This is a genomic window from Xanthomonas sp. BRIP62418 (genome assembly GCF_003993495.1).
Lineage (GTDB): Bacteria > Pseudomonadota > Gammaproteobacteria > Xanthomonadales > Xanthomonadaceae > Xanthomonas > Xanthomonas euroxanthea.
Genome location: NZ_QEZG01000033.1, coordinates 115,006 through 172,676, shown reverse-complemented (window position 1 = coordinate 172,676; position 57,671 = coordinate 115,006). Strand labels below are relative to the sequence as shown.

The window sequence follows — 57,671 nt, the reverse complement described above, 5'->3', positions numbered from 1 at the left end:
GCGAACCTGCCACGGGCATGAAGACACTGCATCGCGCTTCACCCTAAGCGCATCCGGACATTCAAACTACGAATGCGAGATATCACTTAATTCGAGCTGTGAGCCACTCCGCAGTTATTGCCAAACATGCACACGCTTTGTTGTGGTAAAGCGACGCCACGCAGTCACGCGCATTGCAGGCCGGGTGCACTCTGCGCCGCACGGCTGCGGAAACACCGTGCATCCGGCCTGCCTGGAGGCGGCTGTTGTGCGATCGCAATGCTGCAGGTGATGACGTCGCGCGTGGCGGCCACGCAGATCGCAGTCGCGACGCGCTGCCCTGCGCAGGGCGATCGTCGGAACGCAAAAGCGCGGCGCGTGCGACCGCGGTGCGACGCGCTGGGATCAGCACGCCGGCACGCGCAACTATCACCTGGTGCGATCGCGGAACTTGGTATGTGCCATGTGCAGCGCGTGCGTTGTGGGCTGCGTCATGCGTCCGGCAGCGGACCGCCAATGCGCATCCTGCGACACGCTGAGTGCGCTGGTGTCTGCCAGCGATGCAGCGCGCTGCAGGCAATCGTCGGCGGATCCCATCGCTTCTCCGTGGCAGGACATGGACGATGGCACGCAAAAAAAACGGTGGCCGCAGCACAGGCTGCGACCACCGTGATCGACCCGCCCGCGTGGGCTACTTGGTCGCGCGGCGTGCGTACTTGCTCAGAATCGACATCTGCGGCTTGTCGCTGCCGTCCTTGCCCGGCTGCACGGTGAAGAAGTACTCCGGCTTCCACCATGCGCCAGCGGCCCACCAGGTCCAGCCCAGCCACACGTCGCTGTTCTTTTCCATGTAGGTCAGCATGCCTTCCAGTGCCTGGTCACAGACCGGGTTGTTGGCGGTGCCGAATTCGCCCAGGAAGCCCTTCTGCTTGTTCTCGCGCAGCCAGGCGGTGAAGCCGCGCAGCTTCTCTTCGCCGACCGTGGCGCTGGTGCACACCGGCTTGGTGCCGCTGTAGTCGTTGTCCAGATATTGATGCGCTTCGAAGGCCAGGTTGTTGCCCGGGTCCTTGAGGATTTCCAGGGCCTTGGCATTGGAGACGCCGTAGCTGGCGCTGCGCCAGCTGTGTGCGCCGCTGTAGGCGGTGCCCGGCACCAGGATCAGGTTCCTGGCGCCGGTCTTGCGGATGGCGTTGATCGCGCCCTGCGCCGCGGTCGCCCAATCGGTGGCGGAAATGCCGTTGGGCTCATTCATCAGCCCGAAGATCACCGACGCGTCGTCCTTGAATTCGAGCGCGAGCCGGCGCCACAGGTCCGCGACCGCCGCGGTGGGCACCTCGCTGCTGCCGATGCGCTTGCCGTTGTACTTGGCGTAGTTGTGCACATCCAGGATCAGGTACTGCTTGTTGGCCTTGGCCGCCGCCACCGCTTTCTTCAGCAGCGCCAGTTGCGCCGGGTCCAGGTCGCCGCTGAGCTGCGGTTGCAGGCGCTCCCACAAAAACGGCAGGCGAATCGTATTCATGCCCTTGCCGGCGAAGTAGCTGAAATCCGATGCGGACGGGTAGGTGTAGTCCTTGAACAGGGTGCCGGGTTTCTTGCGTGAGTTGAACTCGGCGCCGGACAGATTGACGCCGACATACTTCAGGCCGCTGGACTGCTTGTCAGGATGGCCAGGCTCCTTGGCGTGCGCCAGCGGCATCGTGGCCAGCAGGGTCAGTGCGAGTGCAGCGCTGCGCAAGGATGGGAACGTGGGGGGAGAACGGAACATGGAAGCCTCCTTCGGCATCGACGTAGGCGGCCGCAGGGGGAGGGCACGGCCAGCAGGGATGGTGCAGGTCAGGACGGTGGTTGGTCAGCGTAGAAGCTCCGGCGTTAGCGCACCATTCACGCCGGCAACGGCGATTTGATCGCGTACAAACACCTGCAGGGCGCACCATGCCGCTGCGGTCGCGTCCGCAACCCGACAGGCAAGACGCACTGTCGCAGGAGTGCGACAGGCGCCTGTCTTAAGCTACAACCCGATTTCTTTTGTCGTCCGCACTGTCGCGGGGGACGTCACATCCCGGAGTCTTTCCCATGAGCCAAGCCCACGCTTACGCCGCACACACTGCCGATCAGCCGCTTGCACCATTCGTGTTCGAACGACGCGCGCCCGGCCCCAACGATGTGCAGATCGATATTGCCTACTGCGGCGTGTGTCACTCGGATCTGCATACCGCACGCAACGAATGGCAGAACACACGCTACCCGTCGGTGCCCGGCCACGAGATCGTCGGCCGCGTCACTGCGGTCGGTGATGCGGTCACCGGCTTCAAGGTCGGCGACCTGGCCGGTGTCGGCTGCATGGTCGACAGCTGCCGCAGCTGCGCGTCCTGCCAGGAAGGCGAAGAGCAGTATTGCGAGCAGGGCTTCACCGGCACCTATAACGGTCCGATGTTCGGGGGTGGCGAGAACACCTACGGCGGCTATTCGGACCACATCGTGGTCGATCAGAAGTACGTGCTGCGCATCTCGCACAGCGACAACCTGGCCGCCGTTGCCCCGTTGCTGTGCGCCGGCATCACCACCTATTCGCCGCTGGCGCACTGGAAGGTCGGTCCCGGTCAGAAGGTGGGCGTGGTCGGTCTGGGCGGCCTGGGCCACATGGCGGTGAAGATCGCCAAGGCGATGGGCGCCACGGTGGTGCTGTTCACCACCTCCGAGAGCAAGCGCGCCGATGCGCTGCGCCTGGGCGCCAGCGAAGTGGTGATCTCCCGGGACGAGGCGCAGATGGCCGCGCAGACCAACACGCTGGATTTCATCCTCAACACCGTGGCCGCGCCGCACAACCTGGACCCGTTCCTCAATGCGCTCAAGCGTGACGGGGCGATGGTGCTGGTGGGCGTGCCCGAGGAATCGCACCCGTCGCCGAGCGTGTTCAACCTGATCATGAAGCGCCGCACGCTGGCCGGTTCATTGATCGGCGGCATTCGCCAGACCCAGGAGATGCTGGATTTCTGCGCCAAGCACAACATCGTCTCGGACATCGAAACCATCCGCGCCGATCAGATCAACGAGGCCTATGAGCGCATGCTCAAGAGCGACGTGAAGTACCGCTTCGTGATCGACATGGCCACGCTGGACAAGGCGGCCTGATGGCCCGACCTGCCGCCTTGTCACAGGGCGGCAGGGCGTTTGCCGGCGCTGCGCTCGGCCCTAGGTGATGCTCGCGCGCATCACCTGGGGTTTTGCACTGCAGGTGGTGCGTGACCGCACGACATCGGTCGTATCAGTTGGATCGATGGCGCCGGTGAGCGGCACCATCGGCACGCATGCCCACTAGGCGGACACCGGTGAGCCGTGCAGCGTGCCGACGGCAGGCAACGCGCTGCGTGGGCGGCGGACCGGCATCGGTGCGGAGAACAGCAGGTTCAGCGCAGGCAGGCGGCCGGGCACGCGCAGCAGGCACAGCACGGCCGGGACCAGTACGCCGACCCCCAGCAAGGCAAAGAACAGCACCGCTCCCTCGTCGATCCAGCGCGGCAGCAGATAGGCCAGCACTATGAAGGGCGGAAAGTGGCTCAGGTAGAACACCACCGAGTTGCGGCCCACATAGCGGATCGCCTGCGCGGCCGGTTGCCGGTTCGCCCACATCGCCACAGCGACCAGCAGTGGCAGCGCGATCACCACCAGCGGCAGGTAGCCGATCCAGATGCCATGCAGCGCGGTGAGATTGGCGATCAGCACGATGGCGCACAGGCTCAGGCACGACAGCGGCCAGATCCAGCGCGGCGCCTGCCGCAGCAGTGCCGGCACCCGGCCGGCCAGCAGCGTGCCGATGTAGAAGAACGCAAAGTAATAGAACGGATCTGCGCCCTGGCGCAGCAGCGGACCCAGGCAGACCGAGCCCAGCACGGTCGCGGCCAGCACCAATGGCGGCGGCAGCCGACGCAGCAAGGGCATCAGCACCAGGAACACGAACAGGTAGAACAGGAACCAGGTCAGCGCCACGTTGCCGACCGCGATCTTGCCCAGATCCAGCCAGGCGATGGGTTCGGCCTTGGCCAGCACCGAGCCTGCCTCGCGCAGGGCGAAGATCAGCACCGACCAGAGCAGGTACGGGTACAGCACGTGCCGCAGCTTGCCGCCAAGGTAGGGTGCGATGCCCTTGTCCAGCCCGCGCGCGACGAACAGGCCCGACAGCAGGAACATCAGCTGCATGCGCAGCGGTGCCAGCGAGCGGTTGAGGTGCTCAATGGACAGCATCAGGGCACTGGCTTGCTCGGTCGCGCCGCCGCGCAGTTCCGGGTAGGCATCGAAGGCGAAGCCATAGGCGTGCAGCACGATCACCATCAATACGCTGGCGCCGCGGAGCCAGTCCACCCAGTCGTCGCGTCCATGTTGGCTGGTAGCGAGTTGCTGCGTCATAAGGTTGCTTCCTTGGTGAGGCCCACGGCTTCGCCGCCGCGTGGCGCGGCGACACGTGAACGAGGTCTGGAGTCCACGGCGGCGGCGTTGCCCGCACCCGGGATGGAACCGACTGCCGTCACTGCCCGGCACCTCCAGGTCGGCGCAGAACGTCCTGCGCGTCGGGGGTGATTGATTGGGCCGGTGCTACATGGCGGCAGAAGATATGTGACTTAAATCACACTTCCACAGGGGGTGCAATCGTCGAGGCTGCAGATCGCGGCAGCCCTGCGGGCATGCCGATTGCGGGCGCTGGCGTGCGTGCAGCGCGTCAAATGGCGGCCGGACGCTTGCGTCTGCCGCCACCGCGCACCGGCCGGCGCGTGCTGAGCGCGAGGCCAATGGCGGAGCCACGTGGTGTGTTCGTCGCGCGCTGCGGGTCGGACCGGACACGCCCGTGCGGAGGCGAAGCTGGCTTGCGCCTGGAGGCGCCTGGAGGCGCCTAGAGGCGTCCGGCGGCGTGGCAGGCAGGTGCGCGCCTGGCCTTGCGCCAGGCGCAGGCGATTACTGCGTCGCGCATGCGGGCGCTTTCCCGCGCCGTGGATACGCTGCAACGCGCAGCGTCATCCAGTCTTGCCGCGCAGGCCGCATGCGGCTTGCCTGGAGGCAACGCGACAGCCAGCGCCGGGCACCGAGCCCACGCGCTGGCCACACTCAGGCGGCGGCCGGTTCCTTGACCTGCGCCTTGACGCCCAGCAGCTGCACGATGCTGCCGGCCGCGTCGCGGCCTTCGGCCACGGCGGTGACCACCAGGTCGGCGCCACGCACGCAGTCGCCACCGGCGAACAGGCGCGGGTTGCTGGTCTGGTAGGGCAGGCGGCCGTTGTCATCGGCCGGTGCGACGATGCGGCCGTTGCTGCCGGCTTCCACGCCCTGCGAGGCCAGCCAGTCGGGCAGGGTCGGCGAGAAGCCGAACGCGATGATCACTACGTCCGCTTCCAGCAGCGATTCGCTGCCTTCCACCGGCACCGCGTTGCGACGCCCGCTGGCATCGGGGTCGCCGAGCCTGGTCTCCACCACGGTGACGCCGATGGCCTCGTCGTCGGCGCCGGATTCGATCGACAGCGGCTGCCGGTTGAACAGGAAACGCACGCCTTCCTCGCGCGCGTTGGCGACCTCGCGCGCCGAGCCCGGCATGCTGGCCTCGTCGCGGCGGTACGCGCAGGTGACCTTGGCCGCGCCCAGGCGGATCGCGCTGCGCACGCAGTCCATGCCGGTGTCGCCGCCGCCCAGCACCACCACGCGCTTGCCGTTGAGATCGGGCAGCGCCATCTGGTCTTCCCAGCCGGCGATCGGCCGGCCGTGCGGGTCGTTGCCGCTGACGATGCGGCTGTTCTGCACCAGGAACGGCAACGCCGGCAGCACATTCTTCAGGTCCTGCCCGGGCAGCCCGCCATCGGTGTAGCGGTAGGCGCCGGTGCCCAGGAACACCGCGTCGTATTCGCCCAGCAACTGCTCGATGCTGATGTCGCGGCCCACTTCCACGCCCAGGCGGAACTGCACGCCCATGCCTTCGAGAATCTCGCGGCGCTTGCCGATCACCGACTTGTCCAGCTTGAAGCTGGGGATGCCGAACTGCAGCAGCCCGCCGATCTGCTCGTAGCGGTCGTAGACCACCGCCTCGATCCCGGCACGCACCAGGCGGTCCGCGCAGGACAGGCCGGCCGGGCCGGCGCCGATCACCGCTACCCGCCAGCCGCTCGGCTGCACATTGCCCAGGTCCGGGCGCCAGCCCATCTTGAACGCGGTATCGACGATGTATTTTTCCACCGCGCCGATGGTGACCGCGCCGAATTCCTCCAGCGTGCAGCTGCCTTCGCACAGGCGATCCTGCGGACACACCCGCCCGCACACTTCCGGCAGCGGGTTGGTGGAATGGCACAGCGCGGCGGCTTCTTCGATGCGGTTTTCCTGCACCAGCTGCAGCCACTGCGGGATGGCGTTGTGCACCGGGCATTTCCAGCTGCAATACGGATTGCCGCAGTCCAGGCAACGGCCGGACTGGTACTGCGCGTCGGCCTTGTCGAACTTGCCGTACAGCTCGCCCCAGTCACCGGAGGTACGCAGCTCCACCGGAATGCGCGTGGGCATGGTCCGGGGCAGGTCGAGGAATTGGAAGGCTTGCTTGCGGCTCATAAAAGAAATCCGTGGCTGATTCCCTTCTCCCGCGTGCGGGAGAAGGTGCCCCGAAGGGGCGGATGAGGGTTGCGGGCCACCGGCCCTCACCCCCGACCCCTCTCCCGCGAGCGGGAGAGGGGAGCACGACTAGGCGGCGCGCCGTAGCGACTCGGTCAGCGACTCGATGCTGGCGGCCTTGGGTTTGACCAGCCAGAACTTGCCGATGTAGTCGCGGAACTCGTCCAGGATCTGCTGCGCCCAGATGCTGCCGGTCAGTTCGCGGTGGCGGCTGATCAGGGTGTGCAGGTGCTGGCGATGGTTCTCGAAGCCCTCGGCGGAGACGCGGTGGATGTCGATCAGCTCGTGGTTGTAGCGGTCCACGAAGTCGCGTTCGATATCCAGCACATAGGCCAGCCCGCCGGTGAAGCCGGCGCCGAAGTTCAGGCCGACCTTGCCCAGCACCAGCACCACGCCGTCGGTCATGTATTCGCAGCAGTGGTCGCCTGCGCCTTCCACCACCGCCAGCGCACCGGAGTTGCGCACCGCAAAGCGCTCGCCGGCGCGGCCGGCCGCGAACAGCTCGCCGCCGGTGGCGCCGTACAGGCAGGTGTTGCCCACGATCGGCGTGCTGCGCGCCTCGAAGCGCGCACCGCGCGGCGGACGCACCACCAGCCGGCCGCCGGCCATGCCCTTGCCGACATAGTCGTTGGCTTCGCCTTCCAGCTCCAGCTGCAGGCCACCGGCGTTGAATGCGCCAAAGCTCTGCCCGGCGGTGCCGCGGAAGCGCAGGTTCAACGGCGCATCGCTCATGCCGTGGTTGCCGTGCACGCGCGCGATGGCGCCGGACAGGCGTGCGCCGATCGAGCGGTCGGTGTTGTGGATCAGGAAGCGATGGTCGCCGCCGGTCTTGTTGGCGATCGCATCGGCCAGCAGGCCGTCCATCTGCGTGGCCAGGCTGTCGGGCGATTCGTACAGGCGCTGGGCCGCGCAATGGCTGCCGTCGTAGCGCGCATGGGTGAGCAGGCGCGACAGATCGACCTTGACCCCGGCACGCGGCGAGACCTCCAGCTGTTCGAGCAGGTCGGTGCGGCCGACGATGTCGTCCAGCGACCGCACGCCCAGGTAGGACAGCCACTGGCGCACTTCCTCGGCCAGCAGACGGAAGAAATGCTCCACGCGCTCGGGCAGGCCGGTGAAGTAGTTCGCGCGCAGGCGCTCGTCCTGGGTGGCCACGCCGGTGGCGCAGTTGTTGAGGTGGCAGATGCGCAGGTACTTGCAGCCCAGCACGATCATCGGCGCGGTGCCGAAGCCGAAGCTGTCCGCACCCAGCAGCGCGGCCTTGACCACGTCCAGGCCGGTCTTCAGGCCGCCGTCGGTCTGCAGGATGGTGCGCTCGCGCAGGTCGTTGGCCACCAGCGCCTGGTGCGACTCGGCCACGCCCAGTTCCCACGGCACGCCGGCATAGCGGATCGAGCTGACCGGGCTGGCCCCGGTGCCGCCGTCATGGCCGGACACGGTGATCAGGTCGGCGCCGGCCTTGACCACGCCGGCGGCAATGGTGCCGACGCCGGCATGCGCGACCAGCTTCACCGAGACCAGCGCGGTCGGATTGACCTGCTTGAGGTCGTAGATCAGCTGGGCCAGGTCCTCGATCGAGTAGATGTCGTGGTGCGGCGGCGGGCTGATCAGGCCGATGCCGGGCTTGGCGTAGCGCAGCCGCGCGATCAGCTCGTTGACCTTGTGGCCGGGCAGCTGGCCGCCTTCGCCGGGCTTGGCGCCCTGGGCGACCTTGATCTGCAGCACTTCGGCGTTGACCAGGTATTCCGGGGTCACGCCGAAACGGCCCGAGGCCACCTGCTTGATCTTGGAGCGCTTCTCGGTGCCGTAGCGGGCCGGGTCTTCGCCGCCTTCGCCGGAATTGCTGCGCCCGCCCAGGCGGTTCATCGCAATGGCCAGTGCTTCGTGCGCCTCGGGCGACAGCGCGCCCAGGCTGATCGCGGCGGTGTCGAAGCGGCGCAGCACATCGGCCGCGGGGGCGACCTCGTCCAGCGGGGTCGGGGTGGCGGCACGCTTGAGCTGGACCAGATCACGCAGCGTGGAGGCCGGGCGCGCATGTACCGCGTCGACGTACTTCTGCCAGTCGCCGGCATCGCCGGTGCGGGTGGCGCGCTGCAGCGTCATGACCACGTCCGGGTTGTACATGTGGTACTCGCCGCCGTGCACGTACTTGAGCAGGCCGCCCACTTCCGGCTTGAGCTGGTCGTTCCAGGCGCGTGCGGTGAGCTCGCGCGCCTCGGTGTCCAGCCGCGCCAGGCCCACGCCGCCGATGCGGGCGGGCGTTTCGGCAAAGCACAGCTCCACCACGTCCGGGTCCAGCCCGACGATCTCGAACAACTGCGCGCCGCGGTAGCTGGCGATGGTGCAGATGCCCATCTTGGAGATGATCTTGGACAGGCCCTTGTAGATGCCCTTGCGGTAGCGGCGGCCGATCTGCGACTGCTCGCCGCCCTTGCTCAGCTGCAGGATGCCGCGCCGGCCCAGGTCGAACAGCGTCTGGTAGGCCAGGTACGGATACACCGCGGTAGCGCCGAAGCCGAGCAGGCAGGCCATGTGGTGCGCATCGCGCGCGGTGCCGGTCTCGATGATCAGGTTGACGTCGCAGCGCAGGCCCACCTTGCACAGGTGGTGATGCACCGCGCCGGTGGCCAGCAGCGCATGCGCCATCGGCCGGTCCGGCACCGGGTAGCGGTCCGACAGCAACAGCATCACCGCACCGGCGCGCGCGGCCGCTTCCACTTCCTGGCAGATGCGTTCCAGGCCGGCCTTGAGGCCTTCCTCCACGCTGTAGGACAGGTCGATCAGGCGGTTGCGCTCGACGTACTGCTCCATCTTCAGCAGCTGGCGCAGCTTGCGCTGGCTGAGTACCGGCGAGTTGAGGATGACGTGGTTCACCGTCTCCGCGCCGGCATGGAAGATGTTGGTTTCCTTGCCGAGCTGGGTGGTGAGCGACATCGCGATGCCTTCGCGCAGCGGGTCGATCGGCGGGTTGGTGACCTGCGCGAAGGCCTGGCGGAAGTAGTCGTACAGCGGCCGGGTCTGGCGGCTGAGCACCGCCATCGGGGTGTCGTCGCCCATCGAGCCGGTGGCTTCCTGCTCGGTCTCGGCCAGCGGGCGCAGGATCTGCTCCACTTCCTCGGTGCTGAGCTGGAACAGCTTGTGGTAGCTGCGCAGGGTCTGCTCGCTGAAGGGTTCTTCCACCAGCGAGGGGTCGATCAGTTCGGTCTGCAGGTAGGTCACGCCCTGCTGCAGCCATTGCTTGTAGGGTGCGCGCGCACGGTTGATGCGGTCGATGGCGTCCGAATCGAGCAGGTCGCCGCGCTTGAGATCGATCGCCATCATCTCGCCCGGGCCCAGCTTGCCCTTGCGGGTGATGCGCTCGGCCGGCAGTTTCCACACGCCGGCCTCGGAGGCCACCAGGAAATGGCGGTCGGAGGTCAGCATCCAGCGCGCCGGGCGCAGCCCGTTGCGGTCGAGCATGCAGGCGGCATAGCGGCCGTCGCAGGCGACGATGCCGGCCGGGCCATCCCAGGGCTCGGTGTTGAGGCCGTAGAACTCATAGAACGCAGCCAGGTCGGCGTCCTTGAACTCCAGCGACTGGGTCGCCGGCGGTACCAGGATGCGCAGCGCCTGCAGCAGGTCCATGCCACCGGCGATCAGCAGCTCCAGCATGTTGTCCAGGCTCTGCGAATCGGAGCCGTGCATGGAGATCACCGGGTCGAACTGCGCGATATCGAAGCGCGGGGTCTGCCACACCTTGCTGCGCGCCTGCGCCCAGCGGCGATTGCCTTCGATGGTGTTGATCTCGCCGTTGTGGGCGAGCAGGCGGAACGGATGCGCCAGCGGCCAGCGCGGCAGCGTATTGGTGGAAAAGCGCTGGTGGAACACGATTGCGCTGGAGGACAGGTCGCTGCGCTGCAGGTCCGGGTAGAACGTGCTCAGCTTGTCCGGCAGCACCATGCCCTTGTAGCTGATGCCGTTGGGCGACAGGGTGGTGACATAGAAGTCCGCCACCTCGCGCAGCACCTGCTCGGCGCGGCGGCGCGCCAGAAACAGCGCCAGGGTGAAGCCGTCCTCGCTCTGTTCGGCACCGGCATCGACGAAGACCTGCTCGATGCGCGGCAAGGTGTCGCGCGCCAGCTGGCCGCACACGCTGTCGTCGGTGGGTACCACGCGCCAGCCGCGGAACTGCACACCGGCGGCGTGCAGCTGGGTTTCCAGTTCGGTACGGCAGCGCGCCGCATCGCTCTCGTCCAGCGGCAGGAACACCACGCCGGCCGCGTAGCGCGTGCCCACGGTGATGCCGGCATCGCGCGCCAGCCCGCGCAGGAACGCATCGGGTTTGCGGATCAGCAGACCGCAGCCATCGCCGGTGAGCCCGTCGGCCGCCACGCCGCCGCGGTGGGTCATGCGCGAGAGTGCCGCAATCGCGGTGTCCACCAGCGAGCGGGATGGTTGGTCGTCCAACTGGGCGACCATGCCAAAACCACAGGCGTCGCGCTCATCGCGCGCGCTGTTGTAGAGACCGTAGTCGTTGAGCCCTTGGCGAGTGCGGGGGGCCATGTCTGCCTCTTTGCGATCTGGGAGAGCGGCGACGACGTTGCAGCGCTCGATCCGTGGAGCGTTTCGAAGAGGTCACCGGATAATCGACTAGACCACAGTTGATGCGGTGCCGCAATACACCGTTACAGCTGCAACGAGGGCGGCCGCGAGGCCTTGTGCCAGCTGGCTCGGCGCCTGTTCGCCAACAGGCGCCAGGTGGCGCTCAGCCGCAACGCACCGAGGCGATCACGTTCTTGGCATCCACTTCCAGGTTGAGCCGCTCGCCGTTGAACTCCATCGTGGTCATCTGGCCGGGTTTGAGCACGCGCACCGATTTGGCGCCGGCATCGGTGCGGGCCTGTTCGCTCACCGCGTCGGTCAGCGCCTGGCCCACCAGCGACTGCACCTGGGTGGCATCGCAGCTGCCGATCGGCGGCGCCTCGGGCGCGGCGGCCGGCGCCGGCGCGGCGGCTTGTTCGGCGGCTTGCTGCGCCTTGGCGGAGACGGCTTCCTGCTCGTCCGGTTGCGGCGAGCCGCAGGCACTCAATGCCGCCAGCACGACCAAGGTACAAGCCAGGCGGGCGGTAGGCAGGACAGCGCGCATCGATAACTCCAGCACAGTGAGGGGATGCCCAAGCATAAGCAGAAAACCCGCTCGCGGGCATCGCTTGCCCACATGGCGTTGTCGCAGCGTTGACGCGGCCTAGTCCCGCCCGGCCCAACAATCGGCGCCTGTCCTTCGATCCGTGCGCAATGAAAGCCAAACGTGTTCTTCGCAATGCCGCAGCCACCGCCAGTGCGGCCGGCAAGCTGGCCTCCGTTGCCGCCGGCGCGGTGGCCGCCACGGCCGCGGTGGCGAGCGTGGCCGCGGTCGCGCAGGCCAAGGCCACCGCGCGCGCGGCCGGGCTCACCTACGTCAACGATCAGCAGCCCGGCATCAGCCGCCGCAAGGCCGGCAAGAGCTTCAGTTACCGCAGCGCAGACGGGCAGCGCGTGGCCGATGCGGAGACCTTGCAGCGCATCCGCGCCCTGGCCATTCCGCCGGCATATACCGAGGTGTGGATCTGCGCCAAGCCCAACGGCCATCTGCAGGCCACCGGGCGCGATGCGCGCCGGCGCAAGCAGTACCGCTACCACGCCGATTGGGCGCAGGTGCGTGGCGAAGGCAAGTTCGAACGGGTGATCGCCTTCGGCCAGGCGTTGCCCAAGCTGCGCCGCCGGCTGCGTCGCGATCTGGTCCTGCCGGGCTTTCCGCGCGAGAAGGTGCTGGCGATCGTGGTGGCGTTGCTGGCCGACACCCTGGTGCGCGTGGGCAACGCCGAATATGCGCGCAGCAATCGTTCCTACGGGCTGACCACCTTGCGCAACCGGCATATGGAATTCCTGCGCGGCGGACGTGCGCGGCTGAAGTTCCGCGGCAAGAGCGGCCAGGATCACGATATCGAGGTGGACGACAAGCAGCTGGTCAAACTGATCCGCGAATGCCAGCAATTGCCCGGGCAATCGCTGTTCCAGTACCGCGATGACGACGGCCAGCTGCAACCGGTGGATTCGGGCGAGGTCAACGACTACCTGCGCGAAGCGATGGGCGAGGATTTCACCGCCAAGGATTTCCGCACCTGGGGCGGCACGCTGGCCGCGCTGCAACGGCTGGCACGCCTGCCACTGCCCGAGCGCATGAGCGAACGCGCGCTGACCCAGGTGCAGAACGACGTCATTCGCGAAGTGGCCAACGCGCTGGGCAACACGCCCTCGGTATGCCGCAAGGCCTACATCGACCCATGCGTGTTCGAAGGCTGGCGTGCCGGCCACTTGCAGGCCATGGCCACCGGCGTGCGCGGCGAGCGCCAGTGGGAAGCGGCCACGCTGCGCTTTCTGACCGACTCGCGCAGCAAGCCAGGCAAGACCAGCAGCAAACCTCGCAAGGCGGCCGGGGCGCGCCCGCGCCGTGCAGCATCGGCCTGAGGCTATCGTCGACAGGCGCGATGCTGGATGCGGTAGGTCGTCGCAGGCGGCACGTTACGGTAGGTGCGCCCGATCCTGACGGCCTCCAGATCCAGCGCGTCGAGTATCTGCGCCGGAACCGAGCACTTGAATCCGTAGGTAAACAAGTACAGCCGGCCGCCGGGCTTCAACTGCAGGAAGGCGCCACGCAGGATCGCGGCCACCTGATGCGCCGGCATGTTCAACAAGCCAAGGCCGCAGACCACGGCATCGACGCAGGCTCCATCGATGCGGGGTACCGATTCGAGATCGGCAACATCCATCTGCAGCAAGCGTGCGTGTGGAAAGCGCTGCCTGAGCAACGCGGAGAAGGTGGCGTTGTATTCGAGCAGGATGAGGTTCTTTTCCCGCACGCCCTTGTCGATCATTGCCTGAGTGAACACGCCGGTGCCCGGCCCGAGTTCGAGAACGCGGCCGGTCTGTTCCGACAACTCGGATGTGATGACGGAGGCGAGTGCGCGTCCGGAGGGGAGTATCGCGGCAACGGAGCAGGGTGCGGTGAGCCATTCGCGAAAAAACGACGTCATATACGAACGAGCCATCTATCCTCACAACATTGAAAGAGTTCGTTCAAACCGTAGCTGCGCATATCGGTGCAAATGCGCGATCGTGCGAAAAACAAGGCTAAAGCAAGACGCTGTCCGCCGTCTGTCCTGACTGCGAATCGGCCACGAGAGTTCAGGTTCTTATCAGCATTGGCGCCATGGCAAGGCCACGTTGGCACTGCACTGATGACGTCATCAAAGAGCAGGTGTCTGGGTGATCGTCGCTGCAGGCGATGGCCTGGTGCAGTGCGCCGCGCTTGCACGAACGCCTGCATCGCACAGGCGGGCGACAGCCAAACTGCGCGGTGGGCACAGCGCGTCAATCATGCAGATGCTGCGCACCGACAGCAGCGGCGATGGCGCGCCGCTGCGCACCATGCCGGACAACTGGCAGGTCATGCTCGGGTGTGCAGGCACGCGCGCATCCAGGCGATTTGCACGCACTGTCCAATTGACGCGTGCATCGCACGATGGTCTGGCGTCGTCATCCGGCGTGCGGTGTTGGCAATGGACTGCAGGCCGGGCGAGATCAGCCGCCACGGCCGGCAGCGCGATCGCGCTGAGCGCCGATCCCTGGGGAGCTGCCATGGCGCCGACCAAGGCGATGCCTGCATCCGGCCGCCGCATCGAACATGTTGCTGATCCACTGAAGCGTGATCAGCACAGTGGCGACGATTGGCTGCATGCTGCCGCCTGCCGCACCGGCGGCTGGGACCAACGCCAGTTCCGTCAGCCCATGGGATAGCGCTCAGCGGTGTGGTTGGCCGGTTCGCCAGCGTGGGGTCTGGGCGTGGTCCGGCAGTTGCAGGCAACGTGGTGCCTGCGCGCTACGCGTGGCCGCCCGAGGTGGGGCGGCCACGATGCCGGGGGCCAGTCTTAGCCGCAGTAGATCGCGGTGATGTTGTTGTTCGGGCCGGTCTCGACGGTGAGGTGATCGCCGCCGCTTTCGCTGGCGCCCTGTGCCGGGTCGGCCAGGCCGCTGGCAGTGGTGCCGCCGGTAGCGCGTTCGCCGCGGCGCACGCTGACCTGCAGGCTGTCGCTGTCCACACGCGCCCGTTCGATGGTCTGCGCTGCAGCGGCCAGGCCGACCGCGCCGCGCACCTTGTCGATATGGCACTGGCCGGAGATGGCCCCATCGATGGGCTGCACCTGCGCAACCTGGTTGGAGGCACAGGCCGAGAGCAACAACACGGCAGCGAGCGGGGCGAGGGTGCGGATCATCGGGGGTCTCCAGCGGAAGAATGTGGCAAGCGTGAAGAACCCGTTGTTGGCGTGGCATGAAGACTGCGCCGCAGGCGCGGTGCCAGACGCACCATGCCTGCCGCTGCCCGGGGCGCCGCGCCGGGCCCTTGTTGCGTGCCCCGCAGTGCCCGCCTGCGATTACTGCGATTTCTGGACGACTCCACTCCACATCTTCCGGCTAGTCCATCAATCGGCGGATCTTTACTGTGTGCCTCACGGGGCCGCGCGCCCCACCACCGCCGCAATGAGATCTGGCATGCACGCACAACTGGCGACCGCCGACACCGCTCAGCCGCAGCACACGCCCAGCGTGCTGGGCGCGCCGCGCCCGGTGGTGTTCCGCACCCGCGGCAGCACCCGCGGCCCGATCACCCGGCTGATGAGCCCGGGCGACCTGGGCCAGCTGGTCAAGCCGTTCGTGTTCCTGGACCTGTTCACCGTCGAGCCGTCGATCGGCGGTGCGCCGATGGGGATGCACCCGCATTCGGGCATTGCCACGCTCACCTACCTGATGAGTGGCCAGCTGGGCTACGAAGATTCCACCGGCGAACAGGGCGTCCTGCCGACCGGCGGGGTGGAGTGGATGCGTGCCGGCAACGGCGTCTGGCACGACGGCGGGCTGGCCGGCCAGGCCACGGTTAAGGGCTTCCAGCTGTGGGTCGCCTTGCCCGCCAGCGAAGAAAATGCCCCGGCGCAAAGCCTGTATCTGTCGCCCGACGATGTGCCGGTAGCCGGCCCGGTGCGGGTGCTGCTGGGTCGCTACGGCGCGCTGGAAAGCAGGATCCCGGCGCCGGCCGACATGACCTACCTGGGCGTGCAGCTGCGCGGCGGCGAGACCTGGCGCTATGTGCCGCCGGCCGGTCACACGGTGGCCTGGATCGCGGTGCACGGCGGCCAGCTGGAAGCGGCCGAGACCATCGGCAGCGGCCAGATGGCGGTGTTCAAGGATGCCGAGCAGGCCATCGAGGTGGTGGCGGTGGGGGCGACCTCCTTCGTGCTGGGCTCGGCGGTCAAGCATCCGCACGAGCTGGTGATGGGCCACTACTCGGTGCACACCAGCGAGGCCACGCTGGCGCAGGGGGAGGCGGAAATCCGCCGCATCGGCGAGCAGTTGCGCGCGCGCGGCCGCCTGGCCTGAGCCCGACGCCAGCGGCCGGCCATGCATGCCGTGGGGCCGGCGCACAGCGCACCGATTGCCAGCCACACCGACGCACTGCCGACGCTTCCCAGGGCGGTAGACCTCCCAACCGGCGCGCCTTCGGCAGCTCATCTCAATCACCACCTCCACCACGTCGATGCGTGTGCGCCTGCGCCACGCGTCGCCGGACCCCTCACCTCCCACACGTTTCCAAAGGTACCGACATGAAACTGCTCCATCTCGATTCCAGCATCCTCGGCGCTTACTCGGCCAGCCGTCAGCTCTCGGCGGCCACCGTCGCAAAGTTGCAGTCCGGCAACAGCGATATCGCGGTGACCTACCGCGATCTGGCCGCCGAGCCGCTGGCGCATCTGTCCGGCGCGCATCTGGCGGCCCAGCAGAATCCCACCGGCGACCAGAGCCCGGCACTGGCCGCTGAACTTGCCACCAGTGCGGCGGTGCTACAGGAGTTCCTGGACGCGGACACCGTGGTGATCGGCGTGGCGCTGTACAACTTCACCATCCCGACCCAGCTCAAGGCCTGGATCGATCGGGTGCTGGTGGCCGGCAAGACCTTCCGCTACAACGCGCAGGGCGTGCCCGAAGGGCTGGCCGGCAACAAGCGCGTGATCCTGCTGGTGGCGCGTGGCGGCTTCTATGGCGCCGGCTCGCCGATGGCATCGCTGGAGCATGCAGAGAGCTACATGCGCACCGCGCTGGGCTTTGTCGGCGTGCACGCCCCCGAGGTCATCGTGGCCGAAGGCCTGGCCACTGGCGCAGACGCCCGCCAGGCGGGGATTGCCAGCGCCCAGCAGCAGATCGATGGGCTTGCTGCCTGAGTGATGTGGCGGGTGATGCGTGCCGGGGGGCATCGCCCGCGCTGGCGATCATGTCATCGGTTTGCGCGGTGCCGATCTTTCACACGTGCCGACACTGCATCGAGCGGAGAGCGTGCCGCTGGATGGACCACATTTCGCGCGCATGCTCGGTGCGGAGACTTAATCGAATCAAGGCGTTGAAACCGCCGCACTCCGCATCGCCACGCTCACCGCACGCCCGGCATGGCGACGCTGTTCGCCAAGCCAGTTACCTCTTTGCATTCAGCCGCATTCAATCGCGTCGTCACGGCCTGGATGAACGCCGACACCGCGCGCGGCAGATGGTGCCGGCTTGGATACAGCGCGTACAGGCTCTGGCCCTTGCGTTGAAAATCCGGCAACACCACGGTCAGGCGACCTTCGTGGATATCGGGCCAGGTGAGCGCCTGCGGCAACAACGCGATGCCGAGCCCGGCCACCGCCGCAAGCCGCAACGCGCGCGCGGTGGTGGCAGCCATGCGCGCCTGCACCTGGACGTCTTCGGCAAGCCCGGACGGGCCGACCAGGGTCCAGGTGGCGTACCCGCTCGGATGCGGGAAACTGAGGCAGTCGTGCCGCGGCAATTCATCCAGCCGCAGCGGCCTGCCGCGTGCCTGCAGGTAGCCGGGGCTGGCCACCAGCACATCGTTGGTGTCGGCCAGGATCTGGCGGCCGACATAGCCCAGGTCCGTCACCACACCGCCCCGGAAGGCCACATCGATGCGCTCGGCGATCAGGTCGGCCTTGGCGTCGCTGAGCACGAATTCCAGGCGCACGCGCGGATGCGCGGCGAGAAATTCGCCCACCCATTCAACGCGGAAGAAATCCAGGAAATCCGCCGGCGCCGCCACCCGCACCAGGCCGGCCGCTTCCTCGCCACCTGCCACCAGGCTCTGCCCGGCAGAGGTCAGCCCGTCCACCGCGTCGGCGCAACGTTCGTAAAAGGCCTGCCCGGCATCGGTCAGGGTGAGCTTGCGGGTGGAGCGTTGCATCAGGCGCGTGTCCAGCTGCGCTTCCAGCTGCTGCACGCGCCGGCTGACGCTGTTGGGCGCGGTGCCCAGGCGGCGCGCGGCCTCGGCAAAACTGCCGCTGCGCACGACCTGCACGTACAGCGCAATGTCATTGAGATCGATCACCAGCGGCCTTGGCAGGTGCAAACGCGGAGTCTAAGCGTGCTGGCTGCGCGCAGTCGATCATGACGGCATCGAGTGCTGTATGCGGCAGCTGTGGCTGCAGGGCCCTTGCCCGCCCACCATCGCAGGACACGCCGCAAGTACGTCCATGTAGGCTCCGGCAAGGCATCCATGCCGCTCAGGGTCCCGCGACGGTGAGCGGGCAAGGACCCGTCGAGAGGGTCGATACGCAAAGTAAGAGCAGTGCTGGGTGCGCCTTGTTCAATCGTGAAGCATCGGCTCCACGTCTGATGCGCACCGCGCTCTCGACGCTGCGAGTTTGCTGCGCGGCCCTTGCCCGCCCACCATCGCAGGACACGCCGCAAGTACGTCCATGTAGGCTCCGGCGCGGCATCCATGCCGCTCAGGGTCCCGCGACGGTGAGCGGGCAAGGACCAGTCGAGGTGGTCGGTATGCAAAGTAAGAGCAGTGCTGGGTGCGCCTTGTTCGATCGTGAAGCATCAACTCCACGTCTGATGCGCACCGCGCCCTCGACGCACCAAGCTTTTGATTCGAGCATCCGGTCGCGACTAAATAATCACACCGATGCAGGTCTCGGCTGCTTTGTATGTTGTGTATCGAGGGCTTGGAAGGGACGGATGGATCAGCGGTAGAGCAGTCGATCTGGCGCTTGGCTGCAGGGCCCTTGCCCGCCCACCATCGCAGGACACGCCGCAAGTACGTCCTTGTAGGCTCTTACGCGGCATCCATGCCGCGTAAGGTCCCGCGACGGTGAGCGGGCAAGGACCTGTCGAGATGGTCGGTGTGCATGGAAGAGCAGTGCTGGATGCGTCTCGTTCGACCATGAAGCATCGGCCCCACGCCTGATTCACACCACACGACAGACGCTTTCAGATGAGTGTCGACGAATTGTCTGGTGCGGTGCCCTTGCCGGTTGCGGGACCGTGTGGCGGCATGGATGCCGCCACCGAGCCGCCGCCGTGGAGATTGCCGGCGCGCTTATTGCGTGCGCGTCAGGCCATGGCGGTGCAGCAGCTGCCGCAGGCGGCGCTGCACCCGCTGCAGGTCCGCCTGGTCCGCCTCGTCGAGAATGCCTTTGGCCAAGGCATCGAATTGCGGCCAGAACTGGCTGGGGTCGCGCACCCGCTGCGGCCAGACCGACAGCATCTTGCCCAGGTCGGCGAGTTGGTGGCTGGTATGGGTATGTCTGCGTGTGCTCATGTCGCGTCCGCCGGCCAGTCCAGTGCCACAGCGTGAACCGCGCCGTCGTCAACCAGGGTGAAAGCCAGCTCGGCCTGTGTCACGCCGTCGATCTCCAGCCGTGCCTCGATGCCCGGGCGTTGGGTGACGTCGATGACATAGGTGCTGCTGCCGAAGCGATAGCGCAGCTGGTAGCCCGGCCAGCCGGCCGGGATGCACGGCACGATGTGCATGCGCTCGCCGTGGCGCTGCAGGCCGAGCAGCGATTCGGTCAGCAGCCGGTACATCCAGCCGGCCGCGCCGGTATACCAGCTCCAGCCGCCGCGGCCGGCGTGCGGTGCCACCGCGTAGACATCGGCGGCCAGCACATAGGGCTCGGCCTTGTAGCGTTGCATGCCGGCCGCGTCGCGGGCGTGGTGGATCGGGTTGATCAGGCCGGCCAGTTGCCAGGCGCGCGCGCTGTCGCCGCGGTGGGCAAAGGCCATCGTCGCCCACACCGCCGCATGCGTGTACTGGCCACCGTTCTCGCGCACGCCGGGGACGTAACCACGGATATAGCCCGGGTCATGCCCGGTGCGGTCGAACGGGGGCACCAGCAGCTTGACGATACCGGCGTCCGCATCCACCAGCTGCTGGTGCATCGCCTCCATCGCCTGTGCACTGCGTGCCGGATCCATCGCCCCGGACAGCACCGCCCAGCTCTGCGACAGCGAATCGATGCGGCATTCGTCCGAATCGCTCGAACCCAGCGGCGTGCCGTCGTCGAACCAGGCCCGCCGGTACCACTGCCCGTCCCAGGCGTGCTGCTCCAGCGCGGTGCGCAACGCCTGCGCCTGCGTGCGGCAGGTTGCCGCGAAGGCTGCATCGTCGCGCTGTGTGGCCACGGCGGAAAAGCGCAACAAGGCGTCGTAGAGGAAAAAGCCCAGCCACACGCTTTCGCCCTTGCCGTCCTTGCCGACCCGGTTCATGCCGTCGTTCCAGTCGCCACTGCCGATCAGCGGCAGGCCGCGCTCGCCCAGCCGTGCCATGCCGCGCTGCAGGGCGAGCACGCAGTGCGCGTATAGCGACTGCACGTTGCCGGTGATCTGCGGCAGGTCGTAATACGATTCCTCGTCGGGCTTGAGGGCGCGCCCGTCGATGAAGCTCACCCGCTCGTCCAGCACGCTGGCATCTGCAGTGACCTCCAGATAACGGCACAGCGCCTGCGGCAACCACAGAAAATCGTCCGAGCACTGCGTGCGCACGCCGCGGTCCTGCGGCGGGTGCCACCAATGCTGCACATCGCCCTGCGCAAACTGATGCGCAGCACAGCGCAGCAGATGCGCGCGGGCCAGCGCCGGCTGCGCGTGCACCATCGCCATGCTGTCCTGCAGCTGGTCGCGGAACCCGTAGGCGCCACCGGACTGGTAGTAGCCGCTGCGTGCCAGGAACCGGCAGGCGATGGTCTGGTAGAGCAGCCAGCCGTTGGCCAGCAGGTCCACCGCCGGGTCGGGCGTGCGCACCTGCACGCTGCCCAGCACCTGCTGCCAGTGCGCGCGCACCGCCAGCAAGGCGGCTTGCGCGGCAGCGACGCCGCGGCTCTGGCGTGCCAGTGTCAGCGCGGTGTCGCGATCCACCGCCGCGCCCAGGCGGAACACCGTTTCAAAGCTCTGCTCGGCCGCCAGCGTCACCGGAATCTGGATCGCCGCGCACGGGTCCAGGCCGGCACCCACGCGCCCGGACAGGCGTTGCCGGCCGAGTGCTGCGGGCGCGGCCAGGCTGCCGTTGCGCCCGATGAATTCGCTGCGGTCTGCGGTGATGCTGCGGCTGGGCGCATCGGCATCGAAGAATGCCACCCGCCCGTCGAACTCGGTGTTGTACGGGTTGCGCGCGGTCAGCACGCTGCTGCCCAGGTCCACCTCGCTGACCACATGCAGCTGCGAGCGTGTGCGGATGTCGCCCAGCACCCATTCCACATAGCCGGTCACGCTGAGCCGGCGCGGGCGCCCGGACAGATTCTTCAGCCGCAGATGGCTGAACTTGATCGGCCGTTCCACATCGACGAACACCCATAGCTCGCTGCCGATGCCGTGTTCGATATGGCTGTAGACGCTGTAACCGAACCCGTGGCGCACCGTGTAGCGCGCGTTGCCGCGACACGGCAGCGCCATCGGCGACCAGACCTGGCCGGTGTCTTCGTCGCGCAGGTAGAACGCCTCGCTGGAGGCATCGCCGACCGGGTCGTTGTGCCACGGCGTAAGCCGGAATTCGTGCGCGTTCTCGGCCCAGCTGTAACCGGGGCTGCTGTCGCTGACCACCGTGCCGAAGTGCGCATTGGCCATCACGTTGCACCAGGGCGCCGGCGTGGCCGTGCCCGGGTCCAGGGTGATGCGGTATTCGCGGCCGTCGGCAGCGAACGCGCCCAGGCCGTTGTCGAACACCACCGCTTCTTCGGCTGCGGCCTGCAGGGTGGTGTCCAGGTAGGCGGCGTGCGTGCTGCTTGGATAATCGGCGCTGTCCAGTTGCTGGATGGGTTCCAGCGCCGGCGGCAGCGCGCGTGCGCTGGGGTGGCGTTGCAGCTGCGCGTCCAGGCTGCCGTTGGCATCGCTGAGGATCGCGCGCGCCACGGTCTGCAGCAGCACGCGGTCTTCCTGCGAGATGTGTTCGATGGCGCGCACGAAGATGCCGCCGGGGCGGTCGAGCACATTGGCCTCGGGGTCGGCGGCGATCAGGCCCAGGATGGCGTCCTGCAGCGACTGCCGATAGCCGGACTGGCTTTCGTTCCAGATCACCAGATCCGCGCGCAGGCCTTTCAGGCGCCAGTACGCGTGCGCCTGCACCAGCTGGCGCACCAATTCCAGATTGTCCGGGTCGGTGATGCGCAACAGCACGATCGGCAGGTCGCCGGAGATGGCGTGACTCCACAACGCCGACTGGCCGCGATGGTTGTGCAGCAGCACCTCGTTGTCGGCGCGCAGTTGCGGGTCGACGAACAGCACGCGCGCGGCCAGCCGCTCGTAGCGCATCGCGTCGTCCAGCGAGGCATTGATCTGCCGGCGGGTGACCTGGCTCTGGGTCAGTGCCAGGTCGAACACGCGATCGGCCAGACGGCGGTCGCGGTACTTGTCGATCAACGCGGTGCAGGCCGCGCGCTGGGTACCGACGCCGTAGACCATGTCCACCTGCGCCTGTTGGTCCGGTGCCAGCGAAATACGGCAGCGGATCGCCACGATCGGGTCCAGCACCGAGCCGGCCGCGCCGGACAGGCTGGCCTGACCGTGCAGCGCCAGCGGATCGCGGGTGCTGCGCCCGCGCCCGACAAACGCGGCGCGGTCGGTCTCGTAGGAGATCGACGCCACATCGGCATCGTGCACGGCCACCAGGTGCAGCATCCACGGCTGCGCCTCGTCATGCCCGCGCGGGCGTCGCGTGCACAGCAGCGCCTGTTTGTCGGCCAGGATCTCGGTTTGCACGAACAGGTTGCTGAAGGCCGGATGTGCCTCGTCGGCTTGCGCCGGTGCCAGCACCACTTCGGCATAGGTGGTGATTTCGATCACGCGCGTCTGCCGCGAGCGGTTGCGGATGCGCAGCCGGCGCAGTTCCACGTCGTCCTCGGCGGAAATGGCGATTTCCAGATGGCTGTCGTAGCGCTGGTGGCTGCCCTTGAACTCGGCCTTGGCCTCGGAAAAGATCGCCTCGTAGCGCTCCACCGGCACGCAGGTGGGCTGATGCGCGGCCGACCACACCACGCCGCTGTCCACATCGCGCAGGTAGCAGAACGTGCCCCAGTGATCGCGGGTGCCGTCCTCGCGCCAGCGCGTCACCGCCATGTCGCGCGCGCGGCTGTAGCCACCGCCGGCCGAGGTCAGCATGCCGTGGTAGCGCCCGTTGGACAGCAACTGCAGCGCCGGCTGGGCCAGGCTGGGGTCGCGATGGATGCGCAAGGCCATGCCCGCCTCGGCGGCCACCGGGCGTTGCGCCGCGTCGGCCAGGCCTTTGACGTACACACCGGCGCGCGGTGCGCGCTCCTGCAGCAGCAATAGCGTGGCCTGGAACTGCGGGTCGGCGACAAAGCGCCGCTGCATCGGCGCATCGCGCAACACGTGGTCCAGCGCCAGCAGCGCCATGCCCTGGTGATGCGACATGAACGAGCGCACCAGCGCGTGGTGTTCGCCACGCGGCACCCGCGACGGGGTGTAGTCGATCGCCTCGTACAAGCCGAAGCGCCCGCCAAATCCCAGCGCCTGCAGCTGCTGCAGGTTGCGGCAGGCCGCATCCGGTTCGACCATCAGTGCCATGGCGCTGGCATACGGGGCGATCACCAGGTCCTGGCCCAGGCCGCGCTTGAGCCCCAGGCCGGGCACGCCAAAGGCGCGGTACTGGTAATTGCGCCGCGTATCGACCGTGTTGTAGCCCGATTCGGACACGCCCCACGGCACCGCGCGCGCGGCGCCGTAGCGGATCTGCGCCTGCACCGCGCCGCGCATCGAGCGGCTCAGCAGCGTCTGCGGGTAGCTGGGCATCACCAGATCGGGCATCAGGTACTCGAACATCGAGCCGCTCCATGACAGCAGCGTCGGTTCGGCGCCGGTGTCGGTGAGCGTGCGCCCGAGTGCGAACCAGCTGTCCTGCGGCAGCTTGCCCTGGGCAATGGCCACGAAGATCCCTAAGCGTGCCTCGGAGGCGAGCAGATCGTAATGCCCGCTGTCCAGGCGGTGGTCGTCGACGTTGTAGCCGATCGAGAGCAACTGCTGGGCGGGGGTGTAGAGGAAGTCGTAGTCCATCTGCGCCAGTTGCCCGGCGATATGCGCAAGCCGTTGCAGCTCCTGCACGCGTGCGGCGGCCCAGGTCTGTACGCCAGATGTGAGGTGGCCGGCGGCGAGTTGGCGCAGCGTGGCGACGGTGGCGCCAGGCGTCTGCGTTGCGTGCGCATCGGTATCGGCAGGCGTGCCTGCACAATGGACCACCTCGGCCAGGGCGCCCGCACAGCTGTCGATCAAGCGTTGCGGCCACGGCTCGTCGTCGTCGCTGCCCGGCATCAGCGCCAGGAGCGTGTGGCTCTGCGCCAGCAGCAGGGCCAGCGCCTGCTCGGCCTGGTGCAGGTTCGGCGCGGGCTGGCTGCGGATGCGCTGCACGCTCTGCGCCATCGCGTCCAGCGCCTCGGTGGCGGCGTCGCTGCGTGTGCGTGCTGGCGATGCCAGCAGGCCCAGGATGTCGGCCAGTCCATCGAATACGGCCATCGACACCGCCGGTGCATCCACCAGCGCCAGCAGCCCTTGCCGCAGCGTCAACAGATGCCCGACCAGGTTGCCGCTGTCCACGGTGGAGACGTAGCGTGGCAACAACGGCACCAGCGTTTCGGTGTCGTACCAGTTGTAGAAATGGCCGCGGTAGCGCGGCAGCGTTTCCAGCGTGGCCAGGGTATCGGCCACGCGGGTCATCACGCCGGCCACCGTCAGGTAGCCCAGATCGTAGGCGGCCAGATTGGCCAGCAGGCCCAGGCCGATATTGGTCGGCGAGGTGCGGTTGGCCACCACCGTGACCGGATATTCCTGCACGTTGTCCGGCGGCAGCCAATGATGCTGCGCCGTGCAATGGCTCTCGAAGAACGCCCAGGTTTGCCGCGACAATCCACCCAGGAAGGCGCGCTGCTCCTGCGACAGCTGTGCCACCGGCGCGGCGGGCTGCTCGCCCAGCCAGGCCATCAACCAGGGCGCGCCCATCCACGCCAGCCCCAGCGGCAATGCCGCCCACAGGGCCAGCGGCGACCACCAGGCCACCGCGGCGACCACCAAGGCCGCACTGCAGGCCGCGCCGGCCATCAGCTGTTGCTCGGCATTGCCGCTGCGCGCGCTGCGCTCCACTTCGCTGGAGGGCGCCCACTGCAACAGGTGGCGCCGGGTGATCGTCATCCGCACCAGCGTGCGGGCGATTGCCGACAGCTGCAGCCCCGCTTCGAATGGCAGGCAGGCCAGCACCACGCCGGTGCGCAGCAGGTGCTGACGCAGCCCCATCCCGACCTGGCGCGCGTGATGGCGCAGTCCCAGGCCCTCGGGCGGATGCGCCAGCGCATACAGCGCCGAACACAGCCCCGGCAGCAACCACAGCACCAGCAGCCACAGCGTCCAGCGCAACGGGGTGGGCGAGACCAGCCAGCCGATCACCAACAAGCCCAAGGCGGCCGGTGCCACCAGGCTGCGGCGCAGGTTGTCCAGCAACTTGCCGCGCGACAACCACGACAGCGGATTGCGCGCGCGTCGGCCGCCACGGTCGGGCACCCACGGCAACAGCCATGGCAACAACTGCCAGTCGCCACGCACCCAGCGTGCGCGCCGCTTGGCATCGGTGGCATAGCGTTGCGGATGCCGTTCGTACAGCCGCACGTCGCTGAGCAAGCCGGCGCGCACGTAGCAGCCTTCCAGCAGGTCATGGCTGAGCACACGGTTGTCGGGGAAGCGGCCGGCCAGCACCTGCTCGAAGGTGGCCACCGCATAGATGCCCTTGCCGATGAAGGAGCCTTCGCCGAACAGATCCTGATACACGTCCGACACCACGCGGGTGTACGGGTCGATGCCCGGCTCGATGCCGAACATGCGCGCAAACCGCGATTCGCCGCCCTCGCTCATGCCGGTGCCCAGGCCGGGCTGCAGAATGCCGTAACCGGCCTCGACGATCTGCCCGGACGCATCCATGCGCGGCACATTCAACGGATGCGACATCGCCCCGACCAGCGCGCGTGCCGCATCCCGCGGCAGGTGGGTGTCGCTGTCGAGCGTGATCACATAGCGCACCTGTACCAGCGCGGCCACATCGCCCTGCACCTGCAGGAATTCGCTGGCTGCCTGCAGCCGCGCGTCGTCGGCGCACAGCAGGCGGTTGAGCGCCTCCAGCTTGCCGCGCTTGCGCTCTGCGCCCATCCAGCAGCCCTCGCCGGCGTTCCACTGGCGTGCGCGGTGCAGCAGGAAGAAACGGTCGCCGTGCGCATCGGCATAGGCCGCGTTGAGCCGGTCGATGTGCTGCGCCGCATGCGCCACCAGCGCCATGTCTGTGGGCAGCACTGCCTGCCCGGCATCGAGGAAATCGGTGAGCAGCGCGAAGTACAGCTGCGCGTCGCGGTTGGCCAGGTAGTGCACCTCCAGCGCGCCGACCAGCTCGTCGATGGCCTCGTGGTTGGCCAGCATGCTCGGCATCACCACCAGCGTGCGGCAATCGGGCGTAATGCCGGCGCGCAGGTCCATGCGTGGCAACGGACGCGGGCGCACCCACAGGGTTGCCACCCAGTTGACCAGCGCAATGCCCAGCTCGCTGGCGGCCAGCAGCGCGATGCCGGCGGTGATCCACCGCAGCATTGGCGGCGCTGCACTCATGCCCTGCAGCAGCACGCCGGTCCACAGCAACGCGACCGCTGCGATCGGCAACAGGTAGACCGGTAGCGCAACGCGACGCGCACGTGGGCGCAGTGGCGCCGGCGTGCCTGACGCGGCTGGGTCGCGCAGCGCGGCGCGCAGCCGCGGCAAGCCCGCATCCACCAGGTAATAGCCCACGTGGCTGGCCACCGGCGTGGCGGCATCGGCGTGCGCGGCCAGCTGCAGCACCGCCTCGGCCACGGCCGGCTCGTCGCGCTCCAGGCGCTGCGCCAGCTGTTCCACCACATGCCGGTAGCTATCGCGGGTATGGAAATCCATGCGTGCGTAGACGTCGGCCGGATCCTTGCGCAGGCTCTGCTCGACCACGCTCATGGCCTCAACGAAGTCGCGCCAATCCATCTCGTCCAGGAACCGCAGGCTACCGATGCTGTTGCTGATCGACACCTGCTCGGCTGCCTGGCGCTGGCTTTCGGCGTGCACCAGGCCTTCCACGCTGTGGCCCTCGCTTGCCAGCCATTGCTCCACCCAGGCGCTGGCCATCGACAACACCGGGCCGCGGCCCTGGATGCCGCGCGTCAGCTCGGCCACGAATGCACCGGTGGCCGGCGGCTGCGAGCGTGCCAGGTCGGCCACCACCACCACCACATCCTTGGGCTGGGTGGCGGCAGTGGTGTTGAGCAATGCCGCCCAATGCGCCGCCAGGCTGCTGTCGCGTCCATCGTGCATGATGTCGTCGGCAATGCGGCGCAGGTTGTCGATCAGCGCCAGCCGCAACATGATCGGAATCGCCCACAGCTCGCCGAGCTTGAGTGGCACCACCTGCTGGTAGGCAGCGATGAAACGGCTCAGCGTGATGACATCCACGCGCCCGTCGCCATGCGCCACCACCTGCAAGCCCAGCTCATACACGCGCGGCAGGCCCACCGAGGTGGGCGTGCGCAGGCGCGGCAATTGCCGGCTGTAACCGGGCGGAAGATGCTGGCGCGCCAGGCGCATCTGTTCTTCGACCAGATAATAATTGTCCAGCAACCATTCGCCGGCCGGGTGCAATTGCATGCCGTCGGCCGCCATCTCGCTCAATCGTGCAGCGGTGCTGCCAAGCGAGCGCTGGTTGGATTTGAGCTGCGCCAGCAGCAGCTCGCGCGTGGGCCCGGTATGCAGCACATGGGCTTGCGCCAGCGCCTGTCCCAGCGCTTGCATCTGTTCGTCGCCGAACAGGGCCGCGCCTTGCGGCGCTGGATCGACCGGAGACTGTTGCAATGTTGCGGCTGGCTGCGTGATCGACTGCCACCAGAGGGAGAACGCAGAAGCCTTCCGCTGTAGCGGCATCGAGACATGACCTGTGCAGCAGGTGCGCCGCTAGAGGTTGTGATCATGCGCGCTGGCCCGGTGGCGCATGTGAAGGCAGGTCACTTCATCGCGATGGTTTCTTCCTGGCACGCGCTAGAGGCAGCCGCGTTGGCTAATTGCCCGCACAGGAGGCTCCATCTGCCGCGCACATCACGCCATCGATCCAGCTGACATATCGCGAGATGCGCACGTTGTAGACCATTTGCCCATAAAAGCCAGCCTCTAGCGCGTGTTCCGGAACTGCCGTGATCCACGATCCCAGCCCGATGAGCCGCCAAGTGCCCTGACCTTGCACAACGACGGGGCCGCCGCTGTCACCGCTTCCCAACACACCTTCGAGTGGCAGGCCTTGTGTGGGGGGATCGAATCGATACCAGAGATAGCGGTCGCTGGCGCCAGTAATGGCGTTGTACGCCCGCCTCAGCGCGCCACGATGTGGAGAGTTGGGAATCTGCCCTTCAATGCCATCGCCGGTTGCCCCCTTTCCTACAAACATGGCGACTTCCGTGACCTCATCGCTGTCTCGATAGAGAGCGACCGGTGCAACCTGCTCAACAGGCGCATCCAACGCGATCAACGCGATGTCATCCGAACCTGCCAGAAAGGCGTGAATCCTGGACGGATCGCCCGACTTCAACGCGTCTTGGCCCAATGCGTCGGGCATGTGTTTGTAGCCAGGATGGACGAATACCCGAGCAACTTTGTAGGCGTTCCCGTTGATGGCTACCTCCGCATCCATGCCTTCCATGGGAGCCGCGTGTGCGGCGGTGACGACCCACTTCGGCGCGATGAGCACGCCATGCCCTTCGCCTGGCATGTCCGCCAGCGCCGGAAACGCTGATTGATCGATGCGATATTCTGAGTCGTCACCATCGGCGCGGATGACAACCCCCTTCGCCGCGAACGAAAGGGTGAGCAAAGCGACAAACAGCCAGCGTTTCATGTATCCGCACTTCCCTGTAGGTCTTGATCTGAGGCCTATCTGCAACGCGTTTGCAAATCCCGCCACACGATAGCTGAGCAGGCTCACGATAGGGCACGCGATCCGACGAAGTGGGCTGGGGGACGACGAAGTGCAGGAAACGATGCCTGAAGCCGATAGCAATAGCAGTCGTTAACTCCACCGCACAGTCCAAGGAAGCCCGGCGCCTCATGCGCGAGGCGATCGCACAGGGGCTGGCCACGCAGATCGAGGGCTGATCACGGCAAGCCGCAGCGCGGCGCAGCACGTTTCCCGTCGCCAACGCGGCCGTCTTTTCCGATGGCATTGCCGCAGCGGTACCGGCTCCGGGCACACCGCGCGTTCGGCTGGGCGTCGCTCTCAGGTGCGCACTGCAAGGCGGTCGGGAGCGCTCCAGGGTGCATCCAGCATCGCAATCACGGGCCGATGCTGCGCCGATTGCGCGACCGATCGCGCATCGACCTCAAGGCGCATCCATCAACGGAATCACCTCGCGGTCCTGTGCCTCCACCGCCACCAGGCGCTGCAGCAACAGCGACAAGGTCACCACGTCCTGGTGGTTGTGCTCGGCCACGCGGCGCAGGTTGCGCGCGCTGCCGCCGCGCAGGTAGCTCAGCCATGCCGCCGGGGCTTCGGAGCCGGGCAGGTCGTCCTCGCGTACCACGCGCAGCAGTTGCCGTTCGATGGTGGCCAGCTTGCAGTTCTCCCAGGTGCCGCGGTAACGCCGGCGCGTGGGGAACAGCAGGTCCACATGGTCCAGCGCGGAGATCGGGTCGCCGCGGCGCGCCAGCCGGTAGCGCGTCTTCAACAACGGCGCGTCGTAGCAGCGCCCGTTGTAGCTGGACAGCACCGTCTGCGGCGACAGCCAACTGCGGAACAGGTCCAGCATCGCGCTTTCGGCCGCCATCGTGGACATCATCAGCTGGCGCACGCGCAGCCCGCTGCCCTGCGCAGCGTCGATGTGCCAATCGGCCACGCCGATCATGAAGGCGCGCGTGCCGGTGCCGCCGGCCAGGCCGGTGGTCTCGGTGTCGAAGAACAGCAGGTCCATCGGGTCCACCGCGTCCTCGCGCTTGGCGAAGGCCAGCGACAGCGCCTGGTGCGGAATCGCCTGCGGCAGGAAGGCTTCGATCAGGTGCAGGCCGGGCGCGATCTCGTTGCCGGGCAGCTGCCGGTCGGTGGAGGCCGCACGCAGCGGTACGTGCGTCGAGACCGCGCGCTCGCGCAGGCCGATCATCCGGCGCAGCCCGGCGATATCGGTACGTCGCTGCGGTGCCGGCATGGCGGTAGGCGCAGCCGGTGTCGCGCACACAGCCGGCACGCGCGCTGCCGCATCGGCCGCCGCGCCTGCCGGCTTGTGGCGCACCTCGTGCTCCACCCAGGCAAACGCCGAGGTATCGCGCGCAGGCGGCGCCGCAACCGGCGCCTGCAGGGCGCGGCGCGTCATCGCCGCTGCGGCGGGCTGGTGACGGGGCGCACGGACAGCCTCTGCGCTGCCGGGCTGCGCGCTTGGCGTAATCGCATCGCGCGGCAGGGCGCGTGACGCAGACGCAGCCGCACCCGGTGCAGGCTGACGTTGGGCACGCGTGGGCATCACCGCATCGTCCCTGCGCGGTACAGGCGTCAGCCCGCCGACCTGACGGCGCAGCAGGCGCAAACGTTCTGCGCTCACGCCAGGGTCGCTGCCAGGCACCGGTGCTGCCGGCGCACGCGTCGGTGCCGTTGCAGACATTTCACTTGCGGCACGCGTGCGCGCATCGCCCACAACAACTGCTTCACCAGATGTTCGTCCGACCACTGCGGAGTGCATCTGTTGTGCAGGCGAAAGCATCATGCATTCGGTCGCGAACGCTGAGGTTTCATCGTCCACGCCGGTCTGCGCGATCGCCGGCGCATCGCAGGGCGATGGCGCACCACGACGCACCTCACGTGCGGCAATGTCGCTAGTAGGAGCAGGATCCACGACTGCGCGTGCCATAGCTGCATGCGGCGCAATAGGCGCGCCTGCATTGGAATGCAGTTGGGGCACTCCACCAAGAATTCCGGCATCCGCATCAACCACAGGCGCTGCCTGCGCGCCATGCGCTGCATCGCCGTCTGCATCCGCCACCGGCGCACGCACATCGGCATGCCCGGCCTGGCGCCGCAACAGCCGCAGCCGGTCCGCACTCACACTCATGCAAGCACGTCCAGCGCCAGGTCCTCGTCCACCTGGGTGGCATGCCGCAACGGCGCATCGGCATCGAACAACAGCGCCAGCACGGTCAATGCCAGCGACTTGGGCGACTCGCCCTTGCCTTCTTCGTGCGCGGCCAGCACCGGGCCCACGCAGGCCGGGCAGCCGGCACTGCAGTCGCAACGCCGCACCAGCTCGTCGGCGCGCTGCAGCAGCTCGGCCTGGCGCAGCCACAGCGGCTCGCTCAGGCCCACTCCGCCAGGAAAGTTGTCGTACAGATACACGGTGGGCACAAACGCCTGCTGCAATTCCACCGCGCCTTCTTCACCCTCGTCCACGCCGCGCAATTGCCCGCGCCCGGTCTGGTCGGCCACCGCGAACCACGCACCGTCGCCATTGCCCACGGCCTTCTGCAGGTCGCGCGCATCGGCCATCACCGCCACCGTGGCCACCACGTGCAGCGCGTAGGCCGCACCCAGGAAACCATCCAGCGCGTCCTGCTTGGACGCAAACGCCTTGCCCAGGGTGGCCTGCGGCAGCTGCCACCACACCGCGGTGGTGTGCAGTTCCTGGTCGGGCAGATTGACCGGCCCGTAGCCGATGTTCTCGTGCGTGTAGTAGCGGATCTTCTTGTAGCCGGACACGCGCCGCACCACATGCACCTCGCCATGATGCGAATCGCCGCGCCCGGCCACGCCGCCGTCGAAGCGGTCCAGCACCTTGAGCTTGGTGTAGTCGATGCTGTCGGTGTAGTAGTCCACGTGGGTGCGCGTGACATAGGCCTTGCGGCCTTCCCAGTCCAGCCGCTCCACCTGGTACGGCGTGCTCTGCACCATGTGGATGGCGCCTTCGTACAAGGTCAGCGCAGCGGCCGAGTAATCCACCTCGGCAATGATCTGCTGCTTGCCGTCGCTCTTGTCCACCACCACGAAGTTGCCGTCGGCCACCGAGCGCAGGCTCACCGCATTGGCCGGGTAGCTGTCGGCGATCCATTCCCAGCGGTCGCCTTCCTGGTGGATCACCTCGCTTTCGGCCAGCGCTTCCAAAAACACCAGCGGGTCGATCGGCCCGAACGGTTCGCTGGCAATGAACGGCAGCTCGAACGCCGCGCAGCGGATGTGGTCGAACAGGATCAGTGGCTGGTCCGGCGCAATGCGCGCATGTTCGGGCGAGGCATCGGCAAAGAAATCCGGGTGCCGCACCACGTACTGGTCCAGCGGCTGCGAGCTGGCCACCAGCACGCCCAGCGCCGGTTGCTGGCGCCGCCCGGCGCGGCCGAAGCGCTGCCAGGTCGCCGCCACGCTGCCGGGGTAGCCGTTGAGGATCACTACATCCAGCGCGCCGATATCCACGCCCAGCTCCAGTGCCGAGGTGGAGACGATGCCGTCGATATTGCCGGCGCGCATCGCGCGCTCCACCTCGCGCCGTTCGGTGGGCAGGTAGCCGCCGCGGTAGGCACGGATGCGTGGCGGCTTGCGCGGGTCGTGGTCGAAGATGTCCTTCAGGTACTTGGTCAGCACTTCCACCATCAGCCGCGTCTGTGCGAACACCAGCGTCTTCAGCCCGCTCTTGATCGCGATGCGCGCGATGCGGTTGCTCTGCGAGCGTGCCGACGCGCGCAGCCCCAGGTCGGCATTGACCACCGGCGGGTTCCACAGCAGCACGTGCTTGTCGCCGGTGGGCGCGCCGGACTCGGTGATCGCGTGCACCTGTTCTTCGATCAGGGCCTGCGCGTGCGCATGCGGGTTGCCGATGGTGGCCGAGCACAGGATGAACTGCGGGTTGGCACCATAGAACGCGCAGATGCGCTTGAGCCGGCGCAGCACGTTGGTGACGTGGCTGCCGAAGACCCCGCGGTAGGTGTGGATCTCGTCGATCACCACATAGCGCAGGTTCTCGAAGAACTGTGCCCACTTGGTGTGATGCGGCAGGATCGCCTGGTGCAGCATGTCCGGGTTGCTCACCACGATGTCGCCATGCAGGCGGATCGCCTGGCGCGCATCGCCGGGCGTGTCGCCGTCGAAGGTGAAGGCCTTCACCCCCAGCGCGCCGGCGCGGTTCAATTCCAGCAACTCGGCCACCTGGTCCTGCGCCAGCGCCTTGGTCGGGAACAGGTACAGCGCCTTGGCGCCGGAGGTCATCGCCGCGCTCACCACCGGCAACGTGTAGCACAGCGACTTGCCCGAGGCGGTGGGCGTCACGATCGCCACATGCTCGCCGCGCTGGGTGGCCGCCCAGGCGTCGGCCTGGTGGCTGTAGAGCCGGTCGATGCCGCGCGCGCGCAAGGCGTCGGCCAGCGCGGCCGGCACATCGTCCGGGATCGGCGCATAGCGGCCCTCTCGGCCGGGCAGGGTGAAGCTGCCGGTGATGCGGTCGTGGTAACGCCGTTCCAGGCGCTGCGTGAGCAAGGCACCATCGCGGCTGGGCCGGCCATCGGTGGTGGCCAGCGCGCGTTCGGCGGTTTCGGTGCGGGGAGCGAGGGCAAACGGAGGCATACGGCGGCTCCCAAAGAGGGGCATGAGACAGGGGAGGTGTCTCAGGGTATGAGACCGGGGCCAAACCGGCGAGCCTGTGTCACTGAGCGGATTCAGCAAGCCGGGTATTCTGTTGCCCCCGCCGCGTCACCGTTGCCTGCACGGCGTGGGCTCCCCCATCTCGAAGAACCGCCGTGCCCGTTTCCCCCAGCATCACCGCCCCGCACTACAAGACCCGCTCCGCCCGCCGTGCCGACGTGATCGTGCATGCGGCCGGCCTGTTCCTGGCCATCGTCGGCGGTGCCTGGATGGTCTGGCGCGCCCACGCCAACCAGACCATGCTGCTGGCCACCTGCGTGTACGCGCTGGGGCTGCTGGTGATGTTCGGCTGCTCGGCGGCCTACAACTTCGCCCCGCCGCAGCGCCAGCCGATGCTGCGCAAGTTCGACCACGCCGGCATCTTCGTGATGATCGCCGGCTCCTACACGCCGTTCCTGCTGGTCGCCCTGGACGGCACCTGGCGCTGGGCGATGATCCTGGGCGTGTGGGGCGTGGCCTTGTTCGGCGTGTTTGCCAAGCTGTTCCTGCCCGGCATCGCCAAGGGCTTCTGGGTGGCGATCTACCTGCTGCTGGGCTGGGCCGGCATCGTGGTGATCAAGCCGTTCGTCGCCGGCCTGGACAGCACCGTGCTCTGGCTGATCGCCGCCGGCGGCGCGTTCTACACCGTGGGCGTCACCTTCTACGTGCGCAAGTCGCTGGTCTACAACCGCGCCATCTGGCACGCCCACGTGCTGGGCGGCGCGCTGTCGCACTGGTGCGCCATCTGGTTGTGCCTGCGGCCGTTGGGTGGGGTGTAGCCAGGTCGGCCGCCTCGCCCGGCGCAGCCGACTTGCCTCACCCTGAGTGATACTTTAGTGTCACTCCATGCGCACAGAACTTGTCACCACGCTCAAGCGTCAGGCCACCGAACTCCTCGCTGATGTCGAGCGCGACAAGGAGCCGATCCTGATCACCCAGCATGGTCTGCCCAGCGCATATCTGGTCGATGTCACCAGCTATGAGCGCCTGCAGCAGCGGATGGCGATCCTCGAAGGTATCGCCCGTGGTGAAATGGCGGTAGCGGAAGGCCGCAGCCTGAGCCACGAGCAGGCCAAACAACGCCTGGCGCGATGGCTGAAATAGTCTGGTCGGAGCCGGCGGTGGCCGACCTGGACGCGATTGCCGACTACATTGCACTTGAGGACGCAGCCGCCGCAGCGGCACTGGTGAGACGGGTGGTTGCGCATGTCGAGCAATTGGCCGAGCACCCGGAGAGCGGGAGCCGCCCGCAGGAGCTCAAGCGCTCCCGCTACCGTCAAATCGTCGAACCACCGTGCCGCGTGTTCTACCGTGTGGATGGGCAGCGCGTCGTCGTGGTTCACGTGATGCGCTCGGAGCGGTTACTCCGGAGAAATCGTCTTTCGCGCTGACAGCGCCCCCCCCCTACAACTTGGTCTTCAACACCGCCTCGAAGGCCGCGTCCGGCGCGATGCTGTCGGAGAGCACGATCACCGAATGCAGCGTGCCCCGGGCCTGTACGTTGTACTCGAAGCCCACCGGCGTGCCGCCGTGGCTGAACACCTCGATCTCGCTGTACTCGCCGAGCCGGCCTTCGTAACTTTCGCGATCGAAGCCGTGCTCCTTGGCAAAGTTGCCGGCGGCGGTACGTGCGCCTTCCCACACCGCGTCCTCGTAGGTCATCGGCTGCAGCAGGCTGATCAGGTGCGTCGCGCAGGCGCTGGTGCTGGTCACGCCATAGCCATCGACCTCGCCCATCAGCGGGATCTTGTGCCTGGTGCGCTTGGGCGTGGCGGTGACCGTGCAGCCAAGCTGCTGCAGGTTGGCAAGGGTGAAGTGCTCGGCTTCCGGGCGCGGCGCGCCGGGGGTGCCGGCGCCGGTACAGGCGCACAACGCGCAGAGCAGGCCGAGTGGGAGGCAGCGGTGTAGGCGAAGGTTCGGCAAGGGGGCGTCCATGCAAGGGGGCAAGTGCGGCACCGCGGTGGGCGGTGCGCCGGATGCGGGCGCATCGGCGGCCGTGGAGTATCCGCCGCTGCCGGCTGGCGCGCCAGGCGCGCTGTGGCCGGCCGCGGGGCGACGGCGTGGTACACGTTTCCCTTGCCCGCAGCCGCGTGGCGTGCCGCGGCCGTACTCACCTCACCGCGTCGGCACCCGCATGCGGATGCCGTCCGTCGCAAAGGACGGGTCCAGCGGCGCCCGCCGTTGCACCCACATGTCGCCCATCATCCGGTCCAGCCCGCGGTCCAGGCCGGTGACCAGCCCCGCACCCGGGGTGAAGGTCAGCTCGCCGAAGTAGATCTGCCCGCGCTGGATGTACCAGTCCACCCGCACGTAATCGACATCGCCCGCCAGCCGCTTGCTCAGTTCCAGCGCCTGTTCCAGCAGCGCCGGCGGGCTGGGCGGCGTGCGCCCGTCGTCGCGGATGCGGTGGAAGGCCGTGTGCAGGTTGTTCACGAAGAAGGTCATCGCCAGCTTGGGCGTGTCGAAGCGCCCGTAGATCACCTGCAGCACGTACTGAAAACTGCCGTCGGCCTGGCGGAACATGTGGAACTTGTAGTCCACCGGCACCTGCTGCGCATCGCCGATGTACTCCTCCACCAGGATCCGCGGCGGAATATCGCGGTAATGGATCTCGCGCACCATGTCGGAGAAGTCGGTGCGCAGCCACTGGCCGCAGCGCTCGATGATGCGCCGTTTCTGCACCGCGTCCGGCTCCTCGCGCACCACCTCCACCATCGCCGCGCCGTGGTTGGCCTTGATCACGGTCTGCCGCCACTGCGGCAGGCGCAACAGTTCCTGCGGGTCGGTGCTGTCCAGCAGCAGCGGGATCAGGTGCGCCTCGCCGATCCTGGCCGCCACATACGGGCGCACCGCAAACTTGTCCGCCAGCCGCTGGTACAGCGGGTAATCGCCGTGCACGCACTTGCGGTAGAGGATCTTCTCGTTGAAGCACTTGGGCGCATACAGGTCCGGCAGCCGCCCGAACGTGTGCAGGTAATACAGCCGGTCCTGGTGCCGCCAGGGCAGGGTACGCAGCAGGCCGCGCGCGCCTTTGCGCAGCAGGCGCCTGAGGCCCGGCATGTCCGAGGCCGGTGCGGGCAGCTGCGGTGCCGGGGCCGCGGAGCGCTCGTCGAACGAGGCCATCAACGGCGGCGGCATGGCCAACCATCCTTGCGCTGGCGCACCGCGCCCGCCCACCAACGGCGTGGTGAGCGCCAGCATGTTGTCGGTCATGTGGAAATCCTTGATCCGCTAATAAAGTGCGACACCAGTCACATTTTATTGTGACGTAGCGCACGATATACGGAAAAGGCGAGACCAGGGGAGCAATTTGTCTCAAACCGCCTGCCGGCCTGAATCAGGTCGCTTTCGCGCCCCGGCCGGCCGCCTCCAGCCAGCAAGCCGGCGCCGCAAGGGGCTGCCGGCGCCGGGCATGGCCCGGTCCGCTGCGCCGCCGGGCCCGGGCGTGGCACCCTTCGGCCACCGGGCCGGCCGCGGCGTGGCCCGGTCCGCCCTTTGCACGCACCGGCGGCAACCGGCACCGTAGCCCGCTCACCTCAACGGAGCCCTCTGCATGACCATCACCATTACCGCCTTCGAACGCTCGCCCGACGGCGGCAAGGGCTTGGTGCGCGATCTGCGCGTGCGCTGGGCGCTGGAAGAGGTGGGCCAGCCCTACCAGGTGCGGCGGGTGCCCTTCGCCGCGCTGAAGCAACCCGCGCATCTGGCCCTGCACCCGTTCGGCCAGATCCCCACCTTCGAACAGGGCGAGCTGGTGCTGTTCGAAACCGGCGCCATCGTCCTGCACATCGCCGAGCGTTATCCCGGCCTGCTGCCGTCCGACCCCAACGCCCGGGCCCGTGCCATCGCCTGGATGTTTGCCGCGCTCAACACGGTGGAGCCGCCCAGCCTGGAGCTGGCCACCGCCACGCTGCTGGAAGCGGACAAACCCTGGACCGCAGAGCGCATGCCGCTGCTGCAAAAGCGCATCCGCCGGCGCCTGCAGCACCTCACCGCGCACCTGGGCAGCAACGCCTGGCTCGATGGCGACTTCAGCGTCGGCGACCTGCTGATGGCGTCGGTGCTGCTGCGCATCGGGCACTTCGGCCTGCTGGACGCCTTCCCCGAACTGCTGGCCTATGTCGCCCGCGCCGAACGCCGCCCGGCCTACCAACGCGCCTTTGCGGCGCAGTGGGCGATCAACGGGGCAGGTGCCTGAGCGAGGGGGCCAACGGCAGGAAGCTCGCTGCCCGCCCCCCTCGGGGCGGTGTCTGCTTCCCATGCCCACAGGCACAGGCACAGGCACAGGCACAGGCCGCAGTCGCATGGCGCGCCGACATCGCGCACCATGCCGCCGTCTTCAACGGAATGGAGTGACCCATGCGCACGACCCACGTCCTGGCCCTGGCCGCCCTGTGCAGTGCGCTCGCCGCCTGCACAGACACAGGCCGGCCAGCGCCTACCGACCAACCGTCAGCGGCAACGCCTGCAGCGGCCGCAGCCACGGCAGGCCCCGGCGCAGCAGCGCCGTCGCCGGATCGAACAACTGCGCTCACCCAGGGCGTGAGCCAGCAGGCACGGCGCTACCTGTGCCCGCAGGGTCCGGGCGCGTGCAAGGCCGGTGGGCCATTGGTGGCCGACTCCGAGGCAGAAGCACAGTGGCTGCTCACCCACGGCTACCCCTCCGAGAGTGAGCGCGCACGCCTGGATGCCTTGCAGCTGGACCAGCTCAAGGCGGAGTCGCAAGCAGGCAACCAGGCCGCCACGGTGGTCTATGGCATCAAGACCGCAGTTGCCGGCCGCTTCTCCATCGGCGTCGGCATGCTGCGGCGGGCCGCACTGGCCGGCAACCTGTATGCCTACTACGGCCTGTCGGAGGTGTACGCCAGCGACACGCAGCACAAGAACCTGGTCGACAGCCTGGCCTACCTGCGCCTGGCGTACCTGCTGGGTGATGGCAAAGCCGCGCGCGCCATCGCGGCGAAAGGACTCAGCGGCGTCGAAAACGCCGTTGCCGACGAGCGCGCCGCAGCGCTCTACAAGACGTTTTCCAACTACCAGCGCCCGGCGCCCAGACCGCTCGACTAAGCGTGCAATGCGCGGCCCGAATGCACGGCACCGCCGGCGCAGCTGCAGCAGCCCGGCGCCTCACCGGGCACGGCCCGGCAGGCCGTCAACGCAGCACGGCGGCCTGCGCGGCCGCCACACCGCCCAACGCCCGCCTCACCAGACCTGTGCACGCTCCTGCTCGGAGCGCACCATCGCATCGCCGGCCTTGCACGAGAACGCCTTGGCGTACTGCGGCATGTTGGACGGCCCGGCGTTGACGCGTACCACGCTGGGCGGGTGCGGGTCGGCGTTGAGCGCCTTCACCTGTGCTTCTTCCCGGCGCGCACTGCGGTGCTTCCGCGCCCAGTTGATGAAGAAGCGCTGCTCGGGCGTGTAGCCGTCCACGGCGACGTTGCGCTCGGGGTGCTGTTGCAGATCCAGCATCAACGCATCGTAGGCGGTGCCGACCCCGGTGAAGTCGGCGATGCTCTCGCCCAGCACCAGCTGCCCGTTGACGTGCAGGTTCGGGCGGTTCTTGAGCGGCACGTAGCTGCTCATCTGCTGCTTGATCCTGTCGGTGCGGGTGTCGAACGCGGCAACATCCGCGGGCAACCACCAATTGCGTGTGGCGCCGATGGCATCGAATTGCCTGCCCTCGTCATCGAAGGCATGGCTGATCTCGTGACCGATCATGCTGCCGATCCCGCCATAGTTGAGGCCATCGTCGGCAGTGGCACTGAACAACAGCGGCTGCAGGATCACCGCAGGAAAGAAGATGCTGTTCTGGCGCGGCGCGTAGAAGGCATTTACGGTCTGCGGCGCCACATCGTCCCAGCTCATCCGATCGGCCGGCTTGCCGATCCTGGCCATGTCGGCGCGGTGGCTGAAAGCGGTCGCACGTTCGATATTGCCGAGATAGGCGCCCTCTTCCAGCCGCAAGCCCGACCAATCCTGCCACCGGTCCGGATACCCGATCTTGGGAACGATGTTGGCCAGCTTGTCCAATGCCTTGGCCTTAGTCGGAGCGCTCAGCCAGTCGGCATGCGTGATGCGCAGCTTCATGGCGGCACGCACGTTTTCCACCAGCGCCAGCGCCTGCTGCTTGGAGGCAGGAGAGAAGTGGCGGGCCACATAGAGCTGGCCCATCGCCTCGGCGATCGTCGTGTTCAACGCATCGATCACCTGCTTCCAGCGTGGCGGCTGCACCTGCCGGCCCTCCAGCGTCTTGGCGTAAAACGCGAAATGGTTCTCCACGAACGGCTTGCTCAGGGCCGGTGCCGCATCGTCGATGGCGCGGAAGCGCAGGTAGGCTTTCCACTGCGCCACCGGCGCGCGCTGCAACTGCGCATCGAATGCCTTGAAGAACGCCAGCTGCGACAGCGCCAGGCCGCTTTCCCCTTCGACACCTTGCGCGGCCATGAAGCGGTCCCAGGCAAAATGCGGCGTCAGCGCATTGGCCTGTGCCGTGGTGAGCCAGTGGTAGGTGTTGCTGGGCTCGCGCATCTGGGCCGGCGTCAGCAGCGCGGCGGCCAGGCGGCTTTCCAGTTGCAGCACCTGCGCTGCCTGCACCGATGCCTGTGCGGCCGGTGTTCCCGCCAGCACGAACGACCGCGCGATATACGCCAGGTAGGCTTTGCGAATGCCGGCATATTGCGCATCGGCATAGTAATCCTTGGAGGGGAGCGTCATGCCTTCGACGTTGGCATAGGCCACCATCGTCGAAACGTCCTTTTCATCCGGATGCGCAACAAACTGAAACAGCACCGTGGCGCCTTGGGCATGACGTTGGGTAATGAAGCCGGCAATGGCGCGCGCATCCTTCAGCGCATCGATCTCGGCGAGCCGTTGCCGGATCGGCGCCGCGCCCAGGCGCTCGATGCCCGCCTCGTCCATGCCCGAGGCGTAGAACGTCCTGACCAGCTGCTCGATCGAACCGGCTGTCGGCTGCGACTGCAGCAACGCCTCTGCAATGGCGTGCTGATCCCGATAGGCGCGGTTGTAGAAATCAAACGAGGTACCAATGCCAACCTCGTCGTCAGGGATGCCTTTGGCAAGCGCCTTGCCGTTGGCAAAGGCATTCAGATCCTGGCAGGGGTCGGCAGCGGGATCCAGTTCGTTGATATCTAACGCCGGTGCAGCGGCAGTGGCCATCGGAACCGGCGCTGCAGGTTTGGCGTTGATTGCCTGCTCGCTGGCCTGCTTGCAACCGCTCAATGCCATGAAGGCCGCAAGCGCGAGAAGGTTCCTGCTCAACATGGTCGTGGCAGCCGTACATGGGGGAGTGCAGCGAGCTTAGGCGAGCCTTGCGCGCAGTCTGCGCGCAGACGAACAAAGTTGAGCATTCCCCCAACGCGATCAGCGGCCCGTATGCGCAAAAACGAAGTGGTGCCGTCACGACGACCGCATCACGGCCCGCGTCGAGGGCGCGATGCCACCATGCGCTGTAGACTGTTCGCACATGCCGCTGCAATGCCATCCATGCATCCACGGCCACCAACCCACCACGCGGCAAAACGCCCGCCTCACCAGACCTGCGCACGCTCCTGATCGGAGCGCACCATCGCATCGCCCGCCTTGCACGAAAACGCCTTGGCGTACTGCGGCATGTTGGACGGCCCGGCGTTGACGCGTACCACGCTGGGCGGGTGCGGGTCGGCGTTGAGCGCCTTCACCTGCACTTCTTCCCGGCGCGCATTGCGATACAGCCGTGCCCAGTTGATGAAGAAGCGTTGCTCGGGCGTGTAGCCGTCCACGGCGACATTGCGCTCGGGGTGTTGTTGCAGATCCAGCATCAGCGCGTCGTAGGCGATGGTGACCCCGGTGAAGTCGGCGATGCTTTCGCCCAGCACCAGCTGCCCGTTGACGTGCAGGTCCGGCCTGCTCTTGAGCGGCACGTAGCGGCCCACCAGCTGCTTGATCTTGCCGGTGCGCGCCTCGAAGGCCGCCCGGTCCGCCGGCAGCCACCAGTTCCGGTTGGCACCGATGGCATCGAACTGGCTGCCCTCGTCATCGAAGCCGTGGCTGATCTCGTGGCCGATGAACCCGCCGATTCCGCCATAGTTGAGGCCATCGTCGGCCGTTGCCGCAAACAGCGGCGGCTGCAGGATCACCGCGGGGAAGTAGATGCTGTTTTCGCGTGGTGCGTAGAAGGCATTCACGGTCTGCGGCGCCACATCGCCCCAGCTCTTGCGGTCCACCGGCTTGCCGACCTTGGCCATCTCGGCGCGGTGATTGAACGCCGCCGCCCGTTCGATGTTCTGCAGGTAGGTGCCGATGTCCAGCTGCAGGCCCGACCACGCCCGCCAGGTGTCCGGATACCCGATCTTCGGCATCATGTTGGCCAGCTTGTCCAATGCCTTGGCCTTGGTCGCAGCGCTCATCCAGTCGGCGTGCGCGATGCGCAGCTTCATGGCGGCGCGCACATTCTCCACCAGCGCCAGCACCTGCTGCTTGGAGGCCGGGGGGAATTTCTGGGCGACATACAGCTGGCCCATTGCCTCGGCGATCGTCTGGTTCAACGTGGTGATCACCTGTTTCCAGCGCGGCTGCTGTACCTGCCGGCCCTCCAGCGTTGTGGAGTGGAACGCGAAGTGGTTCTGCGCGAATGGCTTGCTCAGTGCCGGTGCCGCATCGTCGATGGTGCGGAAGCGCAGGTAGGCTTTCCATTGCGCCACCGGCGCGCGCTGCAACTGCGCATCGAACGCCTTGAAGAACGCCAGCTGCGACAGCGCCAGGCCGCTTTCCCCTTCGACACCTTGCGCGGCCATGAAGCGGTCCCAGGCGAAGTGCGGCGTCAGCGCATTGGCCTGCGCGGTGGTGAGCCAGTGGTACATGTTCTTCGGCTCGCGCTGCTCGGCCGGCGTGAGCAGCGCGGCGGCCAGGCGGCTTTCCAGCTGCAGCACCTGCCCGGCCTGCACGGCCGCTTGCTCGGCTGGCACGCCGGCCAGGACGAACGTGCGCTGGATGTACGCAAGGTAGGCCTTGCGGATGGGAGCGTACTGCGCGTCCACATAATAATTTTTTGCGGGCAGCGTCATGCCTTCGACCAGGGCATAGCCCACCATCTTCGACACGCTCTGCGCGTCGGGCTGGGCAACGAACTGGAACAGCACGTTGGCGCCCTCGGCGTGGCGCTGGGTGATGAAGCCGGCAATATCGCCCGCATCTTTCAAGGCATCGATCGCCGCCAGCCGCGGCTGGATGGGCGCCGCGCCCAGGCGCTCGATGCCCGCCTCGTCCATGCCCGAGGCGTAGAACGTCCTGACCAGCTGCTCCACCGAGCCGCTGGCCGGCTGCGTTTTCAGCAAGGCCTCTGCAATGGCGTGCTGATCCCGATAGCTGGCGTTGTAGACGTCATACGAGGTGCCGATGCCCACCTCGTCGTCGGGGATGCCCCTGGCCAGCGCCTTGCCGTTGGCAAAGGCATTCAGATCCTGGCAGGCGTCGGCACCTGGATCCAGTTCGTTGATATCCAGCGCCGGTGCCGCCGCGGTGGTTGCCGCCGCAGGCGTGGGTGCGGTGGGCGCGGTCGCTTGCTCGCTGGCCTGCTTGCAACCGCTCAATGCCATGAAGGTGGCAAGCGCGAGACTGTGTCTGCTCAACATGGGCGTGGCAGCCGTGCATGGGGAAGGTGCCGCGAGCTTAGGCGAGCCTTGCGCGCAGGCTGCGCCCGGGCGAACAAAGTTGAGCATTCCCGCGTCCGCAGCGGCACATGCGTGCAGGAAAGCGAAGCGCCGGCGGCGCACCAGCGCCGGCACCACCGCAGCGCAGGTGGCGCTAACGATTGAGCTGCGGAATCTTCGCAAACGCCTCGGCAATGAAATCCATGAACACGAGCGCGCGCTTGGGCACCAGCCGGTTGGCGGCGTAGACAATCTGCATCGGCGCCGGCGGCGGCGCAAAGGCATCCAGCACGGTCTGCAGTTCGCCCGAGGCCAGGCCCTCTTCGTACAGCCACGCCGGGCCCAGGCCGATGCCGAGCCCGGCGCTGACCGCCGCGCGCGCGGCCTCGGGCGAGTTGACCCGGAACCGGCCGGACACCGGCACGTCGGTATCGCGGAAACGCCAGCTCGCCCCGGTGCTGAGCAGCGTGTACAGCACGCAGTCGTGGTGGCGCAGGTCCTCGGGCACGGCCGGCACCCCGCGCCTGTCCAGGTAGGCGCGGCTGGCCACCGTCACCCGCGTGAACGCGCCGATGCGGCGTGCGCGCAGCGCGCTGCTGTCCAGGTGGCCGATGCGGATGGCCAGCTCCGCGCCTTCGTCGAGCAGGTTCACGTAGCGGTCGTTGATCTGCAGGTCCAGCTCCAGTGCCGGAAACCGCTGCAAGAACGCCGGCACCAGCGGCAGCACGAAGGTGTGCGACAACGCCGTGGGGCAGGCCACCCGCAGCAGCCCTGACGGCTGCACATCGTCGCGCAGCGCCATTTCAGACTCGCCCACTGCATCCAGGATGCGGCGCACCTCCGCGTAATAGCGCTCGCCCTCCGGGGTGAGCACCAGCTTGCGGGTGGAGCGGTTGAGCAGCCGGGTCTGCAGGTGCTGCTCCAGCGCCGCCACATGCCGGCTGACATTGGGCTGGCCTAGCCCCAGGTCGCGCCCGGCGGCGGAAAAGCTGCCCGTCTCCACCGCGCGGGCAAAGCAGGTCATCAGCAGAAACCGGTCCATGCGTCCTCGATTCATGCGCACAGCGCATGAAGGTTATGTTCCCGCAGGATCTTATAGCAGCAGGCGCATGGGGCGAAGATGCCGCATCGAAGGCCGCCATACGGCGGCCGGGCACCGCACCATCAGGAGCACACCATGTCACGTCTTGCAGGCAAACGTACCCTCATCACCGGCGGCACCACCGGCATTGGCCTGGAAACCGCCAAGCAGTTCCTCGCCGAAGGCGCCCGCGTCATCGTCACCGGCGTCAACCCCGACTCCATCGCCAAGGCCCAGGCCATCCTGGGGCCGGACGTGCCGGTGCTGCGCGCCGACTCGGCCAGCGTTGCCGCCCAGCAGGAGCTGGCGCAGGCGGTGCAGGCCCATTACGGCCAGCTGGACGTTGTCTTCCTCAACGCCGGCGTCTCGGTCTGGGTGCCGATCGAGGAGTGGACCGAGCAGGCCTTCGACGCCTCCTTCGCCATCAACGTCAAGGGCCCGTACTTCCTGCTGCAGGCGCTGCTGCCGGTGCTGGCCAACCCCGCCTCGGTGGTGCTCAACACCTCCGTCAACGTGCATGCCGGCATGGCCCGCTCGTCGGTGTATGCCGCCACCAAGGCCGCCTTCCTCAGCATGACCAAGACGCTGTCCAGCGAGCTGCTGGGCCGCGGCATCCGCGTCAACGCCGTCAGCCCCGGCCCGGTGGAAACCCCGCTGTACGACAAGCTCGGCGTGCCCGATGCCTACCGTGCAAAGCTCAACGAGGAAATCGCCGCCAGCATCCCGATGGGCCGCTTCGGCACCCCGGAAGAGGTGGCCAAGGCCGTGCTGTACCTGGCCTCGGACGAATCCAGCTGGACGGTGGGTTCGGAAATCGTGGTTGACGGCGGGCGCCTGCTCAACGGCTGAGCCTGGCGCACACCCGCCAGGCGCCGGCAGGCGGCGCGCATCGCCGCCCTGCCGGCACCCACCTTTGCCTGCGCATCGCCATGCCCCGTTGCATGGCGATGCGCAGGCGTTTTCTGCCATGCAGGCACGGCCGGCCCACGGCTGCCCTGGCACCCCCCTTTCGCAACGCGAGCATTGCCCATGCCCAACACCCTCACCCTGATCAGCCACCCGCTGTGCCCGTTCGTGCAGCGCGCCGCCATCGTGCTGCTGGAACACGCTGTCGCCTTCGAGCGCGTGGACATCGACCTGCATGCCAAGCCGGACTGGTTCCTGGCCCTGTCGCCCACCGGCAAGGTGCCGCTGCTGCGCATCGGCCAGCCGGATGGCAGCGTGGCCACCCTGTTCGAGAGCGTGGTGATCTGCGACTACCTCGACGAGACCAGCGGCAGCACCAGCCTGTACCCGCGCGACCCGCTGCAACGTGCACAGCAACGCGCGTGGATCGAGTTTGCCGCGCCCACCTTTGCCGACGCCTGGCAGTTCCTCAATGCCAGCGACCAGGCAAGCGCCGACACCGCCAGCGCCGCCTTCCGCGGCAAGCTGCAAAAGCTCGAAGACGTGCTGGGCGAAGGTCCTTACTTCGCAGGCTCGGCATTTGGCATGGTCGATGTGGTGTTCGCCCCGCTACTGCGCTACTTCGGCCTGCTGCCCGCCGATGTCTGTGCACCCCTCTTTGACGGGCTGCCGCGCATCGGCGCATGGCGCGCCGCCCTGGCCGCGCGGCCCAGCGTCATCGGCGCGGTCGCGCAGGACTACGCCAGCCGCTTCCAGCAGCATCTGCACAAGCAGCGCGCCTTGCTGGCAGACGCGGTGTGTGTGCCGGCGTGAGCAGCCAATGTCAATGTGCAGGCCTGGCCGCATTGCATGCCTGCCCTAGCAACTAGCCCTCAGTGCCAAGGGCTTGCCAGGCCTGAGACGCAGCCTGCGGAGTCACCCGACGCGTCAGCCACCAGAACAACAGCGCAAGCGCACTGACCAGCGCGCCCAGCAGGCACACACCTTGCCAGCCCGCATGGGCATAGGTGACGGTGGTGCCGATGGCACCCAGCCCGCTGCCGACCGCATAGAACAGCATGTAGAGGCCGACCATCCGGCTGTGGGCTTCGGGGCGCGTGCGGAAGATCAGGCTCTGGTTGGTGACATGCAGCGCCTGGCCACCCAGGTCGAGCAGCACGATGCCGATCACCAGCGCCCACAACGACCATTCCATCAGCGACAGCGGCCACCAAGCCAGCAGCAATACGGCCAGCGCCGCGGCGCTGGTGCGCTGGGCATGGCCACGGTCGGCCCACTGCCCGGCACGCGCGGCCGCCAAGGCGCCCACCACACCGACCAAGCCAAATGCACCGATGACAGTGTGCGAAAAGCTGTACGGCGGCGCACTTAACGGAAGCACCAGCGCGCTCCAGAAGATGTTGAACGCGGCGAACATCAACAACGCCAGCATGCCGCGCACTTGCAGCACCTTTTCTTCCCGCAGCAGCGTCAGCATGGAGGCGATCAGACGCGGGTAAGGCATGGGATTGGCTGCCAACGGCAAGGCTGGCAGCCGCCGCCACAGCGGCAGCGCGATCACCAGCATCAGCACGGCGGCGCAGAAGTACACCCCGCGCCAGCCTGCCAGATCGCTAACGCCCCCTGCGAACACGCGCGCGAGCAGCAGACCGATGAACACGCCACTCTGCGCCGTACCGACAACCCGCCCTTGTTCATGGGGCGCGGCAGCACTGGCCGCATAGGCGATCAGCCCCTGGGTCATCGCCGTGCCCAGCAGCCCCACCGCCAGCATGCCCGCCAGCAGGACAGATGCAGACTGCGCCATGCCGACCGTCGCCAATGCCACCACCAGGCCCAGCAGTTGTACCGCCATCAACCGGCGACGATCTACCCGATCCCCCAGTGGCACCAGCAACAGCAGGGCCAGGGCGCAGCCGCTCTGGGTGGCCGTCACCACGCCTCCCACGGCGGCATGACTGATGTCGAAGTCGCGGGCCAGCGCATCCAGCAGGGGTTGTGCGTAGTACACATTCGCCACGCTCAAGCCACTGGCGGCGGCAAATAGCAGCACCAGGCCGCGCGGCATATCGGCAGTTCGGGATGACTTCATGCGCCACGATCCATGCAATCTGGTTTCAAAACAAAACTCATTGAAGGCTAGGGAATCCAGTTTTAAAATGCAATCAGAAAATCCTGATGGTCGCTATTTGCCTGGAGAAGTCATGCCGCGCCGTCCTATCAACGACGAACCCTGTCCCGTTGCGCGCGCCGTCGATGTGGTCGGGGATCGCTGGTCGCTGCTGATCGTGCGCGATGCGTTCGATGGCACGCGCCGCTTCAGCGACTTTCAGCGCAGCCTGGGCATGGCGCGCAACATCCTGTCTGACCGTCTTCGCAAGCTGGTAGAGCAGGGCATTCTCGAAACCCAGGATGCCTCGGATGGCACGGCCTATCAGGAATACGTGCTGACGCCGCAGGGCGAGAGCCTGTTTCCCGTAGTGGTAGCGCTGCGCCAGTGGGGTGAGCAGCACCTGTTTGCACCTGGCGAACGCCATTCGGTGCTGATCGACAAGCGTACGCGCAAGCCGATTGCGCGCATGGCGCCACAGGCCAACGATGGTTCCGTGCTGTTGCCTGCCGCGACCGAAGTGCGGAAAGTGAAGTAAGGCGAAATACGCGTAGCTGTGATAGCTACGATCAGCCCGCGACAAAAAGCGCAGCCCATGGGATGCGCTTTCCCTTTCAAGGCCTAGTTACGGTAATTGGTCGAAGCAGCCGATCCGCGATGGTCGGCCAGCGGAACTGCTAAATTGCAGTTCCGCTGATAAAGGTGCACCCCTCAAACCATGACGCTCTTGAGGGTTCTAGAGCTCCAAAGATCAGCGGCAACCGTCTGATACATATTGGTTCGGGCATCAATGATGAGCGGGTCCACGTAGTCATGAGCAGTGAGCGGCACTCCAGAGGCGGAGATATAGCGACTGATATTCGGATTGTTTAGGTAGAAGGATTTTGTGAGGCTCTGCGCAAGAACATTTTCGGAGGCATATCTTGTCAATTTTTCTGTGTATTTCATTGACTTCAGTGACCTGTTCTTTCCTCGGGGAAGAAGGATAAGGCCGCCAATCATTGAACGGCGAGTTTGGTAGTCGCTCGTGCTGGCGAAAGAGGTGCCGCCAGCTGCGATTATTTCATTCGCAGTTTCTGCCATCGGGACAGGAAGTAAATGCTCCACGTCAAAAGTTCTGCTTCCAACAGTTCTATCAGCGTACGCGCTAAATCCGACGGCACTAGTAATTCCTATCCCGCGCTCTAGAGAATCGGCGAGCCGCGCCATCAGGTGCAGCAAATCTTGCTTCTTTGTTTGATCAAAATTTACCAATTTAAGATTGACGACGTAATCGCTAGTGGCGATCTTTGCGTCAATTAATGCAGAAAGAGCAGAGCTGTCGAGATCGCGCATCTCTAAAGCAAGATCAAAGATGATGTCACGCACGTTGTCGTAAGTATTCTCCTTTCCTTGGCACGCTCTCGCTGTGGCAAGATGGTCTAGAACATAAGAAATGCATTTAATTTTTCGCTTAACATCATCCTCAATATCGCTCGGCTTGATAGCGGAAAGGACCGCCATCGTCTGCAGCGTTAGCGAACGGGCACCGTTGTAAAAAACGTGACGGTACTCATGATCGTAGCTCTCTTCATATTTTTTTATTCGTTGATAAATTTCGGCGTAGAAAGGTATTTCTCGAGTCATCAGTCGATAATAGTCATCGCCATTCTTCAGGAAGAGCGAAGACTTGTTATCCATGACCCATCGATGGTAACTGTCACCTATGATTTCGAAATCGGCTGGCGCATCGCCACGATTCTTACCGCGAATCGTTTTTGCAAAGCGTGCGCGAAGCCAAGTCTTGAAAAAGTTCGAGTCTTCGTCGCTGCCGATTTCTTGCAATAAGCGGATAACCGCTATCCAAGCTGCATGTGCCTGCTTGTTCTCGTAATCGACCGATATTCCTGACAGTAGGAATCCCTTAAGTAGATCAATCGGAGTAAGCTTCAGACCTCGGTCGTTCATAGTCACGAAAACGCGATGCCCATCTTGCTCCTTCGGCACACCAATTTCGAAAAGGCACACGCGTTCGGTTATGAAGTCTGCCAAGTGCGGGATCAGGTTGTTACTACTGATTGTGTCAGAAATCATGCTGGGAATGCCTTGGTATAGTTCCCATAGCCGCTTGGTTCCCGGATCGATATTAAGTATCGAGTCGACCGCCTCGGTGAGCTCTTCGTCGTTCAAAGTATGATTTAACAAAATGTCGAATAGTTGTCGCCGATTGACATCCATTTCGAGATTAAACTGACTTGTACCGGCAATGCGCCGCCTAATCGCTTCCTCGACTGGAGACATGCCAAGTGCAGGGTTTTTAGAAGCCACTCGATCGAGATAGCTCATTAGAAGAAGAAGCGTTGTCACCCGCTGCTGTCCATCAATTATAGCCTTAGCGCCATGCCCTGCATCGGTAGTGATGATGGTGCCAAGAAAGTAGACGGGGTAACCAAGAACCTCGGTCCGACTGTCGGTATTTTTCCAAGAGGCAGCGAACGATTCCTGGATATCCGTCAAAAGATCCGTTAGATGCTTTAGCTCCCATTTGTAATCGCGCTGGAAGGTAGGCAACGAGAATTTCTGACGCAAGCACTCGTTCACGGTTTTTCTATCGAATGTAATTTGCATCGTCTCGCTATCCTTGGCTAAAAGTAAAATCTGCTTGATTCAATAATCTCGTCTCAATGTGGAACGCATTGCTCTGAAGCAGGAAACGGCGCATCAGTGAAGGCCAAGCTCTGCAACTTGGTCAGCTTCACTTAACCATCCCGACAGCGCTGCCACCCACCCGCAGCAGCCGAAACTTGCTCCCATCCATTCCGTAGCCGCTTCATCGCTTGCCCACCCACACATGTATAGCCAAGCTGTTTGGCCTCTGCAGTGCCCAGTCCCGGCAGCAAGATGATCGAATCCGATGGAGCGGGACGCCCATGGCTACGTGCCTCATTACGAAGGGTCATGTTCTCGATGCCCTGGCAGTAACGCACCATGCCCGGGTGCGGGTGCGCGCGGTATTGCTCGCAATTGAAGGGCGTAGTGTCGCGCGCCATGGAGTTGTACGGCTGCCGCGTTGGCGGGATGTACTTGCTGTTCGCCTTACCTGTGGCTGAGCTCATGCTCTGCGCCGCCACGCCTTGTCCGCACGTAAGCAAGCACAGCGTTGTTAGTGCCAGCACGACACGGTGCGCGTTGATGATCCTGTCCATGGTGTTCCCCCCCTTGACGCACCGATCCTAGCCTACGTTGTTGAGACGTGGGTGGTTCAGTCCGCTTAGTATTCGGGGCGCTGTCCTCGGGCGCATTTTTTCCTAATGCACACAAGCATGGTGCCGCTACTTCGCGCTGCCTAGATCACTTAGCACATCATCCACCTGCTCGGCCAGGTGCTGCAGGCAATGGGCCCATTGCTGCAATGGAATTGTTGGCGTCCCCAGCGTGGCTTCGTCGCGGGTACGTGGCGTGGCCAAGGTGGCCAGCAGGCGTAGTTGGTCGCGTACGCGCAGCAGGTGGTATTGCGTGCCTTCGGACATCCAGTAGCCGGGTTCGTCGTGCATGCCGCTCTCCTTGCCATGAGGCAGCTCCCGCTGCACAACGCAGCGGGATGCCGGGAGGCTAGAAACCGCAGACAGCCGGCGGGCTTATTCCCCTTGCGGGTGTTGTATTCGCCGCCCTCCCGGCGCAATAGCGCCGAGCAGTGCTGGGCCAGAGGCCAAGCACAAAAAACCCACCAAATTCTCGGAGGTGGGTGCCGCTGTCTGTGTGGAGTTTCTAGGCTCCGAGCGGAAGTGTGCGTGTGGTGGTGAGTTGGGTCAAGTTGAAGCGATGTCCGGTGCCCACATGTGCGGCTTTGCACGTAAGTTTTTCGACTGGACGCGCGGCGGCAATGACGCACTAGTTACCAGTTGACACACCGCCAAACAGGTAGCAATCTCGGCTGCAAGGAGCCTAGAAACTCCTCAGACAGCGGTACCCACCTCCGTCAAACCGGTGGGTTTTTTGTGCCTGGATTTTTTGTACGAGTGCAGCCGACGCGATGCGTATGTCGGAGTGCAGCTAATGCAAAGCTGTCTGGGAAAACAATTCTGAAGTCTGTCTGCGGTTTCTAGCCTCCCGACATCCCGTCGCGTCGTGCGACGGGGCTTGTTCGTCAAGGAGGGCTTTGCCATGCGTCGTTCCTCATCCCGCCCCACGCCTGCGCGCAAGCGCGCCACGGCGCCGCCGCCTACTGAAGTCGTCTGGCGCTCGCTGGATCCCTCGATCCCGCCGCGGCGCTACCTCGAGCGCACGCCCATCCCCGAACCCCGCGCCGAACCCCGCACACCGCGGCGGCCCGGCCGCCCGCGTGCGCCGCAGCAGTGCACCGTCGGCTATGGGTACTATCCCGACAGTCACCAGCGTGTTCCCACCCTGCGCCTGCGCGGCCGCTGGCTGGAACAATTGGGCTTTGCCATCGGCAGCAAGCTGCACATCCGCCAGCGCGATGGCGAGCTGGTCATCAGCCTTGTAGACCCACATTGATCACGCCGCAGCGCATGCGCGCACCGCATGCGCCCGGCCCGTTGCTGGAGACGTCGCATGATGAGTGAGGGCATGACCGGCGTGTCGCATGCAGACCGCCACGGTGTCATCAGCCAGGCGGTCGCGGCGCGCATGCACGCCGCAAGCGCGGTGCCGGTTGAGCGCTACGGCAGCCGCCCGTGGCGCCACCGCAGCGCCTATGCCAAGCGTGAGCTGCCGGCCCGCGCGCCCGCGGCGGGTATCTACGCGCTTGGCCGCGTCACCACGCGCTGGCACGTGCGCGAGGAGCGTACGCCGCCCAGGGAACGCTTCGACCAGGCCGTGATGCAGCTGCAGGCGGAGCTGCTCACCTACATGCGGCGGCGCCTGCGCGACCCGCACACCGCCGCCGACCTCGCCCAGGAGACGCTGCTGCGCCTGCTGGCCTACCGCAACACGCCAGACATCCACAGCTACAAGCTGCTGCTGTACCGCATTGCCCACAACGTGGTGCTGGAGCACTGGCGAACGCGCCACCGCAGGCACGCCGCCCGCCACGTGCCGCTGGAGGGCAGCGAACCGCTCGCCGCCGTCCGCACGGCGGTGGACCAGCTGGTGGACGCCCGCCGCACCCTGCAGCACCTGCACACCCACACGCTGCCCGCGCTGCCGCCCAAATGCCGCCAGGCCTTCATGCTCAACCGCTTCGACGGCCTCACCTACCCGGAAGTTGCCGCCGTCATGGGCATCTCGGTCAAGATGGTGGAAAAACACATCAGCCGCGCCCTGGCCGCCTGCCGCGCGGCGGTGGGTGAGTGAGGCCAGGGCATCGCACTGCGTAGGTTCGCGGTGCATCACGAGCAGCCGGGCGCTGGCCCGGTTCATCGCGCTTAGCTATTCGGCTACGTTAGCGGCACGCGGCTCCACCGGTCACTAATAGGGTGGTGCTCATTTGATCAGGGTGCGCCACGTCATCCTGTTAAGACTCCGTTCTCTGCTCTTCGCTCCCGTCTCCTCGCGTTCTCTTTGCGCGCCAACGACTGTGACGCGCAACGGGGACCCAGCGCGAGAATTCCCCTAGTGTTGCATCAGGCAGCGACGGCAAGCGCGAGTCACTCGGCTCGCCGCCGATTGCCAGTCAGACGCGATCGCCCCCCACGACGCAGCGCCCCCAACGCGAGGTTCTTTATGATCGATGTCATCAAACGGCAAATCTTCTCAAGACGTCCGGTCATGGGGTCCGTGTTTTCCACCGTCATGCTCTTGGCTGGAACGACAACCGCGGCACTGGCAAGCGAGCCGGTCGGCTTCGGCGCGGGAACCACCGGAGGCGCGGGGGGCGAAGTGGTCGATGTCTCCACACCGGCAGAGCTCAAGAATGCCTTGTGCCAGCGTTACCAGGGCTATACCTGCATAGACGACACGCCTCGCATCATCCGCCTGAACACCGTCATCGACTTCACGGCAACGCAGGGAACCACGTCCACAACGGGCTGCGTTTACGCTGACAGGCAGTGTGCAGAGCCGAGCGGGAAGCAGGAGCGGGTTCTGGACAACGGGTCATACTGCAGCGGTCGTACAACGTTCCCACTGACCTACGACAACGCAGCGAAGTCACTGCTGTCCGTGGGTTCGAACAAGACGCTGATCGGTGTCGGGGCATCGGCGGGGATAAAGGGCACGGGCTTGTCGATGACCGGCGGTGTATCGAACATCATCGTGCGAAACCTGTCGATCACCGATCTCAATGAGGGCATCGTCTTTGGCGGCGATGCAATCAGCATCGATAACGCAAGCAGGATCTGGATCGACCACAACGCGTTCGCACGCATCGGCCGGCAGATGATCGTGACTGGCTGGGGGCCGGCCAAGGCAGTCACCATTTCCAACAACATGTTTGATGGCGAGACCGCGTATGGGCACTACTGCAACGGTCGAAGCTCCTGGATCATGCTGCTGATCGGCGAAGCTGAAGAAATCACCTTGCTGGCAAATCATTTCCATGCCACCGCAGGGCGTTCGCCGGAAATCGGCACGGGCGGCATGATTCATCTGGTGAACAATCTGTATACGTCCAACTTCTATTTTGGCGCCACTGCGTCAAGGGACGTCAACCTGTTGGCCGAAGGGAACTACTTCAATCCAGAGGGCCAATACTTTTTCCCGGTCGCCAGTACACCCGGCGATCTGGTGTTCGCGCCACTGGATGAGAACGTGTCCTCCACGGGGTCGCTTTGCTCGCAGACGCTGGGGCGTTCCTGTGTCACCAGTTACACGGAAACCGGACAGGAATCGTTTTTGCTGGACACCACGGTGATGGCCAATATTGCCGGCAATGCGACCTGGAAGAATGCGATAGGCAGCGTCAGGCCGATGATGTCCAACGACGTCGCCAAGTCGGTGGCCGCCAACGCAGGGCCAAGAGCCGATCCGGACAGCGTTAGCCGGTAGTTTCAATCGGGCAGGGGATCTCCGGCGGCCTGAGGTGCGCGATGTCGCAGGCACCTGCTGCGCCGACATTTGGTGTCTTACCCAAGCATGTCGCTTGGCGCTGTACTACAGCGTCCGATAGGTGCATGACCCAGCGCGAGCCGCAGGCCGGATCAAAAAAACATTGGCGGCGGCTGCGCCAACATCTGTTTCAATGGTCTCTACACCGAAGCTCGGTGCCGATAACCGGGTGAGGCCTGGCCTGTTGAAGCGGTGGCCTGCGCAAATGACGACGTGCTTTGACACTTTTCAAGCCGACACCGCGCCTCCTTCGTCGGTGGCATGACGACTCTGGTGAAGTAGACGCAGGGCGTGCCACCTCATCCTGTCAAGACTCCCGTTCCTTGCTCTTCGCTCTCGTTTCCTCGGGTTCTCTTTGAGCGACGACGACTGTGACGCGCAACGGGGACCCAACGCGAGAATTTCCCTAGTGTTCCGACAGGCAGCGACGGCAAACGTGAGTCACTCGGCTCGCCGCCGATTGCCAGTCAGACGCAATCGCCCCCTCCCCCCCACAACACAGCGCCCCCAGCGCAAAGGTTCTTCATGATCGATGTCATCAAGCGGCAAATCTTCTCAAGACGTTCGGTCATGGGACCCGTGTTTTCCACCGTCATGCTATTGGCTGGAACGACAACCGCGGCACTGGCAAGCGAGCCGGTCGGCTTCGGCGCGGGAACCTCCGGAGGCACGGGGGGCGAGGTGGTCGATGTATCGACGCCAGCAGAGCTTAAGGACGCTCTGTGCCAGCGTTACCAGGGCGCTAACTGCATAGACGATACGCCTCGCATCATCCGGTTGAATACAGTCATCGACTTCAGGGGAACGGAGGGAACCATTTCCGGAAAGGGCTGCGTTTACTCTGACAGACAATGCGTGGGGCCGACCGGCAAGCAGGAAAAGATTCTGGATGTGCTCGGATACTGTGGCACTGGCCCAACGTTCCCGATGACCTATGACAGCGCAGCAGCATCGGCGTTGCTGGTGGGTTCGAACAAGACGGTGATCGGTATTGGGGCGTCGGCGGGGATCAAGGGCAAAGGCTTGACGATGACCGGGGGCGTGTCAAACATCATTGTGCGGAACCTGTCGATCAACGATATCAATGAGGGCATCGTCTTTGCTGGCGATGCGATCACCGTCGATAACGCAAGCAGGATCTGGATCGACCATAACGCGTTCGCACGGATTGGCCGACAGATGATCGTGACGGGCTGGGGCGCCGCTAAAGCGATGACCATCTCCAACAACACGTTTGACGGCGAGACTGAGTATGGGCACTTCTGCAATGGTCGAAGCTCCTGGATCCTGCTGCTGAACGGAGATGCTCAAGAAATCACTTTGGTAGCGAATCACTTCTATGCCACCGCAGGGCGCTCTCCGGAAATGGGCACGCCAGCGGGAGGCACTGGTGGCGTCATTCATCTGGTGAACAATCTTTACACCTCAAACTTTTACATTGGCGCTTCTGCGACAACGACCGTCAGCCTGTTGATGGAGGGTAACTACTTCACTCCTGGAGGCGAGTTCTTTGTCCCGATCACGGACACACCTGGCGATCTCGTTTTCGCGCCATTGGATGAGAACGTGTCCTCCACTAGGTCGCTCTGCTCGCAGACGCTGGGGCGTTCCTGTGTCACCAGTTACACGGAAACCGGACAGGAATCGTTTCTGCTGGACACCACGGTGATGTCAAATATTGCCGGCAATGCGACCTGGAAGAATGCGATAGGCAGCGTCAGGCCGATGATGTCCAACGACGTCGCCAAGTCGGTGGCCGCCAACGCAGGGCCAAGAGCCGATCCGGACAGCGTTAGCCGGTAGTTTCAAGCGGGGGGCGAGACGCACGTGCTCGCCTTGCCCGTGGCTGCGCGCCCGCTCTGTGATGACAGGGCCCTGCCACATTGCTGACCAGCATGGCGTAGCTTCGGATGCACAATCGTTCATTCGCGTCTGCTTGCGCATTGCCGGAAGTGGCCCTGGTCTACTTGCCGCCCGTCATTGAAGTATTGGCAAAAAGCGATGGGAAACTGTTTTTCAAACAATGTCAGTAGCACTCGTGCGCCAGTGACCTACACGCAGCAAGAACACACGCCCCAGGTAACGCCGCCGCGGCCCGCGCCATCCACACCCTTGCCGAATCAGTCGCCATTGCAGGGGCTGCAGCGTCGCCCGCAGCGCCCGTCGCGGCCGGCAACCCCATCACGGCCCACGACGTCACAGCCAATGCGGCTACAACGATCGGGCCTGGAAACGCGCGTGCTGGTCAGGATGCAGGAGATGGCACACACGTTGCTCGATGAGATTGGTCCCATCCTCGCTAACGAAGCCCTTCATGCCGAGCACACATCGGCATTCAAGTTACTCAAGCGCATGAGTGATTGCGCGCTTGGAAAAAGAGCCGTTGGTGGTAGCGACGACATCGCTGAAAAGATCAGGCAGATCCAGCATCGGATTGCCAGCCATTACGCGCATCCAGGCGCAGCCGAGGCGCCTGCTGAAGGCAGCGAGCAAGACGCAGGCCGCGCCATGTTCAGAAAGATGCGGCAGTTCGTAGCAGATGTCGATCTTGAGATCCAGGTGATCAAGGCAGGCGGCGATAAAAGGTTCTTGCAGCTCCAGGAGGGCCTGATCCTCAAGCAAAGCGTGGCAGCGCAGGTTGCGAACATGGTGTCCGGGATCGAGGAGACATACGATGCGCCGAACGAAGAACACGGCAGACGCATCCTGAATCTTCTTAAAAACTTGACGGAAATGGCCCCCCTGCCACGAGGCGTCTTGGACACTGTAAAAGTATTACGCGGAGATCCCCTCGCATTGGCCGACGCACTGCACACACTGGTCAGGCATTACCCGAAACTGGGGAACAATCCGAACTGGCAGAAACCTGGGTAGTCACCCGCCCACCCATCGGCTAACCACTGTCCTGTCTGTTCGCTCACCTCGAGTTAGCGCGAGGGTGAGGGTGCTGGCTGGGCCGGGCGCGTTGCAGCGGCCCAGCCGACAGCGCTCAACCAGGCGTCGAATCACTGCAGCGTTGCGTGGATGGCCGCTGCCATCGGCGCATACGGCGAAGGCGGCTGGCGGGCGGCGTTTTGCGTGCCGAACGAGGCGAGCAGAAAGAGCAGGCCCAGCGCGGCCGGTACCGCACCCTTGGGCTTGCGCACACCCAGATGCGCCATGCCGGATAACAGCAGGTGATAGAACATGCCGGCGTAGGCAAGATCGCTCAACGCGGTGTTGAAGCGGCACACAATCGCCACCGGGCCCAGAATCTTGATGACGATCATCCAGGGCACCAGCAACGGCGCCGAA

41 protein-coding genes (1 of these 41 running past the window's edge) are annotated in these 57,671 nt (G+C 66.0%); 18 read left to right on the top strand and 23 right to left on the bottom strand.

Annotated features, from left to right (window positions below; all coding sequences use genetic code 11):
• Nucleotides 1-670: 670 nt before the first annotated feature.
• Entirely contained in the window at nucleotides 671-1,744 is a 1,074-nt protein-coding gene (locus EO174_RS08360; protein ID WP_126943717.1) for a glycoside hydrolase family 5 protein, read from the bottom strand.
• Nucleotides 1,745-2,052: 308 nt separating this feature from the next.
• Between EO174_RS08360 and EO174_RS08355 the strand changes: the two genes are divergently transcribed.
• Complete coding sequence (locus EO174_RS08355) at nucleotides 2,053-3,111, top strand: NAD(P)-dependent alcohol dehydrogenase (protein WP_104586240.1); 1,059 nt, start codon at nucleotides 2,053-2,055, stop codon at nucleotides 3,109-3,111.
• A 183-nt stretch (nucleotides 3,112-3,294) separates the two neighbouring features.
• Here the strand turns inward: EO174_RS08355 and EO174_RS08350 are convergent, their stop codons facing one another.
• The 4 genes from EO174_RS08350 to EO174_RS08335 form a co-directional block, all read right to left on the bottom strand.
• Nucleotides 3,295-4,383 carry an acyltransferase gene (locus EO174_RS08350; protein WP_115675514.1) on the bottom strand — a complete coding sequence of 363 codons (1,089 nt, stop codon included), beginning with the start codon at nucleotides 4,381-4,383 and terminating at the stop codon, nucleotides 3,295-3,297.
• Between the two features lie 693 nt (nucleotides 4,384-5,076).
• Nucleotides 5,077-6,558: an FAD-dependent oxidoreductase gene (locus EO174_RS08345; protein WP_115675515.1), complete on the bottom strand. Its 1,482-nt coding sequence runs from the start codon at nucleotides 6,556-6,558 to the stop codon at nucleotides 5,077-5,079.
• 129 nt (nucleotides 6,559-6,687) lie between these two features.
• Nucleotides 6,688-11,160 carry a glutamate synthase large subunit gene (gene gltB, locus EO174_RS08340; protein ID WP_126943714.1) on the bottom strand — a complete coding sequence of 1,491 codons (4,473 nt, stop codon included), beginning with the start codon at nucleotides 11,158-11,160 and terminating at the stop codon, nucleotides 6,688-6,690.
• 202 nt (nucleotides 11,161-11,362) lie between these two features.
• Complete coding sequence (locus EO174_RS08335) at nucleotides 11,363-11,743, bottom strand: I78 family peptidase inhibitor (RefSeq protein WP_104586236.1); 381 nt, start codon at nucleotides 11,741-11,743, stop codon at nucleotides 11,363-11,365.
• 59 nt (nucleotides 11,744-11,802) lie between these two features.
• Between EO174_RS08335 and EO174_RS08330 the strand changes: the two genes are divergently transcribed.
• On the top strand, nucleotides 11,803-13,104 hold the full coding sequence (locus tag EO174_RS08330; protein ID WP_235858406.1) for a DNA topoisomerase IB: 1,302 nt from the start codon (nucleotides 11,803-11,805) through the stop codon (nucleotides 13,102-13,104).
• Nucleotides 13,105-13,106: 2 nt separating this feature from the next.
• Here EO174_RS08330 and EO174_RS08325 read toward each other — a convergent pair whose 3' ends face one another.
• Complete coding sequence (locus EO174_RS08325) at nucleotides 13,107-13,670, bottom strand: methyltransferase domain-containing protein (RefSeq protein ID WP_232099144.1); 564 nt, start codon at nucleotides 13,668-13,670, stop codon at nucleotides 13,107-13,109.
• Between the two features lie 349 nt (nucleotides 13,671-14,019).
• On the opposite strand from EO174_RS08325, the gene EO174_RS22900 reads away from it, so the two are divergent.
• Nucleotides 14,020-14,433, top strand: coding sequence for a hypothetical protein (locus EO174_RS22900; protein ID WP_164740138.1), 414 nt, complete (start codon nucleotides 14,020-14,022; stop codon nucleotides 14,431-14,433).
• A gap of 131 nt (nucleotides 14,434-14,564) precedes the next feature.
• Here the strand turns inward: EO174_RS22900 and EO174_RS08315 are convergent, their stop codons facing one another.
• The gene (locus EO174_RS08315; RefSeq protein WP_016901594.1) at nucleotides 14,565-14,909 is read right to left on the bottom strand and encodes a hypothetical protein; all 345 of its coding nucleotides are present in this window, start codon (nucleotides 14,907-14,909) and stop codon (nucleotides 14,565-14,567) included.
• Between the two features lie 277 nt (nucleotides 14,910-15,186).
• Here EO174_RS08315 and EO174_RS08310 point away from each other — a divergent pair, with 277 nt between their 5' ends.
• Together EO174_RS08310 and EO174_RS08305 are read left to right on the top strand one after the other, a co-directional pair.
• Nucleotides 15,187-16,068 carry a pirin family protein gene (locus tag EO174_RS08310; RefSeq protein ID WP_126943708.1) on the top strand — a complete coding sequence of 294 codons (882 nt, stop codon included), beginning with the start codon at nucleotides 15,187-15,189 and terminating at the stop codon, nucleotides 16,066-16,068.
• 224 nt (nucleotides 16,069-16,292) lie between these two features.
• Nucleotides 16,293-16,907: an NAD(P)H-dependent oxidoreductase gene (locus tag EO174_RS08305; RefSeq protein ID WP_104650094.1), complete on the top strand. Its 615-nt coding sequence runs from the start codon at nucleotides 16,293-16,295 to the stop codon at nucleotides 16,905-16,907.
• A gap of 206 nt (nucleotides 16,908-17,113) precedes the next feature.
• On the opposite strand, the gene EO174_RS08300 is transcribed toward EO174_RS08305, so the two are convergent.
• The 6 genes from EO174_RS08300 to EO174_RS08265 all read right to left on the bottom strand — a co-directional run bounded on the left by EO174_RS08300 (nucleotide 17,114) and on the right by EO174_RS08265 (nucleotide 33,586).
• A complete protein-coding gene (locus EO174_RS08300; protein WP_104650095.1) occupies nucleotides 17,114-18,061 on the bottom strand; it encodes a LysR family transcriptional regulator in 948 nt (315 codons plus the stop codon).
• Nucleotides 18,062-19,057: 996 nt separating this feature from the next.
• The gene (locus EO174_RS08285) at nucleotides 19,058-19,279 is read right to left on the bottom strand and encodes a hypothetical protein (protein WP_115675521.1); all 222 of its coding nucleotides are present in this window, start codon (nucleotides 19,277-19,279) and stop codon (nucleotides 19,058-19,060) included.
• Entirely contained in the window at nucleotides 19,276-27,804 is an 8,529-nt protein-coding gene (locus EO174_RS08280; protein WP_206515058.1) for a glycoside hydrolase family 94 protein, read from the bottom strand. The genes EO174_RS08285 and EO174_RS08280 overlap by 4 nt, the downstream gene beginning before the upstream one ends.
• A gap of 262 nt (nucleotides 27,805-28,066) precedes the next feature.
• The gene (locus tag EO174_RS08275; RefSeq protein ID WP_126943699.1) at nucleotides 28,067-28,897 is read right to left on the bottom strand and encodes a trypsin-like serine protease; all 831 of its coding nucleotides are present in this window, start codon (nucleotides 28,895-28,897) and stop codon (nucleotides 28,067-28,069) included.
• Between the two features lie 481 nt (nucleotides 28,898-29,378).
• The gene (locus EO174_RS08270) at nucleotides 29,379-31,094 is read right to left on the bottom strand and encodes a ribonuclease H-like domain-containing protein (RefSeq protein WP_206515053.1); all 1,716 of its coding nucleotides are present in this window, start codon (nucleotides 31,092-31,094) and stop codon (nucleotides 29,379-29,381) included.
• Nucleotides 31,091-33,586: a DEAD/DEAH box helicase gene (locus tag EO174_RS08265; protein ID WP_164740137.1), complete on the bottom strand. Its 2,496-nt coding sequence runs from the start codon at nucleotides 33,584-33,586 to the stop codon at nucleotides 31,091-31,093. Before EO174_RS08265 ends, EO174_RS08270 begins: the two co-directional genes overlap by 4 nt.
• 173 nt (nucleotides 33,587-33,759) lie before the next feature.
• Here EO174_RS08265 and EO174_RS08260 point away from each other — a divergent pair, with 173 nt between their 5' ends.
• From EO174_RS08260 to EO174_RS08250, 3 genes are all read left to right on the top strand, one after another.
• Complete coding sequence (locus tag EO174_RS08260) at nucleotides 33,760-34,422, top strand: hemolysin III family protein (protein WP_104585950.1); 663 nt, start codon at nucleotides 33,760-33,762, stop codon at nucleotides 34,420-34,422.
• Nucleotides 34,423-34,489: 67 nt separating this feature from the next.
• Nucleotides 34,490-34,747, top strand: coding sequence for a type II toxin-antitoxin system Phd/YefM family antitoxin (locus EO174_RS08255; protein WP_104585948.1), 258 nt, complete (start codon nucleotides 34,490-34,492; stop codon nucleotides 34,745-34,747).
• Nucleotides 34,735-35,034: a type II toxin-antitoxin system RelE/ParE family toxin gene (locus tag EO174_RS08250; protein WP_104585946.1), complete on the top strand. Its 300-nt coding sequence runs from the start codon at nucleotides 34,735-34,737 to the stop codon at nucleotides 35,032-35,034. The genes EO174_RS08255 and EO174_RS08250 overlap by 13 nt, the downstream gene beginning before the upstream one ends.
• A 13-nt stretch (nucleotides 35,035-35,047) precedes the next feature.
• Here EO174_RS08250 and EO174_RS08245 read toward each other — a convergent pair whose 3' ends face one another.
• The gene (locus tag EO174_RS08245; protein WP_235858366.1) at nucleotides 35,048-35,566 is read right to left on the bottom strand and encodes a hypothetical protein; all 519 of its coding nucleotides are present in this window, start codon (nucleotides 35,564-35,566) and stop codon (nucleotides 35,048-35,050) included.
• 192 nt (nucleotides 35,567-35,758) lie between these two features.
• The gene (locus EO174_RS08240; RefSeq protein WP_241239986.1) at nucleotides 35,759-36,856 is read right to left on the bottom strand and encodes an ATP-grasp fold amidoligase family protein; all 1,098 of its coding nucleotides are present in this window, start codon (nucleotides 36,854-36,856) and stop codon (nucleotides 35,759-35,761) included.
• A gap of 340 nt (nucleotides 36,857-37,196) precedes the next feature.
• Here EO174_RS08240 and EO174_RS08235 point away from each other — a divergent pair, with 340 nt between their 5' ends.
• Together EO174_RS08235 and EO174_RS08230 are read left to right on the top strand one after the other, a co-directional pair.
• Complete coding sequence (locus EO174_RS08235) at nucleotides 37,197-37,841, top strand: glutathione S-transferase family protein (RefSeq protein ID WP_126943696.1); 645 nt, start codon at nucleotides 37,197-37,199, stop codon at nucleotides 37,839-37,841.
• A 161-nt stretch (nucleotides 37,842-38,002) separates the two neighbouring features.
• A complete protein-coding gene (locus EO174_RS08230) occupies nucleotides 38,003-38,710 on the top strand; it encodes a hypothetical protein (protein WP_126943692.1) in 708 nt (235 codons plus the stop codon).
• Nucleotides 38,711-38,845: 135 nt separating this feature from the next.
• Here EO174_RS08230 and EO174_RS08225 read toward each other — a convergent pair whose 3' ends face one another.
• The 3 genes from EO174_RS08225 to EO174_RS08215 all read right to left on the bottom strand — a co-directional run bounded on the left by EO174_RS08225 (nucleotide 38,846) and on the right by EO174_RS08215 (nucleotide 44,335).
• Nucleotides 38,846-40,927, bottom strand: a complete 2,082-nt coding sequence (locus EO174_RS08225; RefSeq protein WP_126943689.1) for a M13 family metallopeptidase — start codon at nucleotides 40,925-40,927, stop codon at nucleotides 38,846-38,848.
• A 266-nt stretch (nucleotides 40,928-41,193) separates the two neighbouring features.
• Nucleotides 41,194-43,275, bottom strand: coding sequence for a M13 family metallopeptidase (locus tag EO174_RS08220; protein ID WP_126943686.1), 2,082 nt, complete (start codon nucleotides 43,273-43,275; stop codon nucleotides 41,194-41,196).
• Nucleotides 43,276-43,447: 172 nt separating this feature from the next.
• Nucleotides 43,448-44,335, bottom strand: coding sequence for a LysR family transcriptional regulator (locus tag EO174_RS08215; protein ID WP_126942000.1), 888 nt, complete (start codon nucleotides 44,333-44,335; stop codon nucleotides 43,448-43,450).
• A gap of 135 nt (nucleotides 44,336-44,470) precedes the next feature.
• On the opposite strand from EO174_RS08215, the gene EO174_RS08210 reads away from it, so the two are divergent.
• Both EO174_RS08210 and EO174_RS08205 read left to right on the top strand, forming a co-directional pair.
• Nucleotides 44,471-45,223 (top strand): SDR family oxidoreductase, encoded by a 753-nt coding sequence (locus EO174_RS08210; RefSeq protein WP_039518017.1) that lies wholly within the window; start codon nucleotides 44,471-44,473, stop codon nucleotides 45,221-45,223.
• Nucleotides 45,224-45,403: 180 nt separating this feature from the next.
• Complete coding sequence (locus tag EO174_RS08205) at nucleotides 45,404-46,093, top strand: glutathione S-transferase family protein (protein WP_126943683.1); 690 nt, start codon at nucleotides 45,404-45,406, stop codon at nucleotides 46,091-46,093.
• A gap of 52 nt (nucleotides 46,094-46,145) precedes the next feature.
• Here the strand turns inward: EO174_RS08205 and EO174_RS08200 are convergent, their stop codons facing one another.
• Entirely contained in the window at nucleotides 46,146-47,372 is a 1,227-nt protein-coding gene (locus EO174_RS08200; protein WP_126943680.1) for an MFS transporter, read from the bottom strand.
• A 112-nt stretch (nucleotides 47,373-47,484) separates the two neighbouring features.
• Between EO174_RS08200 and EO174_RS08195 the strand changes: the two genes are divergently transcribed.
• Nucleotides 47,485-47,928: a helix-turn-helix domain-containing protein gene (locus EO174_RS08195; protein ID WP_102580091.1), complete on the top strand. Its 444-nt coding sequence runs from the start codon at nucleotides 47,485-47,487 to the stop codon at nucleotides 47,926-47,928.
• 173 nt (nucleotides 47,929-48,101) lie between these two features.
• On the opposite strand, the gene EO174_RS08190 is transcribed toward EO174_RS08195, so the two are convergent.
• The 3 genes from EO174_RS08190 to EO174_RS08180 all read right to left on the bottom strand — a co-directional run bounded on the left by EO174_RS08190 (nucleotide 48,102) and on the right by EO174_RS08180 (nucleotide 50,923).
• Nucleotides 48,102-49,997, bottom strand: a complete 1,896-nt coding sequence (locus tag EO174_RS08190) for a DUF262 domain-containing protein (RefSeq protein ID WP_126943677.1) — start codon at nucleotides 49,995-49,997, stop codon at nucleotides 48,102-48,104.
• Nucleotides 49,998-50,128: 131 nt separating this feature from the next.
• Complete coding sequence (locus tag EO174_RS23155) at nucleotides 50,129-50,575, bottom strand: hypothetical protein (protein ID WP_126943673.1); 447 nt, start codon at nucleotides 50,573-50,575, stop codon at nucleotides 50,129-50,131.
• Nucleotides 50,576-50,701: 126 nt separating this feature from the next.
• Entirely contained in the window at nucleotides 50,702-50,923 is a 222-nt protein-coding gene (locus tag EO174_RS08180) for a hypothetical protein (protein ID WP_164740136.1), read from the bottom strand.
• 610 nt (nucleotides 50,924-51,533) lie between these two features.
• Here EO174_RS08180 and EO174_RS08175 point away from each other — a divergent pair.
• The 5 genes from EO174_RS08175 to EO174_RS08155 all read left to right on the top strand — a co-directional run bounded on the left by EO174_RS08175 (nucleotide 51,534) and on the right by EO174_RS08155 (nucleotide 57,251).
• On the top strand, nucleotides 51,534-51,887 hold the full coding sequence (locus EO174_RS08175) for a SymE family type I addiction module toxin (RefSeq protein WP_126943666.1): 354 nt from the start codon (nucleotides 51,534-51,536) through the stop codon (nucleotides 51,885-51,887).
• A 72-nt stretch (nucleotides 51,888-51,959) separates the two neighbouring features.
• Nucleotides 51,960-52,685 carry an RNA polymerase sigma factor gene (locus EO174_RS08170; protein WP_126943663.1) on the top strand — a complete coding sequence of 242 codons (726 nt, stop codon included), beginning with the start codon at nucleotides 51,960-51,962 and terminating at the stop codon, nucleotides 52,683-52,685.
• 369 nt (nucleotides 52,686-53,054) lie between these two features.
• Nucleotides 53,055-54,317 (top strand): pectate lyase, encoded by a 1,263-nt coding sequence (locus tag EO174_RS08165; protein ID WP_126943661.1) that lies wholly within the window; start codon nucleotides 53,055-53,057, stop codon nucleotides 54,315-54,317.
• 585 nt (nucleotides 54,318-54,902) lie between these two features.
• Nucleotides 54,903-56,180: a pectate lyase gene (locus EO174_RS08160; RefSeq protein WP_126943658.1), complete on the top strand. Its 1,278-nt coding sequence runs from the start codon at nucleotides 54,903-54,905 to the stop codon at nucleotides 56,178-56,180.
• Between the two features lie 456 nt (nucleotides 56,181-56,636).
• On the top strand, nucleotides 56,637-57,251 hold the full coding sequence (locus EO174_RS08155) for a hypothetical protein (protein WP_241239985.1): 615 nt from the start codon (nucleotides 56,637-56,639) through the stop codon (nucleotides 57,249-57,251).
• A 131-nt stretch (nucleotides 57,252-57,382) separates the two neighbouring features.
• Here EO174_RS08155 and EO174_RS08150 read toward each other — a convergent pair whose 3' ends face one another.
• Nucleotides 57,383-57,671: the 3' portion of a DoxX family protein gene (locus tag EO174_RS08150; protein ID WP_126943652.1), read on the bottom strand. The gene runs 119 nt beyond the window's last position; the window shows 289 of its 408 coding nt (coding positions 120-408); the start codon falls outside the window, past its right edge; it ends in the stop codon at nucleotides 57,383-57,385.

Bases quoted from the DNA above. Each gene is read 5' to 3' on its own strand.
- EO174_RS08275 (WP_126943699.1), bottom strand. From the start codon at position 28,897: ATGAAACGCTGGCTGTTTGTCGCTTTGCTCACCCTTTCGTTCGCGGCG.
- EO174_RS22900 (WP_164740138.1), top strand. From the start codon at position 14,020: ATGCTGCGCACCGACAGCAGCGGCGATGGCGCGCCGCTGCGCACCATG.
- EO174_RS08255 (WP_104585948.1), top strand. From the start codon at position 34,490: ATGCGCACAGAACTTGTCACCACGCTCAAGCGTCAGGCCACCGAACTC.
- EO174_RS08235 (WP_126943696.1), top strand. From the start codon at position 37,197: ATGACCATCACCATTACCGCCTTCGAACGCTCGCCCGACGGCGGCAAG.
- EO174_RS08220 (WP_126943686.1), bottom strand. From the start codon at position 43,275: ATGTTGAGCAGACACAGTCTCGCGCTTGCCACCTTCATGGCATTGAGC.
- EO174_RS08345 (WP_115675515.1), bottom strand. From the start codon at position 6,558: ATGAGCCGCAAGCAAGCCTTCCAATTCCTCGACCTGCCCCGGACCATG.
- EO174_RS08270 (WP_206515053.1), bottom strand. From the start codon at position 31,094: ATGAGTGTGAGTGCGGACCGGCTGCGGCTGTTGCGGCGCCAGGCCGGG.
- EO174_RS08155 (WP_241239985.1), top strand. From the start codon at position 56,637: ATGGCACACACGTTGCTCGATGAGATTGGTCCCATCCTCGCTAACGAA.
- EO174_RS08225 (WP_126943689.1), bottom strand. From the start codon at position 40,927: ATGTTGAGCAGGAACCTTCTCGCGCTTGCGGCCTTCATGGCATTGAGC.
- EO174_RS08310 (WP_126943708.1), top strand. From the start codon at position 15,187: ATGCACGCACAACTGGCGACCGCCGACACCGCTCAGCCGCAGCACACG.
- EO174_RS08195 (WP_102580091.1), top strand. From the start codon at position 47,485: ATGCCGCGCCGTCCTATCAACGACGAACCCTGTCCCGTTGCGCGCGCC.
- EO174_RS08335 (WP_104586236.1), bottom strand. From the start codon at position 11,743: ATGCGCGCTGTCCTGCCTACCGCCCGCCTGGCTTGTACCTTGGTCGTG.
- EO174_RS08170 (WP_126943663.1), top strand. From the start codon at position 51,960: ATGACCGGCGTGTCGCATGCAGACCGCCACGGTGTCATCAGCCAGGCG.
- EO174_RS08205 (WP_126943683.1), top strand. From the start codon at position 45,404: ATGCCCAACACCCTCACCCTGATCAGCCACCCGCTGTGCCCGTTCGTG.
- EO174_RS08280 (WP_206515058.1), bottom strand. From the start codon at position 27,804: ATGCAAGCGCTGGGACAGGCGCTGGCGCAAGCCCATGTGCTGCATACC.
- EO174_RS08355 (WP_104586240.1), top strand. From the start codon at position 2,053: ATGAGCCAAGCCCACGCTTACGCCGCACACACTGCCGATCAGCCGCTT.
- EO174_RS08210 (WP_039518017.1), top strand. From the start codon at position 44,471: ATGTCACGTCTTGCAGGCAAACGTACCCTCATCACCGGCGGCACCACC.
- EO174_RS08200 (WP_126943680.1), bottom strand. From the start codon at position 47,372: ATGAAGTCATCCCGAACTGCCGATATGCCGCGCGGCCTGGTGCTGCTA.
- EO174_RS08350 (WP_115675514.1), bottom strand. From the start codon at position 4,383: ATGACGCAGCAACTCGCTACCAGCCAACATGGACGCGACGACTGGGTG.
- gltB (WP_126943714.1), bottom strand. From the start codon at position 11,160: ATGGCCCCCCGCACTCGCCAAGGGCTCAACGACTACGGTCTCTACAAC.
- EO174_RS08360 (WP_126943717.1), bottom strand. From the start codon at position 1,744: ATGTTCCGTTCTCCCCCCACGTTCCCATCCTTGCGCAGCGCTGCACTC.
- EO174_RS23155 (WP_126943673.1), bottom strand. From the start codon at position 50,575: ATGGACAGGATCATCAACGCGCACCGTGTCGTGCTGGCACTAACAACG.
- EO174_RS08215 (WP_126942000.1), bottom strand. From the start codon at position 44,335: ATGGACCGGTTTCTGCTGATGACCTGCTTTGCCCGCGCGGTGGAGACG.
- EO174_RS08325 (WP_232099144.1), bottom strand. From the start codon at position 13,670: ATGACGTCGTTTTTTCGCGAATGGCTCACCGCACCCTGCTCCGTTGCC.
- EO174_RS08165 (WP_126943661.1), top strand. From the start codon at position 53,055: ATGATCGATGTCATCAAACGGCAAATCTTCTCAAGACGTCCGGTCATG.
- EO174_RS08305 (WP_104650094.1), top strand. From the start codon at position 16,293: ATGAAACTGCTCCATCTCGATTCCAGCATCCTCGGCGCTTACTCGGCC.
- EO174_RS08315 (WP_016901594.1), bottom strand. From the start codon at position 14,909: ATGATCCGCACCCTCGCCCCGCTCGCTGCCGTGTTGTTGCTCTCGGCC.
- EO174_RS08265 (WP_164740137.1), bottom strand. From the start codon at position 33,586: ATGCCTCCGTTTGCCCTCGCTCCCCGCACCGAAACCGCCGAACGCGCG.
- EO174_RS08230 (WP_126943692.1), top strand. From the start codon at position 38,003: ATGCGCACGACCCACGTCCTGGCCCTGGCCGCCCTGTGCAGTGCGCTC.
- EO174_RS08160 (WP_126943658.1), top strand. From the start codon at position 54,903: ATGATCGATGTCATCAAGCGGCAAATCTTCTCAAGACGTTCGGTCATG.
- EO174_RS08180 (WP_164740136.1), bottom strand. From the start codon at position 50,923: ATGCACGACGAACCCGGCTACTGGATGTCCGAAGGCACGCAATACCAC.
- EO174_RS08285 (WP_115675521.1), bottom strand. From the start codon at position 19,279: ATGAGCACACGCAGACATACCCATACCAGCCACCAACTCGCCGACCTG.
- EO174_RS08190 (WP_126943677.1), bottom strand. From the start codon at position 49,997: ATGCAAATTACATTCGATAGAAAAACCGTGAACGAGTGCTTGCGTCAG.
- EO174_RS08175 (WP_126943666.1), top strand. From the start codon at position 51,534: ATGCGTCGTTCCTCATCCCGCCCCACGCCTGCGCGCAAGCGCGCCACG.
- EO174_RS08240 (WP_241239986.1), bottom strand. From the start codon at position 36,856: ATGACCGACAACATGCTGGCGCTCACCACGCCGTTGGTGGGCGGGCGC.
- EO174_RS08250 (WP_104585946.1), top strand. From the start codon at position 34,735: ATGGCTGAAATAGTCTGGTCGGAGCCGGCGGTGGCCGACCTGGACGCG.